The sequence below is a fragment of the Amycolatopsis speibonae genome (assembly GCF_042647925.1).
Taxonomy (GTDB): domain Bacteria; phylum Actinomycetota; class Actinomycetes; order Mycobacteriales; family Pseudonocardiaceae; genus Amycolatopsis; species Amycolatopsis speibonae.
Genome location: NZ_JBHRWK010000045.1, coordinates 1 through 42,580, shown reverse-complemented (window position 1 = coordinate 42,580; position 42,580 = coordinate 1). Strand labels below are relative to the sequence as shown.

Here is a 42,580-nt window from a genome sequence, read left to right as displayed (position 1 = left end):
CACCACCGATCGTCACAATCCGTGCCCGAAGCTGCCTGGAACCGCCTCCAGCGCCCCCGCTTACCTGCGAAAATGCTAAGTAAGTGGCATTGCCCTGGGACGGGTGGGGGGGTGGGGTACGCGCGGAGTGAAGGAAAAGTGCTGGTCAGGGGGTTGAGCGGCAGGCCTCCAGGCGGCGGGTGAGGAAGCGGCGTTGCGGGGCCGAGCACGGCAGCGCGAGCGCTCGCCGGTAGTGGCCCGCGGCGCGGGCGGGATCACCGGCCCGCAGCCAGAGCGCGCCGAGCGCGGCGGGCAGCAGGGTGTAGTCCGGCAGGTCGGCCTCGACGGCTTCGAGTTCGGCGATCCCCGCGGCGGCGCCGTCCACCATCGCGAGGGCGATCGCGCGATTCAGCCGCGCCACCGGTGACGGGCGCAGCGCCAGCAGGTCGTCGTACAGCCCGACGATCCGGTGCCAGTCCGGCGGCGGAGCCGTGCTGTGGCACAGCGCGATAGCCGCCTCGACGTGATACGCCGACATCTCCGGCCCCGCGCACGCCCGCTCGAACAGCCGCGTCCCCTCGGCGATCATCGCGTGGTCCCAGCGGCCGCGGTCCTGCTCGTCGAGCAGCAGCAGCTCACCGTCCCGGTCGACCCGCGCGGGCAGCCTGCTCGCCTGCAGCAGCATCAGCGCGACCAGCGCCCGCACCCTCGGCAGCTCCGTTTTCGGCTCGGCCAGCAGCAGCCGTCCCAGCCGGATCGCCTCGCCGCACAGTTCGCCGCGCACCGCGACCTCTCCGGTCGTCGCGTCGTAGCCCTCGTTGAACAGCAGATAGAGCACGGAAAGCACACTGTCCACTCTGGACTCAAGAGCGTCCGGCCCGGGAAGCGTGAGCGGTTTCCCGGACTCCCTCAACCATTTCTTCGCCCGCACGAGCCGCTGCGCCACCGTCGCCGGTTTCGTCAGCAAGGCCGCGGCGATCTCGTTCACCCCGAGCCCGCCGACGGTCTTCAGCGTCAACGCCACCTGCGAGACCGTCGGCAGCGCGGGATGACAGCACAGCAGCATCAGCACGAGTTCGTCGTCCGTGCGCCGGTCGACCTCGAAACCGTCGAGCTCCACGAGCCGCGGCAGCAGTGCGCGCAGGGTCCGTTCGCGCCGGACGACGTCCATCGCCCGGTTCCGCGCGGCCCGGAACAGCCAGCCCCGCGGATTGTCCGGCACCCCGGACTGTGGCCAGGTGCGCAAAGCCTGCTCCAGCGCGTCGGCGACGGCCTCTTCGGCCAGGTCCAGCCGTTCCGGGCCGAGCGCCCTGGCCAGCGTGGCGACGATCCGCCCGGCACTGTGCCGGAACAGGTGCTCCACCACGCCGGCCGGGCGGCTCACGACAGCCCGAAGCGGCTCAGGTGTTCCTCGCGCGGCGTGTCGAGATCGAGCACGATCTCGCTGACCACGAACATCCCGGCACCGTCCACCGCGATCGGATGCGTCTCGAACAGCTTCGCCGCTTCGTCGAGATCAGCGGCTTCGACCACGAGATACCCGGCGACGATCTCGCTGGCCTCGGTGAACGGGCCGTCGGTGATCGTCCCGGCACGCACCACCCGCGATTCCGAGTCCAGACCGGCGGCCGCGATCAGCTTGCCGGACGCCCGCAGTTCCTCCTGCCAGGCGAAATACCGCTCGATGCCGCTCTCGGCCGAACCTTCGGCCGGTTCGGCGTCCTGCGGGAAGGTCATCAGACCGACGAACTTCGGCATCGGTCAGTCCTCGCAGCCGCGTTCGCCGACCTTGCGTACCTCGATCGGCCCGAACTCCAGATGCGGATGCGTCGCGAAGATCTTTTCCGCCTGGTCGAGGTCCGCGGCCTCGATCACCTGATAACCGCCGACGACCTCGGTGGCTTCGGTGTGCGGCCCGTCGGTCGCGCCGACCTCGCCGCCGGAACCGCGCAGCACCCGGCCGCTCTTCGACAGCCCGCCGCCGCCGACGAAACGGCCTTCCTTCGTGCGCTCGTCCGCCCAAGCCAGGTAGTTCTCGAGCACGCGTTGTGCCTCGCCGGGGCCGAGGTGGTCGTGCGAGTCCGTCGTGGCGCGGATGAAACCGATGTAGTGGGGCATGTCGTCCTCCCTGGGGATTCGATGGTCCCTAGACGAACGAGCACTCCGCAAATCGACAGTCCCCGCGTCAGTGGCGAAAGAGCCGGTCATGCAGTTCACACTGCCGCGCGAACCAGGCACTCAGCCTGGTCCGGCGGCGGCGACGCTTCAGCACCTGCTGGACTTCGCGCACGCAGGGCGGGTTCTCGTGAGGCGCGAAGGACCTCCCGGTCAGGAGGACGGCGTAGTGGCCGTCCGGGCAGCGCCCGGAAACGGAGATCATGCCCGGCGTCAGGTTGTCCACGAAGTCGATCGAGCCGACTCCGACCACGGACCGCCGGTCGCAGGTGGGGCAGTAGACGACGAACATGTCACAGCTCCAGCCGCCAGGTCTGTCCTGTCAGCTCGTAACCGAAGCCCGGGATCGTCTCTTCGCTCACCAGCTGGAAGCCGGCCTTCTGGTAGACCGCCCTCGCCGCGTCCAGCAGTGAGACCGTCCAGAGTTCGATCGCCGCGTAGCCGGCCGCCCTCGCGAACTCGACGCATTCGGTGACCAGGCGTTTCCCGACCCCGTGCCCCCGGGCGGCCGGTTCGAGCAGCAGCATCCGCAGCTTCGCGGTGGTGCCGTCTTCGCCGGGCATGCAGAAGACGCTGCCGACGCGTTCCCCGTCGAGCTCGGCGATCCAGCCCGCTTGGCGGGGCTCGCCGCGCTTGTCGACGTAGTCCGCGACGACGCGGGCGACGAGGGCTTCGAAGCGTTCGTCCCAGCCGTACTCGCGGGAGTAGAGGGCGCCGTGGCGGTGGACCACCCAACCGAAGTCGCCCGGCCGGGGCGGGCGCAGGACCAGTGTGGGCGCCGGCGCGCGTTCGCCGACCAGCGAGGTGATCGTGCCCATCGCCCCGAGCAGTCGCTCCTGCTCGTCGTCGCCGAACCGGCCGAGCAGCGAGCCGATCCGGCCCACCGATCGTTCGTCGAGGTCGGCGAAGGCCTTCCGGCCGTTCTCGGTCAGCCTGACGACCTGACGGCGGGCGTCCTCGTCACTGCGTTCGCGCGTGAGGAGGCCGCGTTCTTCGAGCTTCGCGAGCAGCCTGCTCGCGTACCCGGCATCGAGATCCAGACGTTTGCGCAGGTCGGTGACCTGAGTCGGGTCCTGCTGCGCGATTTCGAAGAGGACCCTGGCCTCGCTCAGGGAGTACTCGGCGTCGGCTGGTCCTTCGTCGAGGACGCCGATCACGCCGGTGTACAGGCGGTTGAAGGCCCGGACAGTCGCCACCCGGTCCGCGGATCGATTCATTTGACCACCTCAACATATTCGTTGACAAAGTCAAGTATTACCCCGCGAAGCCGCGAAGGCAAGAAATCTTTCAGGGGGTGGACATATGGAAACCCCGTGATGCTGCCAGGTCGGGGGTCCGCCAGCATCACGGGGTCGTAGTGGGTATCGACGCCGCGTTCCGCGGCGTTACACCTCACGCACTATGTGTCGTAGGTCACTCGAATGGGCGACACCTACAACGGTTGTTGTCGGATCAGCGCATGTGCGTGTGGTGCGCCTGGGAGATAGCGATGAGCTCCTGACGAACGGTCGCGGTGGCCGCGGTGTCGATCGCCCGGTTCAGGGCCCGGCGAGTGCGAGCCTCGGCGCGACGGGCTCGGAGCTTGGCGGCGATGTTGTTCATCGGTTTAAGTCATCCCCTTGAGGGTCTTGTGTCTCGGTGGCTGTGCTTCTAGTATGCACTCTTTTTCACAAGGAAGCCAACGATTATCCGGTGACTTGGCACACCTGCCGATGAATCATCGGCAACTTGAGGTGAAATCCGAAGAGATTTGGTGTCGCCGGTCACTTCTTGATAACGCTGAGCGACTCTGGCGCCGTTCGGATACGGCCTCATGCGCCCGAATGGAGCAGCTCAGGGGTGTCTGTCGAAGGTGTGGAGCATCTTCGACTCGAGCGCCGAGGTTTCATCGGCACGCAGAAGGCCCGCCAAAGCGCCGATCTAGGCGTTTCGGAAGGTCGGATACCGCTGAGGTGTGAGGGCGGCCACGGCATCGACCGGTGTCGAACCAGTGTGGCCTGCGTAGCCCTCTATGCGGCTTTCTAGCTTTTCCCCTAGAAAAGGCCAGAGAGGCTTAGTCCCGGCCGAGCAGGTAGTGGCCGAAATGCGGGACGGTGAAGGCGATGTGCCCGCGCTCGGCGGAGTAGACCAGGCCCTTCTTCATCAGGCTGTCCCGCGCCGGCGACAGCGATGAAGGCTTCCGCCCCAGGTAGACGGCCACATCGGCGGTACCGGCGGGCTCGTCCCGGCCCTGTGTCAGCTCGGCCATCGCGAGCAGGTACTCACGTTCGGCGGGCGTCGCGCGCTCGTAGCGGGAGCCGAAGAAGCCGACGGCGAGTTCCGATTCGGCCTCCGGGGCGGCGACCTGGACGTCCTTCACGGTGATCGGGTCGGCGGGCGCGGCGTCCCAGGCGGCCTTGCCGTACGCCTGGATGAAATACGGGTAGCCGCCGGACGCGTCGAACAGGGCGTCCAGCGCCTCCGGTTCGATGCCCGCGTCTTCGCGTTCGATGGGCGCCATCACCGCGAGGTCGGCGTCTTCGCGTTCGAGCCTGTCGATGCGTGCGTAGCGGAAGAGGCGTTCCGAGTAGGACTTCGACGCCGAAAGGACGGCGGGCACGTGCGGCAGTCCCGCGCCGACCACGACCAGCGGCGCCCCGGACTGCGAGAGTTCGTGGCAGGCGGCGCAGAGCGCGGAGACGTCCTCGGGAAGCAGATCCTGGATCTCGTCGATCAGCAGCGCGACCCCGGTGCCGACGTCGGCCGCCAGCTCCGCGACCTCGGTGAACAGCTCGACCAGGTCGATCTCGATGTCGCCCGAATCGGCGCGGCCCTGCGCGGCGGGCACGTCGATGCCCGGCTGCCAGCGGTCACGGAGCTTCGCGTCCGGTTTGTTGGCACGCAGCGCGAACGCCTTGAGCACGCCGAGCACCTGCTCGACCCGGTCCGGCGCACGGTGGCGCACGGCGAGGTCGCGGATCGCGCGGTGCAACGCGGCCGAGAGCGGCCGCCTGAGTTCGGTGTCGGGGCGGGCTTCGATCTTGCCTGCGCCCCAGCCGTGCTTGATGGCCTTCGAACGCAGCTCGCCCAGCAGCACGGTCTTCCCCACGCCGCGCAGGCCGGTCAGCATCAGGCTGCGCTCGGGTCTCCCCCGCGCGACCCGTTCGAGGACGACCTCGAAGGCCTGGAGTTCGCGCACGCGGCCTGCCAGCTCGGGCGGCCGTTGACCGGCGCCCGGGGCGAAGGGGTTGCGGATGGGATCCACTCTCACACGCTATCGGCGTTTCTAGCGTGGACCCGATATTCCGCCATAGAGGGATAGGCGTGTCGCGGCGGGTTACTCCGAGTGGGCGGGTCTGCAGCCCCGTCCACTCGTTTTACTCACTCAGGTTGCGTTCCGCGTAGATCTTCATCGCGTCACGGATGTATTCCGCGGTGCCGGCGCCGTGCCGCTCGTCGTATTTCCCGTAGCGCGGGTCGTCGACGTACAGCTGCCCGAGGCCGATGAAGTAGCTCTTCGACACGGCCCGCACGGACGGCTGAAGCCACTCGTGCAGCCGTCGAACGTTCGCATGGGTGGCGTCGCTGTCCACGGGCACGCTTTCGGCGTGCAGGCGGCCGAAAACGGCCGAGATGTCGAGCTGCTCCTGGCGAACGGCCTTCTTCTGATCGTCGCTGAGCGACTTCCACCAGCGGTCACCCTGTTTGTAGGCATCGGCGCCCCAGCGTTCGGTGACCTCCTTCTCGTACTTCGTGTGGTCGAAGCCGTTGAACATTTCCTCTGCCATCAGTTCCTCTCCTCCTTCCGTCTTCCTCAAGGTCGTCTTGACCGACTCGATCTGCCGCCCGAGGCGCTCTCGCTCCTGCTCGAGCCAGTCCAGGTGCGCGTACAGGGCCGTGGCGGTGTCCTGCTCCCCTTCGAGCACTTCGCCGATCGCGGGCAGGCTCAGCCCGAGCTCGCGAAGCAGCAGGATCCGTTGCAGCCGCACCAGCGCGTCCTGGTCGTAGTAGCGGTATCCGTTGTTCCCCACCCGGCTCGGTTCGAGCAGCCCGACGTCGCCGTAGTGGCGCAGCGTGCGGCTCGTGGTCCCGGCCGAGCGGGCGAGGTCCTGGATCGACCACTCCTTCTCGTTCGGCATGTTCACGAAGGTAGAGGTTGACGTAGCGTCAAAGTCAATCGAAGTTCACCCGGCCGTGGCATGGTGCCCTGATGAAGACATTCGCGCTGGTCGTGGCCGCTGCGCTGACCCTGGGCACGGCCGGGGTCGCCGACGCGCATCCGCGTCGCGCCTTCGACATCCAGGCCCACCGCGGCGGGCTCGGCCTCACGGTGGAGAGCACGCTCGCGTCGTTCGGCAAGGCGATGGAGCTGGGGGTGACCACGCTCGAACTCGACCTCCAGATCACCAAGGACGGTCGCGAGGTGATCACCCACGACCGCAAGACGACAGCCGCGAAGTGCCGTGACACCGCGCCCGCGACGCCCGGAGACCCGGCGTACCCGTATGTCGGCAAGTACGTGAAGGACCTGACGTTCGCGCAGGTCCGGACGCTGGACTGTGGTTCGATCCGGCAGCCCGCCCACCCCGGCCAGACGCTCTCCCCCGGCGCCAAGATGCCGACGTTGGCCGAGTTGTTCCAGCTCGCGCGCGACCACCGTGCCTGGGGCGTCAAGTTCAACATCGAGACCAAGGTCGAGGCCGCCGCGCCGCAGGAGACCGCGCCGCGCGAGCAGTTCGTCCAGCGGGCGGTGCGCGAGATCCTGCGCGGCGGATTCGCGCACAACGTCACGGTCCAGAGCTTCGACTGGGGTGCGTTGATGCTGCTGCGGAAGGTCGCGCCGTGGATCCCGACGGTCGCGCTGACCCAGCCGGAGTTCCTCCAGGTCGGGCAGCCCGGCAAGTCGCCGTGGCTCGGCGGGCTCGACATCGACGACTTCGGCGGCAGCCCCGTCCGCGCGGTGAAGTCGTTCGGCGCGAGCGCGCTCTCGCCGGTGCACGGCAACCCGCAGGGCGGCAAGGTCGGCGACCCCGACTACCGGCCCTTCACGACGAAGGCGCTGGTCACCGAGGCGCATCGCGCCGGGATCAAGGTCGTGCCCTGGACGATCGACGACCCGGCCACCATGCACAAACTCATCGACGACGGTGTCGACGGCCTCATCACCGACTACCCGGACCGCCTGCGCGAGGTCGCGACCGACCGCGGCTTCAAGCTGCCGAGGGCGTATCCGGCCCGCTAGCGGAATCTAGCGCTGTCTAGTGCCAGAGAAATATTTCGGGATACTCCGTTAGCGCGGTTCGGCGGAGTGGCGGGCGGGAAGACTGGGGATAGGTTTGTTTCCCGGGTCCGGATCCAGAAAGGTTACGACCGTGATTCTCCGTCGCGTCGCACGTCCGCTCCTCGCCGCGATCTTCATTTCCGGCGGGATCGGCGCGCTGAAGGACACCCAGGGGCACGCTAAGGCCGCGGAGCCGTTCCTCACCGAGTCCTTCGACAAGCTGGAGGGCGTGGTGCCCGAGGCGGTGCCCCGCGATCCCGCCACCCTCGTCCGGATCGACGCCGCCGTGAAGGTCGGCGCCGGGCTCGCGCTCGCCGCGGGCAAGGCGCCGCGCCTGGCCTCGCTCCTGCTGCTCGGCAGCCTCGTGCCGACGACCCTGGCCGCGCACCGGTTCTGGGAGATCAAGGAACCGGCCGAGCGTCAGCAGCAGCAGATCCAGTTCATCAAGAACGCCGGCCTCGCCGGTGGCCTGCTGCTGGCCGCCGCCGACACCGCCGGCAAGCCTTCGCTCGGCTGGCGTGCCAAGCGGGCCGCTTCCAAGACGGAGAAGCGCGCCGAGAAGCTGGCGAAGAAGGCCGAGAAAGCCATCAGCAAGTAGCTCGGCTCAAGGCAATGTCATGAACGTCCCTTTCCTGACGAAAAACGTCAGGAAAGGGACGTTCATGACACTTGCGGGACCGCGGGCTCACTCGGTCAAGGCGGCGATGTCTTCCATCTCGACGACCGTGCGGACCTCGACCTCGATCTCGTCGAACAGCGCCGCGTAGGTCTCCGCGAAAGCCACGGCCTCCGCCAGGTCCTTCGCGTTGATCAGCGCGAACCCGCCGATGACCTCCTTGGTCTCGGTGAACGGGCCGTCGGTGGCGGTGATCTTGCCGCCCCGGACCTTGCGGACCTTCGCGCCCCGCTCCGACGGGTGCACGCCCTCCGCCGTGATGAGGATGCCCTTCTTGAACGAGTCCTCGACGAAGGCGCCCATCTGCTCGATGAACTCCTTGCTGGGGTTCCAGGCTTCCGGGGCGCTCTCGTCCAGCCGGTGCATCATCAGAAACCGCATCGTTGCTCCTCAGTGTCTTGGCGAGGCTGTTTCTACCTCGCCTTCACCGACGCGTCGAGCGGCTCGACGGCGCTTCGACATTTCTGCCGAAAAATTCTCAGCGGCTCGCGACCTTCTTGTACTGGGCCGTCGCGAGCGGCGCGAAGATCGCGATGATGGCGATGCAGCACAGGATCGCGTACAGCGAGGCGTGCTCGGCGGGCCAGCCCGTCGGGGCCACGCCGAAGCGGTTCCCGAACAGGTCACGGGCCGAGTTGATCACCGCGGTGAACGGGTTCCAGTCGGCGATCGCCTTCAGCACACCCGGCAGCTTGTCCGCCGGGACGAACGCCGTCGAGATGAAGCTCAGCGGGAACATCCACATCAGCCCGGCGCTCTGCGCGACCTCGACACTGCGCGCGACCAGCCCGATCCACGCGCCGACCCAGGACAGCGCCCACGCGAACATCAGCATCACCAGGTAGCCGAGCACCGCGTCGAGGAAGCTGCCGCGGATCCGCCAGCCGACGAGCAGCCCGCACAGCGACATGACGACCAGCGCGACCACGCTGATCACCAGATCCGACGTCGTCCGGCCGAAGATCACCGCGAGCCGGGAGATCGGCAGCGAACGAAACCTGTCGATGATGCCCTTCTGCAGGTCGTTCGCGAACCCGATCACGGTGAACGCCGAGTTGAACGCGACTGTCTGCGCGAAGATCCCGGCGATCAGGAACTCGCGGTACGCGAGCCCTCCCGCCTCCCCGCCGATCGCGTCGCCGAAGACGTACGCGAACAGCAGCACGAACATGATCGGCTGCAGCGTCGCCGCCATCAGCCAGTCCGGGTTGCGCTGGACGTTCTTCAGGTTCCGCCAGGTGATCACGCCACCGTCGGAAAAGGCCTTCGCGACCGCGCTCACTTCTTGTCCCCCTCGTCCGTGGCGTGCCCTGTCAGCGAAAGGAAGACGTCGTCGAGCGTCGGCCGGTGCAGCGCGACGTCCTGGACGGCGACACCCTGCGCGTCCAGCCGCCGCAGCGCCTCGATGAGTGCCTTCGGCCCGCCCTCGACCAGGACGTCGACCTTGCGGGTGTGTTCGTCGACCGACGGCGTCCCCGAGCCGACCTCGGCGAGCACCTGCGTGGTCGCCGCGAGGTCGTCGGCGGAGGCCACGACCAGCTCCAGCCGCTCGCCGCCGATCTCCTGTTTGAGCTCGTCGGCCGTGCCGCGCGCGATGACCTTCCCCTTGTCGATCACCACGATCGAGTCGGCGAGCTGATCGGCCTCCTCCAGGTACTGCGTGGTCAGCAGGACGGTGGTGCCGTCGGCGACGAGCTCCTTGATGACGTCCCACGTCTCGATCCGGCCGCGCGGGTCGAGCCCGGTGGTCGGTTCGTCGAGGATCACCACCGTCGGCTCGGCTACCAGCGCGCCCGCGAGGTCGAGCCGCCGCCGCATACCGCCGGAGTACGTCTTGGCGGGGCGGTCCGCCGCGTCCTCCAGCCGGAATCGCGAAAGCAGCTCGCGCGCCCTGGACTTCGCCGCGGCCTTCTTGCTCCCGTACAGCCTGCCGACCATGTACAGGTTCTCGAACCCGGTGAGGTTCTCGTCCACGGCGGCGTACTGGCCGGACAGCCCGATCGACCGCCGGACGGCGTCGGGCTGGGCCAGCACGTCATGCCCGGCCACCTCCGCTTCGCCCGAATCCGGGCGGAGCAGCGTGGTCAGGATGCGGACCGTCGTCGTCTTGCCGGCGCCGTTCGGCCCCAGCAGGCCCAGCACCTTGCCCGTCGGGATCGACAGATCGACCCCGTCGAGTGCCCGGGTGGAACCGTAGGTCTTGACCAGCGCTTTCGCCTGAACTGCGAACATGCGGACAAACTAGACCCCGGCACCGACAAAGGCACCGGGGTTTTTCCCGGATCTGCTCCAGGCGAACGGACTACTTTTCGAGGATCGCGGTGACGCCCTGGCCGCCCGCCGCGCAGATCGAGATGAGCCCGCGGCCGGATCCCTTCTCGCTCAACAGCTTCGCGAGGGTGGCGACGATACGGCCGCCGGTCGCGGCGAACGGGTGCCCGGCCGCCAGCGACGAACCGTTGACGTTCAGTTTCGCCCGATCGATGGAGCCGAGTGGTTCGTCGAGGCCCAGCTTCTCCTTGGCGAACGCCGGGTCCTCCCACGCCTTGAGGGTGGCGAGCACCTGCGAAGCGAAGGCCTCGTGGATCTCGTAGAAGTCGAAGTCCTGCAAGGTGAGCCCGGCGCGCGTGAGCATCTGCGGGACGGCGTACGCGGGGGCCATCAGCAAGCCCTCGTCGCCGTGGACGTAGTCGACGGCCGCGGTCTGCGAGAACGTCAGGTACGCCAGCACCGGCAGCTTCCGCGCCTTCGCCCACTGCTCGGTCGCGAGCAGGACCGTCGACGCGCCGTCGGACAGCGGCGTCGAGTTGCCCGCGGTCATCGTGCCCTCGGGGCCACCGAAGGCGGACTTCAGCTTCGCGAGCTTCTCGACACTGGACTCCGGGCGCAGGTTCTGGTCGCGGGCCAGCTTGAGGTACGGCGTCACCAGGTCATCGAAGAAGCCCTTGTCGTACGCGGCGCCGAGACGCTGGTGGCTGGTCGCGGCGAGTTCGTCCTGCGCCTCGCGCGTGATCTCCCAGACCTTCGCGGTCAGCGCGGCGTGCTCGCCCATGGACAGGCCGGTGCGCGGCTCGGAGTTGCGCGGGATCTCGGGAACGATGTGCCCGGGGCGCAGCTTCGCGGCGAGCTTCAGCCGTTCGGGGAGCGTCTTCGCGGCGTTGAGCTGGACGAGGATCTGACGCAGGTCGTCGTTGACGGCCAGCGGCGCGTCGGACGTGGTGTCGACGCCGCCCGCGATGGCCGAGTCGATCTGGCCGAGGGCGATCTTGTTGGCGACGTTGACGATCGCCTGCAGGCCGGTGCCGCAGGCCATCTGCACGTCCGACGCCGGAGTGGCGGGGTTCAGCCTGCTGCCGAGGACGCATTCGCGGGCGAGGTTGAAGTCGCGGGCGTGCTTGAGCACCGCGCCGGCGGCGACCTCGCCGATCACCTCGTCCTGCAGGGAGAAGCGGCTGACCAGGCCGTCGAGGGCGGCCGTGAACATGTCCTGGTTCGACGCCTTCGAGTACGGACCGTTCGAACGGGCGAAGGGGATCCGGTTGCCGCCGATGATCGCTACCTTGCGCACGGGTGCCGTCCTTTTCGTGGCCATTTTTTCCACTCCTCCGTAGGCTCTCTCACACTGTAACCTACTAGCGAGTAGGTTAGAATGCGACGTGATGCTCACTGCACGGGAGGCACGAGATGGCTGACAGGTACCAGCAGTTCACGAAATCCCCCGTGGGGAAATTCGTGGTGCCGAAGCTCGGCCTGCCGAACCCCGCGACGCTCCGCCGGTACAAGCCCGGCCAGCCCGCTCTCGAAGGTCCCGCACTTCTCGGCGCCGCGCCAGGTGGCCGCCTCGAAAAGGTGATCGAGGCTCAGCTGCACCGCGCGGGCATCGAGGTCATCTCGACGGCGGCCGACAAGCACGCCGCGCTCGTCTTCGACGCGACAGGTGTGAAGGACCCGAAGCAGCTTCGCGAGGTCTACGACTTCTTCCACCCGGTGATCCGGAGCGTCGGGCCGTCTGGCCGCGTCGTCATCCTCGGTACGCCGCCTGAGCTGACCGAAGGGCACGAGCGGATCGCCCAGCGCGCGCTCGAAGGCTTCGTCCGTTCCGTCGGTAAGGAACTGAAGCGCGGCGCGACCGCTCAGCTCGTTTACGTCGCCGAAGGAGCCGAAGAGGCTACTGAGTCCACGCTCCGCTTCCTGCTGTCGTCGAAGTCCGCCTTCGTCGACGCCCAGGTCATCCGCGTCGGCACCGAGGCCAAGACCGCCTCCGCCCCGGCGGACTGGGCGAAGCCGCTTGACGGCAAGGTCGCCCTGGTCACCGGCGCTTCCCGCGGTATCGGCGCCGCCATCGCCGAGGTGCTGGGCCGCGACGGCGCGCACGTCGTCGCGCTGGACATCCCCGCTCAGGGCGCGGATCTGTCGAAGGTGGCCAACAAGGTCGGCGGCTCGGCACTGCAGCTGGACATCACCGCCGCCGACGCGCCGGAGAAGCTCGCCGAGTACCTGACCACGCGTCACGGCGGCGTCGACATCGTCGTGCACAACGCGGGAATCACGCGGGACAAGACGCTGGGCAACATGACCGAAGGCGGCTGGGACTCGGTCATCGCGGTCAACCTCGCGTCGCAGCTCGCGGTCAACGAGAAGCTGCTGGCGGACAAGGTGCTGCACGAGAACGGCCGGATCATCGGCGTCTCGTCGATCGCGGGCATCGCGGGCAACGTCGGCCAGACCAACTACGCCACCAGCAAGGCGGGCGTCATCGGCATGGTGGACGTCGGCGCGCCGAAGCTCGCCAAGTACGAGGCACGCTCTCCCGCCGAGGGCTCGTCGACGCAGTACGGCGGCACGATCAACGCCGTCGCGCCCGGTTTCATCGAGACCAAGATGACGGCCGCGGTCCCGTTGTTCATCCGCGAGGGCGGGCGACGGTTGTCCAGCCTCGGCCAGGGCGGGCTCCCGGTCGACGTCGCCGAGACGATCGCCTGGTACGCGAACCCGGCCTCGGCCGCTGTCAACGGCAACGTGGTCCGCGTCTGCGGCCAGGCACTGCTGGGGGCATGAGGATGGCGGTCAAGGAACTCCACGAGTCGCCGAGCCTGTCTTCGCTGTACCCCAAGGCGTTGCTCGGCTCGCTGCGCAAGAGCGGCGGAAGCACGCTGCCGTCGACCGAGTTCGTCCGCGAGGGCGTCGTCGTCGACCCGGCGCACCTCGCCGCGTACAACCAGGTGTGCGGATTCCGGCTGGACGACGTGCTCCCGGCGACGTATCCGCACATCCTCGCGTTCGGCCTGCAGATGGCGCTGATGACCGAGGCCGACTTCCCGTTCCCGCTGCTGGGCATGGTGCACGTCGCCAACCGGATCACCCAGCACCGGCCGCTGCGGCTCGACGAGTCGTTCACCCTGCGGGTGCGCGCCGAGGATCTGCGCCCGCACGAAAAGGGCAAACAGTTCGACGTCGTCAGCGAGCTGCTCGTCAACGACAGCCCGGTGTGGACGGACGTCAGCACGTACCTGCGCCGCGGTGGCGGCACCGGCGAGAAGACCTCGCGCGGTCAGCTCTCGCAGCCGTCGCCCAAAGCGCTCTGGCGCGTGCCCGGCGACATCGGCCGCCGGTACGCCGAGGTCTCCGGCGACCGCAACCCGATCCACCTGCACCCGATCACCGCGAAGGCGTTCGGGTTCCCGGCCGCGATCGCGCACGGCATGTGGACGAAGGCGCACGCGCTCGCGGCGTTCGAAGGCAGGCTTCCGGAGGCCTTCGCCGTCGACGTCAAGTTCAAGCAGCCGGTCCTGCTGCCCGCCAAGGTGGCTTTCACCTCGTGGAGCGAAGGCGACGGCTGGGCGTTCGAGCTGTGGAACGCGCGCAAGCCGAAGCCGCATCTGGAGGGCTCAGTCGTCGCTCTCTGACGGCTTCCAGATCTCACCCTCGACGAGGTCGTTGAACCCGAGCCAGACCAGGTTCATCAGCCACGAGGCGAGCACGCCGTCGGAGACATCGGGGTGGTCGAGCGCCCAGTCGGCCAGCGACTCGGCCGCCCCGACCAGCGCGGCGGACAGTCCCGCGCCGGAGAACTCGGCCTGCTCGCCGAGGCCCTTGCGGGTGCCCGCGGAGACGACCAGCGCGGCGACCAGCTCGATCGCGCGGGTGCGCATGTCGGTGATCTCCGCGGCGAAGGCGCCGCCGACGGTCATGGCCTGGCGGTGCAGCACCGTCCAGGACTCGCGGTACTCGGCGACGAACCGGTAGAACGCGCGAAGCCCGTGCCAAAGCTGCATGTCGGGCGGCAGATCGGGTTTGATCCCGCCCTGCACCGCCTCCAGCAGACGGGTGGCTTCGCGGCGGATGCACGCGCCGAAGAGGTCTTCCTTGGAGCCGAGGTAGGTGTAGATCATCGGCTTGGACACGCCGGCGACCTCGGAGATCTCGTCCATCGACGCGGAGTGATAGCCGTAGCGCGAGAACACCGAGACCGCTGCGTCCAGGATCTGGCGTTCCCGCACCGCTCTCGGCAGCCTTTTGGCGCGTTCGGCGGGACGCGGTACTTCCTCGGACACTCAAGACCTCCCATTAGTCGCGTAAGACGCTACCGGGCCCCTTCGGGCAAAGGTGATTTCGGCACGCTTGCCCGCCTACCTACTGACGGGTAGCCTTACGCTGGGGTAGGCGAGGTGGAGGGAAAATGACCGAGATCGTGGGGCTGACCGGCCGCGCGCTGGTCGACGCGCTGGAACGGATCGAGCCGGATTCGGCCGAGGCGCACTCTCTCGACGTCAACGAGGTCGCGGGCGCCATCGACCCGAAGGAACTCGGCAAGGACGACGTCCGGCGGCTGCTGACCGCGCTGGGACGGCTCGCCCAGGACGCGCCGGCGTTCGACCTCCGCAAGGTCGACCCGGTCCGGTTCGCGAACCTCGTCGCGCGGGCTTCGCGCACACAGCTCGAGAGCGTCGTCGCCGAAAGGCCGCTTCGCGAGCGGGTCCTGCGCGAGATCTTCGACCGCATGGGCGCCCACATCCGGCAGGACCGGGCGAAGACACTGCACGCCGTCGTCCACTGGCGGCTTTCCGGCGGCACCGGCGACGGCGGGTACGACCGCTACGAGACGGTGATCTCGCACGGTGAGTGCACGGTCAGCCAGGACATGAAGGAGAAGCCGAGGGTGACGATCACGATCGCGCCCGTCGATTTCTTCCGGCTCATCACCCATCAGGCGACACCGGCTGTGCTATTCGTCACGGGAAAGATCAAAGTAAAAGGTGACCTGGCATTCGCGGCGGGCCTGATCGGTTTCTTCGACCTTCCGAGAACGCACGAGCCGTCCTGAACCCGGCCGAGCAGATACACTTCCGTGCCGTGCCCCGAAATTCTCCGAACCGGCGCTGGCGGGACAAGGTGCGCCTTTCCCGTCCCTTGCGGCTGCACAAGACACGCACCGCGGGCGAGCACGTCATCAACGCTTTCGCGGAGAAGCTCGAACTCGCCAAACTGAGCCCGGAGCAGTTCACGCAAGTGCTGGAAACCCTGCACATGCTGGGCGAAACCGGCGCGGGCATCGAGTTGAGCTCACTGGAGACCGAGGTGCTCGTCGACGTCGTGCAACGGGCGTCGCGGGAGCAACTCAAGGCGATCGCCGACCATCCGGAACTGCGCTCGGCGTTCCTCGACGAGATTTTCCGCAGAATGTCGGACCATTTCGTTCCCGAACGCGCGAGGCATGTCGACTTCGTCGTCGCTTGGCGTTTCACCGATGGTGACGGGGAAGACGGTTTCGATCGCTTTCAAACGGTCATCGAAGACGGCGTCTGCGTTTCGAGCACCGATCTCGCGCGCACTCCGGACACCACCATCACGCTGTCCGTCGACGACTTCATCCGGATGGCCACCGGCAACGCGGCGGTGGCGGCGATGTTCGTGACCGGCAAGGTGAAGGTGAAGGGCGAGTACGCGCCGGCCGTGCGGTTCAGCGGCTACTTCGACATCCCGAAGCCGAGCGGGGGCTAGCCACCTGGCTCGTCGAGCGTTCGCTGAGGTGTGCGGCGATAGCGGACATTCGGACTGCGGAACTTGCGTTCGGTCGCTTCGATCAACCCTTGCCGGAGCAGGGTGCTCAGCCATCGCGTGACCGTGCGGTCATGGAGCCCGGTGGCGGCGACCAGATCGGCGCGTGTCGATTCACCGTCCCCCAGCGCGGCAAGGATCTCTTCGCGGCGATCCGCACGATGCTTCACGGGGGCCGGGCTGCCGGACGAATGAGGGGCCGCGTCCTCGGCGAGGGTGTACTGCGCGTAGCGCCGACCGCCACCCGGGACCAACAGGCCCCTGGCCACAAGGTCGCCGAGTTCCTCGGTGGCCACTCGAGAGTCGAGGTCATTGGCGTTCCGGTATGCCTGATTGTTGAGCGTCTCCCCATGGAACAGCATGGCCAGGCCGTGGCATTGGCTGTCGCTGAGTCCGTGTTCGTTGAGTGAACCGATCCATCGGACCGCGTCGTTCCCCATCAACGTATGGTTCGGGAAGGTCGCGGTGAAAGTGGAGATATTGTCGGCGAACCGAGGCGGACTGAGCTTGGCGTCTCGCATCGCGGCCAGCATCGTCGGGATTCCGGAGCCGTGATTTTCGCAGATCGGCCGGTCCGATCCTGGGACGGGGGAATCTTCGAGGATCTTCAACAAGGTCGCGTTGCGGGCCGAAGAGGTGCCCTCGACGCCCAGGTTCTCCTCCCGGACCGATCCGAACAAGCCGCCCGCGTTGCGGATGACCAGACGGTCGGGGTACATCTCGACCTGCACCTGTGTTCCCAGTGAGGGGCCCGAGTAGTCGCGGTGCACGAGCGCGTTCACGACTGCTTCGCGCAAGGCTGCCTCGGGGTATTCGTAGGCCTCGGCACGGCCGGATCCGCGTACGGTGGACCGGCGCTTCATATTGCGACGAAGAGCCAAGAGCGCCTCGTCCACCATGATCGGAATAGGGCCCTCGGCCGCGACATTGTCGATGAACCGTGTCCCATTTCGTGGATCTGGTCCTGATTTCGTCGGATAGTGGACAAAGGTCAGCATGAGCTGAGGGAAGAACTCCTGGGGGTACTCTCCCAGCGCCAGTAATCCGGCCAGAGAGAGTTCATCGCCTATGAGTACCTTCGCCCGTCGGAGTGCGGCGGTGGCGTCCAAATCCGCGAACGCTCTGCCGCGATGACGGCGTAGCCTGCTCAGGAAGGTCTCGACGAGCTGGTTGTCGAGGTTCGCGATGGTCGTTCCGGAAACGGGTTGCTCGTCGTCCCGAGGTTGACCTCGGTTCGCCACCATCAGCTGTACTTCATATGGGCTCAGCTTGCGATCTCCGTCGGCGACCCTGACGAAACTTCCCTGCGTCATGCCGATGCCGCGGCTGAAGGAGGGCTTCGTGCTTTGTGGAAGTTCGGGGATCTCCGCGACCACCAGATCCGCGCCCTCGAAGCGGTGAGTCCCGATAAGCGGGCGTAGCGGTGGCTCCAAGTTCTCCGAGCACGTCGCGGCGAGATCGGCTTCCATCTTCGCGGGGTCGCGAACACCGGTTGCCTCGAACCCGTTGGCCTCGTCGAGGCCGAGGATCAGAACACCCCCGTTGGTGTTGGCGAACGCCGATACCGTTTCGCGGACGCTCTTCGGCAGCTTGGTCTCAGCTCGTTTGGCTTCGACGAAGGCATGGTCGCCGCCGAGGTCGCGCAGGTTGGCGATGATCTCGGCGAGTTCGTCATAGAGCATGTGGCCGTCCCAGCTTAGACACTAGCTTGGACACTAGCTTAGACACTAAGCCTTAGTGTCTAAGCTAGTGTCCAAGCTGGGCTCAGCCCTCGACGATGCGGCCCTCGATCACCGGCGGCTGCTTCTTGACGGCCTCGGCGGGCGGCGTGTCCATGACGACCTCGCTGTCCACCACCATCACCGGCCCGCGGGCGCTGTTGGCGAACTTGACCGCCCGGCGCTGCATCCGCTTCTGCCAGACCTTGCGCGCGACGCTGCGGGTCGGCGGCAGGATGAACAGCAGGCCGATGACGTCGCTCACGAAACCGGGCAGCAGGATCAGCAGGCCGCCGAGGCCGATCAGCATCCCGTCGGTGAGTTCCTTCTCCGCGTCGGCGGGGCGGCCGAGGCGCGCGGACTCGGCGAACGCACGGAAGGCGCGGCCGCCTTCGCGGCGCGCGAGCCAGGACCCGATGAACGCACCGGCGAAGAGCAGCGCGATCGTGCCGAGCACACCGATGGCCGAGCCCACCGCCCACACGGCGGCGATCTCGGCGACGACATAGAGCAGGAACGCGACAGCCATACTCCGACAACGTACGGCCTGCCCGTTTTGCTCCCGAACCCCCGATACGGTGACCTGGGTCAACCGAATCGGCGCAGGAACTCCTCCGCCTCGCCTGGCCTGGTCAGCACGATCCGCTGTGCGTGCGCCCCCTGCTCCGCGAGTCGCCGCACCGTCCGCTCCCGGTGGTGTTTCGGCCAGCGCCAGACGTAGAGGCCGAACTCCAGATCCAGTCTTTCGGGGCAGCCGGGCGCCTGCTTGTCCTGGCCGTATTCGCGCAGGGTGCGCACCAGCACCCGCCGGAGACAGACGCGGCGCGGGTAGTCGAGGAAGACGATCGTGTCCGCTCGCGGGAGCCGGAGATGCATCGACGACCCGTAGTTCCCGTCGATCACCCAGGAGTCGGACGCGACGATCTCCTGTTGCGCGGCGTGGAACTCGGCGTCCGGCGCCGGTGTCCACCCCGGCCGCCAGTAGAGGCGGTCGAGATGGGTGACCGGGAGGCCGAGCGCGGCGCCGAGCCGTCGCGAGAACGTCGACTTCCCGGCGCCGCTGCAGCCGACGACCATGACCCGCCGCATCGTCAGCCGACGGCTTCGTCGAGGTACGCCGCGGCCTGCAAGGTGAACAGGTCGGCGTAGCCCGCCTTCGCCGCCATCAGCTCGTCGTGCGTCCCGTACTCGGCGACCTTTCCGTGCTCCAGCAGTAGGATCCGCTCCGCCTGCCGGACGGTCGAGAAGCGATGCGAGATGTACAGCGTCGTGCGCCCTTCCGAAAGCTTCCGCAGGCGCGAGAAGAGGTCGTGTTCGGCCTGGGCGTCCAGCGCGGACGTCGGTTCGTCCAGGATCAGGATCGGCGCTTCCCGCAGGAACGCCCTCGCCAGCGCGATCTTCTGCCATTCGCCACCGGAAAGGCTGACGCCCTGGTCGAACCAGCGGCCGAGTGGGCTGTCGTACCCCGTCGGCAGGCGCTCGATCCGGTCGTCGGCACCGGCTCGTTTCGCCGAGGCTTCGATCCGTTCGCGGTCGACGAGGTGGGTCAGGTCGCCAAGGCCGATGTTCTCGGCCGCGGTGCCCTGATACGTCACGTAGTCCTGGAACATCGCGCTGATCCGCTTCCGCAGCTCCACCGGGTCGTACTCGCGGATGTCGACCTCGTCGAGCAGGATCCGCCCGCCCGTCGGGTCGTACAGCCGGCACAGCAGTTTGAACAGCGTCGACTTCCCGGCTCCGTTGCGGCCGACGACGGCGACCGTCTCACCGGGCCGGATCTCGAAGCTCACGCCGTCGAGAGCGGGTTCGGCCGCCCCGGGATAGGTGAAGGACACTTCTTCGAACTGGATGTGTCCCTCCACAGTGGACGGAAGGGGACGCGGCTTCGGCGGCGCGACGATCTCCGGTTCCGTGCCGAGGAAGTGGTAGAGCGTGTCGAGATAGAGATTGTTCTCGTACATCCCGGAAAACGCGGTGAACAGGCCTTGGACGGACGTCTGCACCGACGCCGCGGCGGCCGTGTACAGCGCGAGATCGCCGAGTGTGAGCCTGCCGCCGACGGCCTCCAGCGCGATGTACAGCGCGATCGCGGATCCGGCGGCGGTGCTCAGCAGGCCCCACGACGTCGAACTGATGCTGCGCTTGCGGGTGAGTGTCCGCTGGCGGTCGTAGAAGACCTGGCCGAGCCGCTGGAACCGGTCGACGAAGTACGGGCCGAGCCCGAAAAGCTTGGTCTCCTTGGCATAGGTGTCCGTGGTGACCAAAGAGGACAGATAGTCCATCCGCCGTTTCAGCGGTGACATCATCAACGTCAGCCAGAAGGCGCGGGCACCGTACTTCGACTGCGAGATGAACGCGGGGATCGGTGCCACGAGCGCGACGAGCGCGAGCAGCGGGCTGATCGAGACGAGCAGTGCGATCATGCTGCCGAAGGTGATCATCGTCCGGATCAGGCCCAGCGCCGAGTTCATCATCGACAGCGGCCGGGTCGGCGCCTCCTGTGCGGCCTGGCGCAGCATGTCGTAGGACGCGGAACCTTCGAAGTACGACAGATGCAGCTTGCTCGCGTGGTCCATCACCTGGTGGCGGATGGTCAGCGTCATCCGTTCCTGCAGCAGCGCCTGACCGTAGGTGGTCAGCGCCTGCGAGAGCGCGGTCAGCACGAGGACGCCGAACTGGAACAGCGCGACACCGACGATCGCGTTCTTGGTGCCGTGGCCCTGGATCGCGGCGACCACCGAGTCGATCAGCAGCTTCGCGACATACGCGGTCGCCGTGGGCAGCAGACCGGAAAGCAGGGTCACCGCGGTGATCGTGATGGTCAGGAACGGGCTCGCCTGCCAGGTCAGCTTCGCGACCTTGGGCAGCCCGCGGACCGTGCCCGCGATGTTGACCCACATGCGGCTGAGCCGGGACTTCAGGTCTTTCGGGAGGGCTTCGGGTTCGGGCTCCGGGATGTCGACCGGGCCGGTCAGCCCGCTGTCGGGCACCGTCGACGGCGGGCGTCGTCGTCTGCCGCCCCGTGCCAGCAGCATCTCGATGCCGCCACCGCCTCCTCCGGGCGGGCCGCCGATCACGCGGCCTCCACGGCGCCGTTGAGGAAGACGTCGACGAGTTCCATCGTGGTGGGTTCGTCGCCGTTCGCGTCGAACCGCATCCGGCCGCTGAACAGCAACGACAGGAAGAGCGCCGCCAGTTGCGCCGCCGGCAGCCGAAGCCGTTTCTGCTCCGGTTCGAACAGCTCGGCCATGGCGTCGCGCATCACGGTCATCGACTCCCGGCGCCGGTCCCTGCCGTCGCCGGGGTCGTGGCGGTGCTCGGGCCGCTTGCCGGAGCCGTGCATGACCGCCATCAGCGCGCCCATCCGCTGGAGATGGGCGCTGAGCGCGTCGGCCGCCTCGACGAGCCTGTCGTCGAGGGGTTGTTCGAGATCGATCACCGCGATGGCGTCGAGCACCTGGTCGGGCTTCAGCGCTTCGGCGAAGCAGGTGGCGAAGAGTTCGTCCTTGTCCTTGAAGACACGGAAGACCGTGCCTTCGCCGATCCCGGCGGCGCGGGCGATCTGGCTGGTGGTGACGCCGGCGCCGTGCTCCACCATCAGCGGTAGCACGGACTGGACGATCATCCTCCGTCGCTCTTCGGGGCTCATCCCCGGCGCTCTCCGCCGGGCGGTGGTGTCTGTCATGCGCTCCAGTGTGCGGAGTGAGCGCTCACTCCGTCAACTGATTAACGATCGCGGTCTCCTCGGGCGCATGGAGCTGACGGTCTTCGCGATCTCCATCCCCGGCGGCGAGAAGCTGCCGTGGCGGCGCCCGGTGTCGCGCGTAGTCGGCTGCCACCTGCCACCCAAAAGCGCTTGAGGGTCAGTCGTCCTCGACGGCGTGCAGGATCAGCTTGGTGAGATGCGGTCGCCAGGCATCGGGGATGAGGTCCGGCAGGGTCGCGCTGGACGCGATGTCGGCGGCGACGATGACCGGCTGGTTGGTCACGCCGGAGAACATGGCGCGATCACGTTGGTCGTCACTGGCCAAGACCTTGAGGGCTTCCTTGTGGAAGGACTCTCCATCCGTGTCGTCGGAGCGGCCCCTCAACTCCTCGCGGCTTGGGTTCATGAAGTCCATCTCGAGCACTCCAGACATTGAGCCACCCTTTCGCTCAGCCTAACTCATGTATCGCTTGACCACGGCATTCTGAAGGCGTTGATAGCACTTATGGAACATCACCCTTCGGCCGAACAGGTATACGGCCATGGCGGAGAGTGAGATCGTGCAAATCAGTACGCCGACTCGTGAAAAACTGTCGACGAGAAGCGCGGACCAGCCTGTGGTGGCGGCCTCCACCGCGCGGTTGATCATCGTGCTGACCAGCGTGTAGAAGGTCGAGAGGCCGACGAGCAGCAGGCCGACACGGTTCACCAGGGGAATCCGTGAGCGAATTTCTTGCTGGAAAGCCTTGGAAAACCAGATCGAGGCGAAACCGGGCAGCGCCACGAACAGAGCGGTGATGTTGGTTCCCGCGGTGGTGGTCATCACGAGCGCGTCCCAGGCGCTCCAGAACAACCAGAGGAAGGCCGCGGAGAAGAAGCAGAGCCACGTCGCGGCCGCCGTCGTGCCCGGCGGCCGTTCGCGGACGTAGGCGTACGCGTAGAGAAGGTGATCACTCGTCGCGGCTTCTCGAAGATTGCGGCCGTAGAGGTGCGCGATCGGTCCTCCGGCGTCCTTGTCGCCAAGCGTCTCCGCGTCGTTCTCGGCGCAGAACTTGTCGAGCGCCTTTTCTTGATCCTTCTGTGGTTTTCGAAGGGTGTTCTGAAGGACGAACCTCTGTTCTTCGAAATAGGTTCCGGTCGGCGACGGCATCGTGAAGTGGTAGCTGCGGCAAAAGCTGTGCATCGACAGCGGCACCCAGAACCTGAAGGGCTCCTGGCCGACCGCACGGCGAGCCCATTCAACCGAGCGTTGGAGGAGCCTGCGGCCGCGCAGCGGGCTTCCCTTCGATGGAGCCGGCGGGTACTCCGCGGCGAACCGGGTTCGGTAGGAGAGAGTCAGACGCGCGGTTTGCCCCGGATGTCTCGTCAGGTGGACCCACGACAGGTGACGGGTCGCGACATAGCGGCCGAGCACTTCGATCCGCTCCAGCGTTCCAGGGTGCAGAAGAAGACCTGATTTGCTGGCTTCCCGCAGCTTGCGGATGGACTTCCTGGCATTCTGCGATGCTTCGCGCTTGTTCGCCGTCGGCAACGACAGGTACTGACGTTTCGCGTGCTCGATACGGTTTCGCTCGTGGTCGTCAAGGCCGTTGGGGGCGATGTCGACGAGCGCCCAAAGGACTTTGAGGAGCCAGGTCGTCCGGTCTCCCCATTCCGTACGGCCGCAGACGTAGAGCTGTTCCCTTTTTTGATCTTCCACGGTGAAGTCCGTCATGAGTCTGCCGCGGCGCATGACGTGAATCGGCACGACCAGAACCGGATTGGCTTCGTTGAAAGCCTTGATGAAATCGGGATCGTCGACTTTCGGGTGACCCGGCAAGGCCTCGGCGAGCGTCGGCAGATGCCAATCCAGGATGAGCTTCCGCCTGCATTCCCCGTGATCGATTTCGACATGCTCGATAACGCGCGCGAACGGGCCCTCTTCGCCTTGGACCAGTCGAAGCGCCAGCGCGGTGGAGTATGCCTTGGCGATTTTCTCGATCAACGCGTCGTCGGTCATTTCGAGCCCTCCCCGGCCTGCGACTTCCCGCCTTCCTGAGGTGGGTGTCGAGGGCTCGGACGACTCTGTTACGCGACGTGATGACGCCGTTAACTCGGAGTTGTCAGAGAAAGTGCTACAGGGCCGAGCAGGCCGAAAATCGACAACGGGCCCGGGCCGAAAGGCCCATGCCCGCGTCAGACGCGGCGAAGGACGCTTTCCCCGAATCGCATGCGGGGAAAGCGTCCTTCGGCCGCTCTGGTCAGTAGGTGATCGCGACCGCGGGGTCGGCCAGCAAAGCGCCGACGTCGGCCAGGAACTCCGAACCCTGCTGCCCGTCGACCACGCGGTGGTCGAAGCTCAGCGAAAGCTGGAGAACCTTGCGCACCTTGATCTCGCCGTCGACGACCCACGGGGTGTCCTTGATCGCGCCGAGGCACAGGATCGCGGACTCGCCGGGGTTGATGATCGGCGTACCGGTGTCGACGCCGAAGACGCCGACGTTGGTGATGGTGATCGTGCCGCCGAGCATGGCAGCCGGGGTGGTCTTGCCCTGGCGGGCGACGTCGGTCAGCTCGGTGAGCGCGATCGCGAGTTCCTTGAGGGACATCGAATCCGCGTCACGGACCTTGGGCACGACGAGCCCGCGCGGGGTGGCCGCGGCGATCCCGAGGTGCACGTAGTCCTTGTAGACGATCTCCTGCGCGGCCTCGTCCCACACCGCGTTGACGTCCGGAGTGCGCTTGGCCGCCAGGCAGACGGCCTTCGCCGCGAAGGTCAGCGGGGTGACCTTGACCCCGGCGAACTCGCGCGACTTCTTCAGCTTCTCCCGGAATTCCATCATCGGCGTGACGTCGATGGTGAGGAACTCCGTGACATGCGGGGCGGTGTAGGCGCTCTGCACCATCGCCGCGGCGGTGGCCTTGCGGACGCCCTTGACCGGCACCCGGCGTTCCCGCGTCGCGGGGTCGTAACCACTGTCCACAACGGACTGAACAGTGGTGGGTGCGGTGGAACCGTTGGCGGCGGCATGGACGTCGTCACGGGTGATGACGCCGCCGTCGGCGGTTCCGGTGAGGGCGTGCAGATCGACGCCGAGGTCCTTGGCGAGCTTCCGCACCGGCGGCTTCGCCAGCGGCACGTACCCGCCCTTCGGCTTCGAAGGCGCGACAGGTGGCACAGGCGCAACCGGGGCGACAGGAGCAGGCGCGGGAGCCACGGCCACCGGAGCAGGAGCGACGGCCACGGGAGCACCCGCGCCCTTCCGCGCCCGGCGCTGCGTGACGACGGCCTTGGAGCCGTAGCCGACCAGCGGCTTCATCTCCTCTTCGGCCGGCTCCTCCGCCGCCGGAGCGGCGGCGGGAGCGGGTGCCGGGGCCGCCTTGCCGCCCGGGTCGACGTCGATGGTGAGGATCGGCGCGCCGACCTCCACCGTCTGACCCGGTTCGACGAGCAGCTCGGTGACCACGCCCGCCCACGGGATGGGCAGTTCGACGGCGGCCTTCGCGGTCTCGACCTCGACCACGATCTGGTTCACCGTCACGGTGTCACCCGGCTTGACCTGCCAGGCGATGATGTCGGCCTCGGTCAGCCCTTCCGCCGTGTCGGCGAGGGGAAAGTGTTTGTACTCGGGCATTTCAGGAACTTCCCCCTTACCAGGCGAGTGATCGGTCGACGGTGTGCAGTACCCGGTCCAGGTCGGGGAGGTAGTGCTCCTCGAGCTTGGCAGGCGGGTACGGCGTGTCGAATCCGGTCACCCGCAGCACGGGGGCTTCCAGCGAGTAGAAGCATTCCTGCTGCACGCGCGCGGCGATCTCCGAGGTCAGCGAAGACTCCGACGGCGCCTCGCTCAGCGCGATGAGCCGCCCGGTCTTGCGCACCGACTCGAACACCGGCTCCAGGTCGAGCGGGGACAGCGTCCGCAGGTCGATGACCTCCAGTGACTTGCCCTCGTCCTCGGCGGCGGTCGCCGCGTCGAGCGCGACCTTCACCGACGGGCCGTACGCGACGACGGTGGCCGTCGTGCCTTCGCGGACGACGCGGGACTTGAACAGCTGGTCCGGCGTGCCGTCGATGTCGATCTCGGCCTTCATCGCGCCCGAGTGGTACAGCTTCTTCGGCTCGAAGAACAGGATCGGGTCGTCGGATTTGATCGCCTGCTGGATGCCCCAATAGGCGTCGACGGCGTTCGAGACCGATACGACCTTGAGGCCGGGGATGTGCGCGAACAGCGATTCCGGCGACTCCGAGTGGTGCTCGACAGCGCCGATGCCGCCGCCGAACGGCACCCGGATCACGATGGGCATCTTGATCTTGCCCTGCGTCCGGTAGTGCAGCTTCGCGACCTGGCTGGAGATCTGGTCGAAGCCCGGGAAGATGAAGCCTTCGAACTGGATCTCGCACACCGGGCGGAATCCGCGGACGGCCAGGCCGACCGCGGTGCCGATAATGCCCGATTCGGCCAGCGGCGTGTCCAGGACGCGCTGCTCGCCGAAGTCCTTCTGCAGGCCGTCGGTGATGCGGAAGACGCCGCCGAGCTTGCCGACGTCCTCACCCATGATCAGGACCTTCGGGTCCTCTTCCATGGCGCGCCGGAGGCCGAGGTTGATCGCCTTGCCGATGGTGAGTTTCTGGAGGTCGGCCATTTCAGTGTTCACCCGCCCCGACGAAACCGTCCATGTAGGACAGGAACTCTTCCCGCTGCGCGTCCAGCAGCGGCGTGGACTCCGCGTAGACGTTGGAGAAGATTCGCTCCGGCGGCGGCTCTGGCATGTTGAAGCAGTACTCGCGCAGCTCGGCCGCGAAGGCGTCCGAATCGGCCTGCACCTGGTCGAAGAACGCCTGGTCGGCGCCGCCACCGCGGGCGAGGTACGCCCGGACGCGCTCGATCGGGTCCTTCAGCTTCCACTCCTCCAGCTCGTCGGAGAGCCGGTAGCGGGTGGGGTCGTCGGTGGTGGTGTGCGCGTCCATCCGGTAGGTGAACGCCTCGAGCAGCACCGGGCCGTTGCCGTGACGGCATTCCTCGAGCGCCCAGCGGGAGACCGCGAGGCAGGCGAGGACGTCGTTGCCGTCCACGCGGATGCCGGGGAAGCCGTAGCCGCGAGCGCGCTGGTACAGCGGCAGGCGCGACTGGCGTTCGGTGGGTTCCGAGATCGCCCACTGGTTGTTCTGGCAGAAGAACACGAGCGGCGCGTCGTAGACGGCGGCCCAGACGAAGCCTTCGTGCACGTCGCCCTGCGAAGTCGCTCCGTCACCGAAGTAACAGATGGTCGCTTCGCTGTCGTCGTCGCCGACCTTGCCTTCGAACTTCTGGCCCATCGCGTAACCGGCGGCGTTGAGCACCTGGTTGCCGATCACGATGGTGTAGGGGTGGAAGCCGTGGGCCTTGTAGTCCCAGCCACCGTGGTCGGTGCAGCGGAAGATGCCGAGCACCTCTTTGAGGTCGACCCCGCGGGCGTACGCGACACCGTGCTCGCGGTAGCTGGGGAACGCCATGTCCCCCTTCCGCAGCGCGCGGCCGGAGCCGATCTGCGCGGCCTCCTGCCCGAGCAGCGGGACCCAGATGCCGAGCTGGCCCTGGCGCTGCATCGCGTTGGCCTCGCGGTCCGCACGGCGGACCAGGACCATGTCGCGGTACAGGCCCTTGAGGGCCTCGGCGTCGATGTCGTCGACATAGCGGTCGAACTGCGGCGAGGAGACCCGTTCGCCTTCGGGGGTGAGCAGCTGAGTCAGCTCAGCGCCACCTTCACTCGTTGCTCGCAAACCGGCGATCACCTGTTCAGGGGAAGGTTGCGCCGCTACGGCGGCGGGACCATCTCCAGGTTCCGGGTGCGTCCAGTGTTCGGACGGCATGCGCTGCTCTCCTTGATGTCGGCGCCTCTGGCGGCCACTTGTGGCGGCCACAGTGACTGCGCCGGCGGGGACCAGCGCGTCGGATCTGAAGCGCTGGGTCACCATCGGCGTTGACGGTTCGTGCGCACATCCTGGCATGCCGGACGTCGTTTTGGTCAGTGGCGGATGCTGATTTGTTGCTGAGAAAGGGTGTCTGATCAGGGAAAATGCTAGGACGCCCGAGTGTGGGGCCGCCGAAAGTAGGGGATTCACTCGCGTGCCGACCAGCGGACCCCGACCCCGGACGGGTGCCGTGGCCTGCTTGATCGATGACGATCCGTGCCCGCCGTTGTGACCCATCACACGTACCCGCGCCCGTGGCAGGATGGCGGACGTGGAGCAGAAATCCGTACGCGAAACCGTGGTTTCCAACTGGACGAACGACGTCCTTCCGAGCCTGTCCGGCCTGGTGGCGATCCCCGCCTTGTCGCCGGCGTTCGACGCCGAGTGGGCGAAGAGCGGTCATCTCGCCGCCGCCGTCGAGCACGTCCGGTCCTGGATCGCCGCCCGGGAGATCCCCGGCGCGACGCTCGAGGTCGTGGAGCTCGAAGGCCGCAGCCCGCTGCTGGTCGTCGACATCCCGGCGACGTCCGAAGCGGCCGAAAAGGGCACCGTGCTGATGTACGGGCACCTCGACAAGCAGCCCCCGGTCGGTGGCTGGTCCGAGGGGCTCGACCCGTGGACGCCGGTGATCCGCGACGGGCGGCTGTACGGCCGCGGCGCGGTCGACGACGGCTACTCGGGCTACGCGGCGACGACGGCGATCGAGGCCGTGCGCGCCGCCGGAGGCGAGCACTCCCGCGCGGTCGTGCTGCTGGAGACCGGTGAGGAGTCCGGCAGCCCGGACCTTCCCGCGTACGTCGAGCACCTGAAGGAGAAGCTCGGCGCGGTCTCGCTGGTCGTCTGCCTCGACGCCGGCGGCACCGACTACAAGCGCCTGTGGCTGACCACCAGCCTGCGCGGCATGCTGCACGTCAACGTCACCGTGAAGGTGCTCGAATCCGCGCAGCACTCCGGCATGGCCAGCGGCATCGTGGCGAGTTCGTTCCGCGTCCTGCGCGCGCTGATCGACCGGATCGAGAACGTCGAGACCGGCGAGATCAAGCTCGCCGAACTGAGCGTCGACATCCCGGAGAACCGCGTCGACGAGGCCCGCGGCGTCGTCGAGATCGCGCCCGGCGCGGCGAAGACGATGTTCCCGGTGGTCGGCAGGCCGGTGTCCGACGACGACCTCGAACTGCTGCTCAACAACTCGTGGCGGCCCACGCTTTCGGTGATCGGCGCGGAGGGCTTCCCGCTCCCGGCCGACGCGGGCAACGTGCTGCGCGACAGCACCACGCTCACCTTGAGCTTCCGCCTCCCGCCGACCGCGAACGCGCAGGCCGCGATGGAGGCGGTCCGCCGCGTGCTCACCACCGACGTGCCTTACGACGCTTCGGTCGAGCTCGGCGGGTTCCAGGCGGAGAACGGCTGGAACGCGCCGGACACCGCGCCGTGGCTCGACAAGGTCCTGCACCACGTGAGCGGCGAGGTCTTCGGCGAGCCGCACAAGAGCTTCGGCATGGGCGGGTCGATCCCGTTCATGGGGCTGCTCGGCGAGAAGTACCCGGAGGCGCAGTTCGTGGTCACCGGCGCCTGCGGGCCGGACTCGAACATCCACGTGCCGGACGAGTGGCTGAACATCGAGTTCGTGCAGCTGGTCACCGAAGCGGTCGCGCACATCCTGGACGCGCACGCCCGCAGCTGACGACCGGACCGACCGCGTTTCGTCCTCTGGATGCGGTACTTGCGTGTGCAAGGACCGCATCCAGATGACGAATTGCGCGGGGGTTACTCACGCGAACTTGTTCAACGCGGCCGTCAGCTCCGTCAGCTGCGGAGTGAAGCGCTGGTACGAGAACGGCGTCTCGTTGTTCCACGGGATCAGCTTCCCGGCCTTCACCGCGGGCAGCTGGGCCCAGGTCGGCACGCCGCCGAGCCCGTCCGGGCCGAGCGAGAGCGAACCGCCGCGGTTGTCGTACATGATCACGTCGGCCGGGTACTTGCCGATGTTCTCCCAGCTGATCTGCTGGTAGTAGCCGCCCTGGCTCTCGTCCGGCGCCTCCGGCTCGACGAAGTCCAGGCCCTTGCTCTGGTAGTGCTTCGAGGTCGCGAACTTCGGCGCGTTCGAGACGTAGACGGCGTCCTTCTGCGCGGAAACCAGCAGGATCTTCAGCCCGGCCGCCTTCTTGGCCGCTTCGCCGAGCGCGGCGTCGGCCTTCTCGTACTCGTCCTTCGCGGCCTTGATCGCCGGGGTCTCGGTGTCGGCGCCGAGCGCCTTCGCGAGCGAGATGAACTTCGCGATCCCTTCGGGCATCGAGATGTCCTGCAGCCGGACCCCGACGCTCGGCGCGGCCTTGTCGATCTTCTCCGTCTGCGTGTCCGGGACGTACCACATCTGTTCCTTGAGGTACATCACGCTGATCAGCAGCTGCGGATCGAGCGAGACGAACTTGTCGAAGTTGAACTCGTTCCACACGTTCCCGAGCGAGGTCACCGTGTTCAGGTCGACGCCGCCCGCCTGCGGGTCCGGTTTGCCGTCGGCGAACTTCGACGGGCCGAAGATCCCGACCGACTTCACGCCGAGGTCCCACAGCGCCGCCGCCGCGGCCACCTGCGCGACGATCCGGGTGGGCCGCTCGCCTTCGAGTTTCCGGCCGCGGTCGTCGGTGAAGGACCAGGTCGCGCCCGCTCCCTGCGTGGGCGCTTCGTCCTGATAGCCGCAGGCGGTCAGGAGGCCGGTGGCGCCGAGCGCCGCGGTGCCGGCGAGGAAGCCGCGTCGGGAGAGGTGCATCGAGATCTTCTTTCGCCATACGACCAGGGTTCGTCGTTAGGCTAGCCTTCGCTTACTGTGAGGGCCATGGTCCAAGTCACGGAGCGCGTCAGATCACCCAGGACCAGCGTCTCCGTGCGAACGCTGGTCCTGGTGGGGTCGCTGGTCGCGCTCGTCGCGGTCGTCCTGCTTTCGATCGGCTTCGGGTCGAACCGGCTTTCCCTCGGCGAAGTCCTGCACGCCCTCTTCGCTTACGACGGCAGCTACAACGATGTCGTCGTCCGCGACGATCGCCTGCCCCGCACGGTGCTCGGCGTCCTGGTCGGGATGGCGCTGGGGCTGGCGGGCGCGCTGATGCAGGCGATCACGCGCAACCCGGTCGCGGAACCCGGTCTGCTCGGCATCAACCACGGCGCCGCCGTCGCGATCGTGCTCGGCTCCGCGGTGTTCTCGGTGACTTCGCCCGGCGAGTACGTCTGGTTCGCCTTCGCCGGAGCGCTCGTGGGAACCGCGCTGGTCTCGGTGATCGGCGGGACGCGGGGCGCCTCGAGCCCGCTGCGGCTGGTGCTGGCGGGTGTCGCGATCCAGGCGGTGTTCGTCGGGATCAACCAGGGCATGCAGATGATCAACACGCACAACCTGCAGGCCATGCGGTTCTGGCTGGTCGGCTCGCTGGTCAACCGGAACCTCGACCAGCTGTCCGTGCTGCTGCCGTTCTTCGTCGCGGGGGTGGTGATCGCGGTCGTGCTGGCCCGCGCGCTGAACGCGCTGGCGCTGGGCGAGGACACGGCCCGCGGCCTCGGCGCGAATCCGGCGCTCGTCCGCGTCGCCGGGATGGTCGCGGTCGGGCTGCTGTCGGCGGCGGCGACCGCGGCCTGCGGGCCGATCGCCTTCGTCGGCCTGATGATCCCGCACGTCGTCCGGTCGCTGATCGGCCAGGACGAGCGCTGGGTGATGCTGCTTTCGGCCCTGCTCGGACCGGTCCTGCTGCTCGGCTGCGACGTCCTCGGCCGCCTGCTCGGCTCGCCGGGCGAGATCCAGGTCGGCGTGATGACCGACGTCGTCGGCGGGATCGCGTTCGTGATCGTGGCCCGCCGCCTGAAGGCGGTGCGCCGATGACCGCGTTCGTCCGCCGCGAGTCCGGTTTGGACCGGCGATCCACGATCGTCGTCGCCGCGCTGGCCTTGGTGACGCTGGCCCTCGTCGTGCTTTCGGTCGGCACGGGCGACTACGAGATGAGCCCCGGCGAAGTGCTCGCGACGCTGGCCGGCTCGGGGACGAAGGCGCAGTACCTGGTCGTCATGGGGCGACTGCCGCGGGTGCTGGTCGCGATCCTCGTCGGCGCCGCGCTGGCGTTGGCGGGCACGATCTTCCAGACGATCACCCGGAATCCGCTCGGCAGCCCGGACATCATCGGGTTCACCACCGGTTCGGCGACCGGCGGCATCGTGACCCTCCTGTTCTTCGGCGCCGGACCCGGCGTCGTCTCGCTCGGGGCGCTGGTGGGCGGACTGCTGACCGCGCTGCTCGTGATGGCGCTGTGCGCGCCGCACGGTCTGCTGAGCTCGCGGTTGGTGCTGCTCGGGATCGCGGTCAGCGCGGTGCTGGCCGGCGTGAACTCGTACCTGCTGGTGAAGGCGAACCTCGAAGCCGCCGCGCAGGCTGTCGGCTGGCTCGTCGGTGACCTCTCCGGCCGCGACTGGACCTACTTCGTGCCGCCGGCGATCGCGATGGCGGTGTTCGCGCCGATCGTGTTCGCGAACGGCCGCGCGCTGCGCATGCTGGAGATGGGCGACGACACCGCGACCGGGATCGGCGTCGACGTCCCCCGCGTCCGGCTGACCCTGGTGCTGGTCGCCGTCGCGCTGGTCGCCGCCGCCACCGCGGCGACCGGGCCGCTCCCGTTCATCGCCCTCGCAGCACCCCAGCTGGCGCGCAGGATGACGCGCCTGCCGGGGCCCAACCTGATGGCGTCGGCCTTCGTCGGGGCGACTTTGGTCGTCGCGGCCGACTACCTTGGCCAGCGCCTGCTGGCGTCTTCGCTGCTTCCTGCGGGCGTCGTCGCGGCGGCCCTCGGTGGCGTCTACCTGCTCTGGCTGTTGCTGCGGCGCAGGGCTTGACGGGTCACGTCAGCCGGGTCAGCTGCACCGAGACGTCCAAAGTGGACTGACCGCCACCGGTGAAGATGCCCTTGAGCGGCGGCACGTCGGCGTAGTCGCGGCCGTAGGCGACCCAGACGTGCCGCGTCCCGACCGGGATCGCGTTCGTCGGGTCGTAGGCCCACCAGCCGCCGGTCCAGACGTCGACCCAGGCGTGGCTCTCGCCTTCGACCGTCTCGCCGAGCTTCGCCTCCGGTTTCGTGTGCAGGTACCCGGAGACGTACCGCGCCGGGACGCCGATCGCGCGAAGCATCACCAGCGTCACATGCGCGAAGTCCTGGCAAACCCCTTCGCGCGCACGCCAGGCGTCGGTCGCCGTGCTGTGCACGCCGGTCGTCCCCGGCTGGTACTTCAGCTGGTTGTTGACCCATTCGCAGACCGCGAGCACGGCCTCCGCCGGGTCGAGCCCCTTCCGCAGTTCGCGCGCGACTTTCGTCAGCTCGGGATCGCGCGGCGTGTACTGCGTCGGCGTCAGGTATTCGGTGCGGTGGTCGACCACGGTGTCGCCGCGCAGGTCCTTCCACGACGCCGAACGGATCGGCTCGCCTTCGTCGGCGGTCTCGACCACCGACGTCGCGAGCACGGTGAACTCGGTGTGCGGCGCGTGAAGGTCGAACGAGGTCACGACGGTGCCCCAGTAATCCGTGTACCGGTACGCACGGGTCGCCGGGGTCGTCTCGACGCGGTTCACGACGGTGGTCTGCCGCCGATCGGACCGCGGTGTCAGCCGAGCCTCGTTGTACGACTGCGTGGCCGGCGTCGCGTACCGGTATCCGGTCCGGTGAGCCACCCGAAGCTGCCAGGTCACAGCGAAACCTCCGCACCGCTCCAGGCCACCCACGGCGACGAATGGAAGTACTGCACCGATACCGCGTCGCCGATGTCCTTGATCGACGTCTGCAGGGCGACGAGCCGTTTCGGCAGGTCCTCCAGCAGATCCGACTGCCGCAGGAACTCCAGCTCACTGCGGGCGCGGCCGAGCTGCCGCAGCGCCTCGGACTTCTCGTTGGCCCGGGAATTGACGCCGGGATCCAGCCGCTCCAGGCACTCCTCGGCCTGGCGCAGCGCGTGGAACACCGAGCGAGGGAACAGCGTGTCCCGCATCAGGAACTGAACGACCCGGGCGGCGTCAAGCGCGCCGCGATAGGTCCGCAGGTAGGTGTCCTGCGCGCCCGCCGAGCGGAGCACGGTGATCCAGCCGGGCGAGGACGCGCTGTCCTGGACCCGCGAAAGCAGCAGCCGCACCACCATGTCCGCGCGTTCGACCGAGCGGCCGAGCACCATGAACAGCCAGCCGTCGTCGCGGCTCATCGTCGAATCGGCGAGCCCGGCGAACATCGCCGCGCGCTCCTCGACGAAGGAAAGGAAGGCGTGCGGCCCGGCACGGCGCGCGTACCGCTGCCTGTCCGGGACCGCGTTCCACGTCGCGTTCAGGCATTCCCACAGCTCGGTCGAGACGACCTCGCGGGCACCGCGGGTGTTCTCGCGGGCGGAGTTGATCGAACCGACGATCGACGCCGGATTGTCCTTGGCGTAGGCGACCAGCTCGGTCAGCTTCCACACGTCGAGCGAGTCCATGCCCTCCGGCGAGATGCCGAGGACGGCGAGCAGCTGGCGGCTCGCGTGGTCCGGGTCGACGCTCGCGTCTTCGAGCAGCTGGTGCACGGAGACGTTGAGGATCCTGGAGGTGTCGTCGGCGCGCTCGACGTACCGGCCGATCCAGTACAGCGATTCCGCGTTACGGGCTAGCACGGTGACCTCCTACGGCCCGAAGCACTCTTTACCGCTGAGGGCCCATCCTGCTGAGCCTGTTGCTGCTGCTGTTGCTGGGTGGTGGTCAGCTCGGGGCCCTGTTCGGCGATCAGGCCGTCCACATGGGACAGTGCGCCGAGCGCGGGCCGCTCCAGCTCCCGTTCCGCCGTGGAGGATCGCGGTGCCAGCACCCAGGTGTCCTTCGAACCGCCGCCCTGCGACGAGTTGACCACCAGACTGCCTTCCGGGAGCGCGACCCTGGTCAGCCCGCCCGGCAGGACGAAGATCTCCTTGCCGTCGTTGACCGCGAACGGCCGGAGGTCGACGTGCCGGGGCGCCAGCCGTTCATCCACTTTGGACGGAACGGTGGACAGCTGGACCACGGGCTGGGCGATCCAGCCGCGTTTGTGCGCCCGGACCTTCCGTTTCAGCGCGGCCAGCTCGGCAGGCGTCGCCTCGGGCCCGAACACGATGCCGTACCCGCCGGAGCCTTCGACGGGTTTGACCACCAGCTCTTCCATATGCTGCATGACGTGGTCGAACTCGTCCGGCAGCCAGCACCGGAAGGTGTCCACGTTGGGCAGCAGCGGCTTCTCGTTGAGGTAGTACTTCACCATCTCGGGCACGTAGGTGTAGACGAGCTTGTCGTCGCCGACGCCGTTGCCGACGGCGTTCGCGATCACCACGTTGCCCGCGCGGGCCGCGTTGAGGATCCCGGCGACACCGAGCACGGAATCCGGCCGGTAGTGCACCGGGTCGAGGAACTCGTCGTCGATCCGCCGGTAGATGACGTCGACCGGGCGTTCGCCCTCGGTGGTGCGCAGGTAGACGACGTTGTCCCGGCAGAACATGTCGCGGCCCTCGACCAGCTCGACCCCCATCAGCCGGGCCAGCAGCGAATGCTCGAAGTACGCGGAGTTGTGCACGCCGGGCGTGAGCACGACGACCATCGGGTCGGCGACGTTCGCCGCGGCCGCGGCCCGCAGCGCGCGCAGCAGATGCGAGGCGTAGTCACCGACCGGGCGGACCCGGTGCTGGGCGAACAGGTCCGGGAACACGCGCGCCATCGTGCGGCGGTTCTCCATCACGTACGACACACCCGAGGGGTTGCGGAGGTTGTCCTCCAGCACCCGGAACGTGCCCTCCTCGTCGCGCACCAAGTCCACACCGGACACGTGGATGCGGACGCCGTTGGGCGGGTTGATCCCGAACGCCTCGCGCTGGAAATGCTCGCACGAGGTGATCAGCCGTCGCGGAAGAACACCTTCGCGCAGGATCTGCCGATCGCCGTAGATGTCGGCGAGAAACGCTTCGAGCGCGCGGACCCGTTGCGCCACACCGCGTTCGAGTTTGCTCCATTCGGTGGAAGTGATCACCCTCGGCACGAGGTCGAGCGGGAACGGGCGTTCCTGGCCGGACAGGGAGAAGGTGATGCCCTGATCCACCATCGCCCGGTCGATCGCCGCCGATCGGGACGAAAGGTCCGTCGAGGTCAGCGCGGAGATCGACTCGTACAGCGCCCGGTACGGCTGGCGGACCGTGCCATCGGCGTTGAACATCTCGTCGTACGCGCCCGCGTGCGGCCTGGACGGCGAAAGATAGCCGTCGAACTGCGCTCCAGGTTTCGACGCCCGCCTCGCCGAAGTGGTGGCACGAGGGCGGCGGCCGGCCGGGGGAAGGCGCGGCGCCGAGTTGTTGTTCATGGTCGCCATACTCGCTCACCCTGCCATGTCGACGCGATACTTCATGTAATGCCCGTGACGGCCGAAACGGCGCTGTAACGTCGTAGTGCTGTGCTTGCCGCCGGATGAGTGGCAATATGCGTGCTCTCGACACATGGGAACTACAAGGAGTGACGACGTGGCCCGATTCAAAGCGCTCGCCCTGATCCCGGCGCTCGCCCTAGCCGCGGGCGCGCTGTCCGCGTGCGGTGAGGAAGGCGGAACCGCGGCCGGCGGCGTCCAGCTCGTCGCTTCCGGCAAGGTGACCACCTGCACCCACCTGCCCTACCAGCCGTTCCAGGTCAAGCAGGGCGACAAGATCGTCGGCTTCGACGTCGACCTGGTCGACCTGGTCGGCAAGAAGCTGGGTGTCGAGCAGAGCATCGTCGACATCGCCTTCGAGAACATCGAGTCCGGCGAGGCGATGAACAGCGGCCAGTGTGACCTCGCCGCCGCGGGCATGACGATCACCGACAAGCGCAAGGCGAAGTTCGACTTCTCCGACCCGTACTTCGAGGCGACCCAGGCGCTGCTGGTCAAGACCGGTTCGCCGATCAAGGACCTGAGCAACGTCGCGGGCAAGAAGATCGGTGTCCAGTCGGCCACCACCGGTGCCGACTACGCCAAGGAGAAGGCGACCGGCGCGGAGATCGTCACCTTCGACGACCTCGCGCTGCTGGAGCAGGCCGTCAAGAACGGCACTGTCGACGCGGGCGTCAACGACAACGGCGTGCTCTACGACTTCGCGAAGACGAACACGGACACGACGGTCGTCACCGAATTCAAGACCAACGAGTTCTACGGAATCGGTGTGAAGAAGGGCAGCACCGCGCTGCTCGGCCAGATCAACGAGGTGCTCAAGGCGTCCGTGGCGGACGGTTCCTACGCGCAGATCTACCAGAAGTGGTTCGGCAAGGCGCCGGCCTGGCAGCCTGGTAGCCCGACCGCCGGTTGATAATCCGTCCCCTGTGGCCGGTGCCCAGTGCACCGGCCACAGGTTTGTCGCCACCTGTTTGAGGAGAGAAATGGCTTTGAGCCGCCGCCAGCGACGTTCGGCGTTCCGAACCGGGCAATACGTCCTGCTGCTGGTGATCGTGATCGTGCTCGCGCTGCTGGCCGACTGGAGCAAGATCGGCAAGGCGTTCTTCGATCTCGACGTCGCCGCCAAGCAGTTCCCGGACGTGATCACGGTCGCGCTGAAGAACACCGTCATCTTCACCGCGCTGGGCTTCGCGCTCGGCCTGGGGCTGGGCCTTCTGCTCGCCCTGATGAGACTTTCCTCGGTCGGCCCGTACCGCTGGTTCGCGCGCGGGTACATCGAGTTCTTTCGCGGCCTGCCCGCGCTGCTGATCTTCCTCGCCGTCGGCATCGGCGTGCCCACGGCGTTCAACACCCAGCTGCCGCGCAACGTCGCGATCATGCTGGCGCTGGGCATCGTGTCCTCGGCCTACATGGCGGAGACCATCCGCGCCGGTATCCAGGCGGTGCCGCGCGGACAGGTCGAGGCCGCGCGTTCTCTCGGCATGTCGCCCGCCCGCACGATGATCACCGTCGTGATCCCGCAGGCGTTCCGGATCATCCTGCCGCCGCTGGCCAACGAATTGATCATGCTGACGAAGGACTCTTCGCTGGCGTTCCTGCTCGGCACCACGCCGGCGCAGCAGGAACTGGCGCAGTTCAGCCGTCAGGCGCTGCTGGAGGCCAAGGGCCTGACGCCGATCGTCGTCGCCGGTCTCTGTTATCTGGTCATCACCATCCCGTTGTCGATCCTGCAGCAGCGGCTAGAGAAGAAATACGGGGCCGGAGTGCCCGGCGGAGGAACGGTATGAGCACCCAGACGATCGTCGAGGTTTCGGGACTCCACAAGGCGTTCGGCGAACTCGAAGTGCTCAAGGGCATCGACCTGCGAGTCGAACGCGGTCAGGTCGTCTGCATCATCGGGCCGTCGGGCTCGGGCAAGTCGACGTTGTTGCGCTGTGTCAACCTCCTCGAGGAACCGCAGCAGGGCAAGATCGTGGTCAACGGCAGCGAGATCACCGACCCGGACGTCGACATCGACGGCGCCCGCACGAAGATCGGCATGGTCTTCCAGTCGTTCAACCTCTTCTCGCACCTGAGCGTGCTCGAAAACCTCACCGTCGCGCAGCGCAAGGTTCTCAAACGCGGCAAGGACGAGGCGGAGCGCATCGCGCGGGACAACCTCGTGAAGGTCGGACTGGCGGAGAAGGAATCTTCGCTGCCGACACAGTTGTCCGGTGGACAGCAGCAGCGCGTCGCGATCGCCAGGGCGCTTTCGATGGACCCCGACGTCATGCTGTTCGACGAACCGACGTCGGCGTTGGACCCCGAACTGGTCGGTGACGTCCTCGCGGTCATGCGGCAGCTCGCGCAGGAAGGCATGACGATGCTCGTCGTCACGCACGAGATGCAGTTCGCCCGTGAAGTGGCCGACATCGTGCTGTTCATGGACGGCGGCGTCGTCGTCGAACAGGGCGCGCCGGACCAGGTCATCGGTGACCCGCAAGAGGAACGCACCAAGACGTTCCTTTCGCGGGTCCTCAACCCGAACCACCAGGACTAGCGTCCCCGGAGCTGCTCCTGGAGCTGGACCACCTTGGCGGCGATTTCGTGCGGCCCGGCGCCCATGAGGCTCACCCAGCCCTTGGCGTCCGGGCCGAACACGACGCGGCCCTGCTCGGTGTCCATCCAGCCGGGTGGCTTCTCGACGCGTTTCCGGTTGCCGCCACCGTCACGGATGGCGACGTACAGACGTCCGAAGAAGGTGTGCGGCGACCGGATCCACTGGAGGAGCTTCTTGGCGTCGCGGATGCTCGGGCTGGCGCCGGTCAGCAATTCGCCCTTCATGAGGACGTGCAGATCGGCTTCCGAGCAGTTCAAGGACGGTGTGCGCGCGGCGGGGGCCTCGGGGAGCAGGCCGGTGAAATCCTGCGGGAGCGTGTCCGGCCGGGTCGGCGTCAGGTAGACGACCTTGTCGACCAGGACGACAGTGAGCGCTTCGCGGCCACTGCCCGCGGCGCGAACGGTCCGTTCGCGCCCCTCGGACTTCACCCACGAGTAGTACTCGACCGTCGGCCGCTGCAGGAAACGCAGCGTGTCAAGGAATTCGTCCTCGATCCGGCCACGTCTGAGCAGTCCCTGTCTGTCCAATTCGGACTGTGCGGTGGCGGCCAGCTCGCGGCGTTCCTCGGGCAGGTACCACTGCGCGCCGCGGACGAGCGTCGGGTGGATGTCGCCGAGATTGTGTTGGTCCAGCAAGGTTTCGTACGTCTGGAGCGTCAGCTCGACGGGCTTCTGGAGCACGGTTATGCGCCGATCACCGGCGGAACCGGCTTGTCACCGTCGTAGCCGCCGAAGATGGAGTCGCCGTCCTCTTCCTGCAGCGTGATCTTGCGCTGGTGCTCCTCGTCCTCGCCACCCTTGCCGCCCTTACCGGCGCCCATACCGCCGCCACCCATACCCGGCGAACCGGGCCGTCCCGCCGCCGCGCCTCCGGCCGGTGTCCCGCCAGGTCCGCGCATCGCGCCCTCACCGGGCATTCCGGCCCCGACGCCACGACCGGGTCCCATGCTGCCGGGTCCGCCCGTCGATCCACCCGGCCCGAACCCGCCACCGGGCCCGAAGCCGCCGCTGAACCCACCCGAGCCCGGGCCGAATCCGCCGCCACCGCCACCGCCACCGGGGCCACCCCCGGGTCCGCCGCTGCCGGGCCCGAAGGTGCCAGGACGGAACTCACCCGGCCGCATCGCGGGCGGGGTTTTCACCGAAGACAGATCGGTCCCGTCGTTCGGCCGCCTGCCCGGCTGCGGAGGCTGAGGCATCCTCGGCGGCTGCGGAATCTGCGGCGGCCTCGGCGCCTGATACCCCTCGGCCCCCGGAGGCGGACTGTACGAACTGGGCCCGCCGGTGTACCCACCACCGGGTCCGCCATGCCGCCCACCGGTCTCGCCATGCCCGCCACTGAACCCGCTGACCTTGGTCTGACCGGGGTCGACCGGATCCGGCGTGATCGGCCCTGCCGAGACGTTCGGGTCGTGCGCGGCCGGGTAAACCGGCGCGAGCGACTGCTGCCGCGGCTGGGTGCTCTGGTAGTACGGCTCGTAGATTTCGACGTTGTGCTTGGTGTCCGCGTCGAACTTCGCGGCCGCGATCTCGTCGTCACTCGCACCGATGGACAGGATGTCCTCGGGCCCGCTGTCCCCGGCGCGCTCCTTCTCCACCGGGCGGACGTTGCCGCGGGTGTAGTGGAAGGAGCCGTTCTGGTCGTACATCGACTGACGGGCGCGGTCCATGTTCTCGCCCGCGACCTTGGAGGTCGCTATGAGCGGGGCGAGACCTGCTGCTCCGCTGTCGGCGGCTTTGCCCTTCCAGAAGGAACTCAGCGCCGTCTGGCTGGACTCCATCGCCTTGCTCATTTCCTCATGGATCACCATGAGGTGGTGGGATGCCACCTGAGCCGCGTCGAGTCGCGTGGTCGTTTTGGGGTTGGCATTGAGCTTGGTGAAGATCTCCCAGCCGCTGTAGGTCATTGGGCCGCCTTCAAGTGTTGAATCGCGAATTCGGCGATCTTCACGTTGAGCCCGCAGGGATCGTTGTAAGCGGGATTGTTTTCGAAGAGTTTCGTGACCAGGGTGTACATCATGTTGTCGCGAACCCCGACCGCGAGATTGCAGTTCCCGGCGCCTTCGCCACCGTTCGCGAACACAACGGCCGGGTAACCCCCGATGTCCGGCAGTGGCTTGAAAGTGGTTACTCCGCTGCCTTGCTTGTTGAGGGCGTAGAGATGGCTCAAGCCATCCGGTTGGCTCACGTTCAGGCCGCCGCTGACCGAGCCTGCCAGGTCATTGAAGATCCAGGCGCAGCCGCGGCCGCCTGCGATGTCCTCGGCCTCCGTACGCTTCAATTTGCCGGCGACGCCTTCAATCTCCGCGTTGGTGGCGGCGCTACAGGGATCGGAGGCGAACTTGGCGGTATCCAAGGGGGTCGCGACCTTGGGTGCGCCGGCCCTCGGCAGTTCTGTCGCGTTCGGCGACGACGGTGCGGGCGTGGGTGTTCCCCCGTTTTCGGTGCCGCAGCCAGCTAGCATTGCTGCCGTGGCGATGACCGTTGCGACGAGACGGAAGCGCATTCAGAGGGCCTTTCCCACGGTGCGGAGGGCGTCGATTGCTGTTTGATCTTGTTGTTCGTAGGCCTTTTTGATGTCCCTCAAGGTAGCCACGTATGCCCTCGTGTAGTTCGCGGCCCCGTCGAGAAAGTTCTGATATGCCTCGCCTGACTTGTTGGCGGTGGCCACGTAGCCATCACTCGCGATCTCGTCGCCCATGGCATCGATGCCGGTCAGATGACTGGCTTCCGTGAGCGCCCGCCGGAAGTGGTTCTCAAGGCTGTCCTCAAGGGACTTGATCACCTTGTCCATGGCTTCGGGGTCGAACTCCCAGCCGCCGTTCGCCGACGCCGACGCGAAGTCGGCCTGCGCCTGCCCTTTGCCCAGTTCGGTGTAGTTCGGCGGTGGGCCCGGCGGTGGCGGCGCGGCGGTGGCGCCCTGGATCAGCCCGGCCCCCTGCGGCGGTGCCTGCGGCGGCGTCGTGTTGAGCTGGTTGTAGACCCCCTGAGGGCCGCTTCCCGGTCGTGTCATGTCGTGCCTCCCCGCACGGGCCGCGAAGGGGCGCGACCTACCCGTAGTTCACCTCTGACTCCAACCGGTGACGATAGCAGCAGGTAGATCGCTGATCAGCTGTTCTGCGAAAGATCACCATCGAAAGGTGGGACGATCAGCGTGCTCTGGCCTGAAAGAGGGCATTTGTCCAGTCAGGACATCTGTCCTGGGCTCGCTGCCACTGTAAACGAGGCGTTCTGGTCGTACATCGGCTGGCGGGCGCGGCTCATGTTGTCGCCTGCGATCTTGGAGGTCGTGATGAGCGGGTCAATGCGCTGCCTTGAGCTGCTGAATTGCGAGCGTACCGAGTTTGGTGGCCATTCCGCACGGGTCGGATCTGTTCGGGTTGCCGGTCCCAGGAGTCGCGACGATCGTGTACATGAGGTCGTTGCGGACCCCGACAGCGAGGTTGCAGACATAGCCACGTTCCCCGCCGTTCGCGAAGACCACCGAGGGATAGCCGTCGATCGCCTCCGACGGTTTGAATGTCGTGAGGCCGCTGCCCTGCGCGTTCAATGCGTACAGATGACTGAGGCCATCACGCTCTCCGGTGTTCATTCCTGCGCTGATCGTGCCCAGCCCGTCGGCGAACACCCAGGTGAAGACCTTGCCGGATGACAGGTCATCCACCCGGGATCGGCCCACGGTGCCGCCACCGAAGGTTTGGATCTGATCACTTTTCACAACGCCGCAGGGATCGGCTTCGGCAGCAGCGGTGTCCAGAGGATTGTCGATGTTCGGCGCACCGGCACGCGGTAGCGAAGTCGACTGCTCGACAGAGGACGAAGGGGCCGGTGTCGTCGAGTTGCCTTTGTCGGAATCGTCGCATGCGCTGACAAGTAATGCAGCTGTCGCCAAAACTGAAAGAGCCGAACGTGATCCCATTCAACCTGCCTTTCCAGGGTTGCGAAGGGCGTCTAGTACGGCAGCAGCAGTGTGTGATGTGGCGGCGTGTCGTGGGTATGAGGACGGCCACCGCGTGATCGACTTCAAGGTGTGTTGGATCTCGAAGAGGACGCGG

At 67.4% G+C, this 42,580-nt stretch carries 44 protein-coding genes; 12 read left to right on the top strand and 32 right to left on the bottom strand.

Annotated elements, in window-relative coordinates; all coding sequences use genetic code 11:
• Positions 1–145 precede the first annotated feature (145 nt).
• From ACFOSH_RS27520 to ACFOSH_RS27485, 8 genes are all read right to left on the bottom strand, one after another.
• Complete coding sequence (locus ACFOSH_RS27520; RefSeq protein WP_378241960.1) at positions 146–1,363, bottom strand: RNA polymerase sigma factor; 1,218 nt, start codon at positions 1,361–1,363, stop codon at positions 146–148.
• Entirely contained in the window at positions 1,360–1,737 is a 378-nt protein-coding gene (locus ACFOSH_RS27515; protein WP_378241959.1) for a YciI family protein, read from the bottom strand. The genes ACFOSH_RS27520 and ACFOSH_RS27515 overlap by 4 nt, the downstream gene beginning before the upstream one ends.
• A 3-nt stretch (positions 1,738–1,740) precedes the next feature.
• Complete coding sequence (locus ACFOSH_RS27510; protein WP_378241958.1) at positions 1,741–2,097, bottom strand: YciI family protein; 357 nt, start codon at positions 2,095–2,097, stop codon at positions 1,741–1,743.
• Positions 2,098–2,164: 67 nt separating this feature from the next.
• On the bottom strand, positions 2,165–2,446 hold the full coding sequence (locus ACFOSH_RS27505) for a hypothetical protein (protein WP_378241957.1): 282 nt from the start codon (positions 2,444–2,446) through the stop codon (positions 2,165–2,167).
• Position 2,447: 1 nt separating this feature from the next.
• Entirely contained in the window at positions 2,448–3,371 is a 924-nt protein-coding gene (locus tag ACFOSH_RS27500) for a bifunctional helix-turn-helix transcriptional regulator/GNAT family N-acetyltransferase (RefSeq protein WP_378241956.1), read from the bottom strand.
• A gap of 235 nt (positions 3,372–3,606) precedes the next feature.
• Positions 3,607–3,756: a hypothetical protein gene (locus ACFOSH_RS27495; protein WP_005155873.1), complete on the bottom strand. Its 150-nt coding sequence runs from the start codon at positions 3,754–3,756 to the stop codon at positions 3,607–3,609.
• A 451-nt stretch (positions 3,757–4,207) separates the two neighbouring features.
• A complete protein-coding gene (locus ACFOSH_RS27490; protein ID WP_378241955.1) occupies positions 4,208–5,398 on the bottom strand; it encodes an AAA family ATPase in 1,191 nt (396 codons plus the stop codon).
• A gap of 112 nt (positions 5,399–5,510) precedes the next feature.
• Entirely contained in the window at positions 5,511–6,272 is a 762-nt protein-coding gene (locus ACFOSH_RS27485; RefSeq protein ID WP_378241954.1) for a MerR family transcriptional regulator, read from the bottom strand.
• 71 nt (positions 6,273–6,343) lie between these two features.
• Here ACFOSH_RS27485 and ACFOSH_RS27480 point away from each other — a divergent pair, with 71 nt between their 5' ends.
• Both ACFOSH_RS27480 and ACFOSH_RS27475 read left to right on the top strand, forming a co-directional pair.
• The gene (locus tag ACFOSH_RS27480) at positions 6,344–7,375 is read left to right on the top strand and encodes a glycerophosphodiester phosphodiesterase family protein (protein WP_378241953.1); all 1,032 of its coding nucleotides are present in this window, start codon (positions 6,344–6,346) and stop codon (positions 7,373–7,375) included.
• Between the two features lie 130 nt (positions 7,376–7,505).
• Entirely contained in the window at positions 7,506–8,012 is a 507-nt protein-coding gene (locus ACFOSH_RS27475; RefSeq protein WP_378241952.1) for a DoxX family membrane protein, read from the top strand.
• An 87-nt stretch (positions 8,013–8,099) separates the two neighbouring features.
• Here ACFOSH_RS27475 and ACFOSH_RS27470 read toward each other — a convergent pair whose 3' ends face one another.
• The 4 genes from ACFOSH_RS27470 to ACFOSH_RS27455 form a co-directional block, all read right to left on the bottom strand.
• Positions 8,100–8,471: a YciI family protein gene (locus ACFOSH_RS27470; RefSeq protein ID WP_378241951.1), complete on the bottom strand. Its 372-nt coding sequence runs from the start codon at positions 8,469–8,471 to the stop codon at positions 8,100–8,102.
• Positions 8,472–8,568: 97 nt separating this feature from the next.
• Complete coding sequence (locus ACFOSH_RS27465; RefSeq protein WP_093935018.1) at positions 8,569–9,372, bottom strand: ABC transporter permease; 804 nt, start codon at positions 9,370–9,372, stop codon at positions 8,569–8,571.
• Positions 9,369–10,322: an ATP-binding cassette domain-containing protein gene (locus ACFOSH_RS27460; protein WP_378241950.1), complete on the bottom strand. Its 954-nt coding sequence runs from the start codon at positions 10,320–10,322 to the stop codon at positions 9,369–9,371. Before ACFOSH_RS27460 ends, ACFOSH_RS27465 begins: the two co-directional genes overlap by 4 nt.
• A gap of 70 nt (positions 10,323–10,392) precedes the next feature.
• A complete protein-coding gene (locus tag ACFOSH_RS27455; protein ID WP_378241949.1) occupies positions 10,393–11,682 on the bottom strand; it encodes an acetyl-CoA C-acetyltransferase in 1,290 nt (429 codons plus the stop codon).
• 92 nt (positions 11,683–11,774) lie between these two features.
• On the opposite strand from ACFOSH_RS27455, the gene ACFOSH_RS27450 reads away from it, so the two are divergent.
• Both ACFOSH_RS27450 and ACFOSH_RS27445 read left to right on the top strand, forming a co-directional pair.
• Positions 11,775–13,148 carry a 3-oxoacyl-ACP reductase gene (locus ACFOSH_RS27450; RefSeq protein ID WP_378241948.1) on the top strand — a complete coding sequence of 458 codons (1,374 nt, stop codon included), beginning with the start codon at positions 11,775–11,777 and terminating at the stop codon, positions 13,146–13,148.
• Positions 13,149–13,150: 2 nt separating this feature from the next.
• A complete protein-coding gene (locus ACFOSH_RS27445; protein WP_378241964.1) occupies positions 13,151–13,996 on the top strand; it encodes a MaoC family dehydratase in 846 nt (281 codons plus the stop codon).
• On the opposite strand, the gene ACFOSH_RS27440 is transcribed toward ACFOSH_RS27445, so the two are convergent.
• Positions 13,979–14,644, bottom strand: coding sequence for a TetR/AcrR family transcriptional regulator (locus tag ACFOSH_RS27440; RefSeq protein WP_378241947.1), 666 nt, complete (start codon positions 14,642–14,644; stop codon positions 13,979–13,981). The genes ACFOSH_RS27445 and ACFOSH_RS27440 overlap by 18 nt on opposite strands.
• A 125-nt stretch (positions 14,645–14,769) precedes the next feature.
• Here ACFOSH_RS27440 and ACFOSH_RS27435 point away from each other — a divergent pair, with 125 nt between their 5' ends.
• Positions 14,770–15,414: an SCP2 sterol-binding domain-containing protein gene (locus tag ACFOSH_RS27435; protein WP_378241946.1), complete on the top strand. Its 645-nt coding sequence runs from the start codon at positions 14,770–14,772 to the stop codon at positions 15,412–15,414.
• Positions 15,415–15,500: 86 nt separating this feature from the next.
• Positions 15,501–16,091, top strand: coding sequence for an SCP2 sterol-binding domain-containing protein (locus ACFOSH_RS27430; RefSeq protein ID WP_378241963.1), 591 nt, complete (start codon positions 15,501–15,503; stop codon positions 16,089–16,091).
• On the opposite strand, the gene ACFOSH_RS27425 is transcribed toward ACFOSH_RS27430, so the two are convergent.
• The 10 genes from ACFOSH_RS27425 to pdhA all read right to left on the bottom strand — a co-directional run bounded on the left by ACFOSH_RS27425 (position 16,088) and on the right by pdhA (position 27,402).
• Positions 16,088–17,830 carry an ATP-binding protein gene (locus ACFOSH_RS27425; protein ID WP_378241945.1) on the bottom strand — a complete coding sequence of 581 codons (1,743 nt, stop codon included), beginning with the start codon at positions 17,828–17,830 and terminating at the stop codon, positions 16,088–16,090. The two genes, ACFOSH_RS27430 and ACFOSH_RS27425, sit on opposite strands and share 4 nt — an antisense overlap.
• A gap of 82 nt (positions 17,831–17,912) precedes the next feature.
• Positions 17,913–18,395 (bottom strand): FxsA family protein, encoded by a 483-nt coding sequence (locus ACFOSH_RS27420; protein ID WP_378241944.1) that lies wholly within the window; start codon positions 18,393–18,395, stop codon positions 17,913–17,915.
• Positions 18,396–18,454: 59 nt separating this feature from the next.
• Positions 18,455–18,955, bottom strand: a complete 501-nt coding sequence (locus ACFOSH_RS27415; RefSeq protein ID WP_378241943.1) for a DNA topology modulation protein FlaR — start codon at positions 18,953–18,955, stop codon at positions 18,455–18,457.
• Positions 18,956–18,957: 2 nt separating this feature from the next.
• Positions 18,958–20,907: an ABC transporter ATP-binding protein gene (locus tag ACFOSH_RS27410; protein ID WP_378241962.1), complete on the bottom strand. Its 1,950-nt coding sequence runs from the start codon at positions 20,905–20,907 to the stop codon at positions 18,958–18,960.
• 32 nt (positions 20,908–20,939) lie between these two features.
• Positions 20,940–21,515 carry a TetR/AcrR family transcriptional regulator gene (locus ACFOSH_RS27405; protein WP_378241961.1) on the bottom strand — a complete coding sequence of 192 codons (576 nt, stop codon included), beginning with the start codon at positions 21,513–21,515 and terminating at the stop codon, positions 20,940–20,942.
• A 214-nt stretch (positions 21,516–21,729) separates the two neighbouring features.
• Positions 21,730–22,005 (bottom strand): hypothetical protein, encoded by a 276-nt coding sequence (locus ACFOSH_RS27400; RefSeq protein WP_378241942.1) that lies wholly within the window; start codon positions 22,003–22,005, stop codon positions 21,730–21,732.
• 21 nt (positions 22,006–22,026) lie between these two features.
• Positions 22,027–23,571 (bottom strand): hypothetical protein, encoded by a 1,545-nt coding sequence (locus ACFOSH_RS27395; protein WP_378241941.1) that lies wholly within the window; start codon positions 23,569–23,571, stop codon positions 22,027–22,029.
• A gap of 241 nt (positions 23,572–23,812) precedes the next feature.
• Positions 23,813–25,186 carry a dihydrolipoamide acetyltransferase family protein gene (locus ACFOSH_RS27390; RefSeq protein ID WP_378241940.1) on the bottom strand — a complete coding sequence of 458 codons (1,374 nt, stop codon included), beginning with the start codon at positions 25,184–25,186 and terminating at the stop codon, positions 23,813–23,815.
• A 16-nt stretch (positions 25,187–25,202) separates the two neighbouring features.
• Positions 25,203–26,195 carry an alpha-ketoacid dehydrogenase subunit beta gene (locus ACFOSH_RS27385; protein WP_378241939.1) on the bottom strand — a complete coding sequence of 331 codons (993 nt, stop codon included), beginning with the start codon at positions 26,193–26,195 and terminating at the stop codon, positions 25,203–25,205.
• Position 26,196: 1 nt separating this feature from the next.
• A complete protein-coding gene (gene pdhA / locus ACFOSH_RS27380) occupies positions 26,197–27,402 on the bottom strand; it encodes a pyruvate dehydrogenase (acetyl-transferring) E1 component subunit alpha (protein WP_378241938.1) in 1,206 nt (401 codons plus the stop codon).
• Between the two features lie 373 nt (positions 27,403–27,775).
• Here pdhA and ACFOSH_RS27375 point away from each other — a divergent pair, with 373 nt between their 5' ends.
• The gene (locus ACFOSH_RS27375) at positions 27,776–29,188 is read left to right on the top strand and encodes a M20/M25/M40 family metallo-hydrolase (protein ID WP_378241937.1); all 1,413 of its coding nucleotides are present in this window, start codon (positions 27,776–27,778) and stop codon (positions 29,186–29,188) included.
• Between the two features lie 87 nt (positions 29,189–29,275).
• On the opposite strand, the gene ACFOSH_RS27370 is transcribed toward ACFOSH_RS27375, so the two are convergent.
• A complete protein-coding gene (locus tag ACFOSH_RS27370; RefSeq protein WP_378241936.1) occupies positions 29,276–30,274 on the bottom strand; it encodes an ABC transporter substrate-binding protein in 999 nt (332 codons plus the stop codon).
• A gap of 114 nt (positions 30,275–30,388) precedes the next feature.
• Between ACFOSH_RS27370 and ACFOSH_RS27365 the strand changes: the two genes are divergently transcribed.
• Positions 30,389–31,372 (top strand): FecCD family ABC transporter permease, encoded by a 984-nt coding sequence (locus ACFOSH_RS27365; protein WP_378241935.1) that lies wholly within the window; start codon positions 30,389–30,391, stop codon positions 31,370–31,372.
• Complete coding sequence (locus ACFOSH_RS27360) at positions 31,369–32,373, top strand: FecCD family ABC transporter permease (protein ID WP_378241934.1); 1,005 nt, start codon at positions 31,369–31,371, stop codon at positions 32,371–32,373. Before ACFOSH_RS27365 ends, ACFOSH_RS27360 begins: the two co-directional genes overlap by 4 nt.
• 4 nt (positions 32,374–32,377) lie before the next feature.
• On the opposite strand, the gene ACFOSH_RS27355 is transcribed toward ACFOSH_RS27360, so the two are convergent.
• Genes ACFOSH_RS27355 through ACFOSH_RS27345 form a run of 3 tightly spaced genes read right to left on the bottom strand, consistent with a single transcriptional unit; the run spans position 32,378 to position 35,876 of the window.
• Entirely contained in the window at positions 32,378–33,220 is an 843-nt protein-coding gene (locus ACFOSH_RS27355) for a transglutaminase family protein (RefSeq protein ID WP_378241933.1), read from the bottom strand.
• Entirely contained in the window at positions 33,217–34,164 is a 948-nt protein-coding gene (locus ACFOSH_RS27350; RefSeq protein ID WP_378241932.1) for an alpha-E domain-containing protein, read from the bottom strand. The genes ACFOSH_RS27355 and ACFOSH_RS27350 overlap by 4 nt, the downstream gene beginning before the upstream one ends.
• Positions 34,158–35,876, bottom strand: coding sequence for a circularly permuted type 2 ATP-grasp protein (locus ACFOSH_RS27345; RefSeq protein ID WP_378241931.1), 1,719 nt, complete (start codon positions 35,874–35,876; stop codon positions 34,158–34,160). The genes ACFOSH_RS27350 and ACFOSH_RS27345 overlap by 7 nt, the downstream gene beginning before the upstream one ends.
• Positions 35,877–36,024: 148 nt before the next feature.
• Here ACFOSH_RS27345 and ACFOSH_RS27340 point away from each other — a divergent pair, with 148 nt between their 5' ends.
• From ACFOSH_RS27340 to ACFOSH_RS27330, 3 genes are all read left to right on the top strand, one after another.
• Complete coding sequence (locus ACFOSH_RS27340) at positions 36,025–36,840, top strand: transporter substrate-binding domain-containing protein (RefSeq protein ID WP_378241930.1); 816 nt, start codon at positions 36,025–36,027, stop codon at positions 36,838–36,840.
• Between the two features lie 70 nt (positions 36,841–36,910).
• A complete protein-coding gene (locus ACFOSH_RS27335) occupies positions 36,911–37,714 on the top strand; it encodes an amino acid ABC transporter permease (protein WP_020632475.1) in 804 nt (267 codons plus the stop codon).
• Positions 37,711–38,466, top strand: coding sequence for an amino acid ABC transporter ATP-binding protein (locus ACFOSH_RS27330; protein ID WP_378241929.1), 756 nt, complete (start codon positions 37,711–37,713; stop codon positions 38,464–38,466). Before ACFOSH_RS27335 ends, ACFOSH_RS27330 begins: the two co-directional genes overlap by 4 nt.
• Here ACFOSH_RS27330 and ACFOSH_RS27325 read toward each other — a convergent pair.
• The 5 genes from ACFOSH_RS27325 to ACFOSH_RS27305 form a co-directional block, all read right to left on the bottom strand.
• The gene (locus ACFOSH_RS27325) at positions 38,463–39,206 is read right to left on the bottom strand and encodes an ESX secretion-associated protein EspG (RefSeq protein WP_378241928.1); all 744 of its coding nucleotides are present in this window, start codon (positions 39,204–39,206) and stop codon (positions 38,463–38,465) included. The two genes, ACFOSH_RS27330 and ACFOSH_RS27325, sit on opposite strands and share 4 nt — an antisense overlap.
• A 2-nt stretch (positions 39,207–39,208) precedes the next feature.
• Positions 39,209–40,432 carry a hypothetical protein gene (locus ACFOSH_RS27320; RefSeq protein ID WP_378241927.1) on the bottom strand — a complete coding sequence of 408 codons (1,224 nt, stop codon included), beginning with the start codon at positions 40,430–40,432 and terminating at the stop codon, positions 39,209–39,211.
• Positions 40,429–41,031 (bottom strand): DUF3558 domain-containing protein, encoded by a 603-nt coding sequence (locus ACFOSH_RS27315; RefSeq protein WP_378241926.1) that lies wholly within the window; start codon positions 41,029–41,031, stop codon positions 40,429–40,431. The genes ACFOSH_RS27320 and ACFOSH_RS27315 overlap by 4 nt, the downstream gene beginning before the upstream one ends.
• Positions 41,032–41,538, bottom strand: a complete 507-nt coding sequence (locus tag ACFOSH_RS27310; RefSeq protein ID WP_378241925.1) for a hypothetical protein — start codon at positions 41,536–41,538, stop codon at positions 41,032–41,034.
• A gap of 288 nt (positions 41,539–41,826) precedes the next feature.
• Complete coding sequence (locus ACFOSH_RS27305; protein WP_378241924.1) at positions 41,827–42,444, bottom strand: DUF3558 domain-containing protein; 618 nt, start codon at positions 42,442–42,444, stop codon at positions 41,827–41,829.
• Between the last annotated feature and the right edge of the window lie 136 nt (positions 42,445–42,580).

Bases quoted from the DNA above. Each gene is read 5' to 3' on its own strand.
- ACFOSH_RS27435 (WP_378241946.1), top strand. From the start codon at position 14,770: ATGACCGAGATCGTGGGGCTGACCGGCCGCGCGCTGGTCGACGCGCTG.
- ACFOSH_RS27460 (WP_378241950.1), bottom strand. From the start codon at position 10,322: ATGTTCGCAGTTCAGGCGAAAGCGCTGGTCAAGACCTACGGTTCCACC.
- ACFOSH_RS27505 (WP_378241957.1), bottom strand. From the start codon at position 2,446: ATGTTCGTCGTCTACTGCCCCACCTGCGACCGGCGGTCCGTGGTCGGA.
- ACFOSH_RS27415 (WP_378241943.1), bottom strand. From the start codon at position 18,955: ATGCGGCGGGTCATGGTCGTCGGCTGCAGCGGCGCCGGGAAGTCGACG.
- ACFOSH_RS27425 (WP_378241945.1), bottom strand. From the start codon at position 17,830: ATGCTCTATGACGAACTCGCCGAGATCATCGCCAACCTGCGCGACCTC.
- ACFOSH_RS27315 (WP_378241926.1), bottom strand. From the start codon at position 41,031: ATGCGCTTCCGTCTCGTCGCAACGGTCATCGCCACGGCAGCAATGCTA.
- ACFOSH_RS27495 (WP_005155873.1), bottom strand. From the start codon at position 3,756: ATGAACAACATCGCCGCCAAGCTCCGAGCCCGTCGCGCCGAGGCTCGC.
- ACFOSH_RS27335 (WP_020632475.1), top strand. From the start codon at position 36,911: ATGGCTTTGAGCCGCCGCCAGCGACGTTCGGCGTTCCGAACCGGGCAA.
- ACFOSH_RS27485 (WP_378241954.1), bottom strand. From the start codon at position 6,272: ATGCCGAACGAGAAGGAGTGGTCGATCCAGGACCTCGCCCGCTCGGCC.
- ACFOSH_RS27455 (WP_378241949.1), bottom strand. From the start codon at position 11,682: ATGGCCACGAAAAGGACGGCACCCGTGCGCAAGGTAGCGATCATCGGC.
- ACFOSH_RS27320 (WP_378241927.1), bottom strand. From the start codon at position 40,432: ATGACCTACAGCGGCTGGGAGATCTTCACCAAGCTCAATGCCAACCCC.
- ACFOSH_RS27390 (WP_378241940.1), bottom strand. From the start codon at position 25,186: ATGCCCGAGTACAAACACTTTCCCCTCGCCGACACGGCGGAAGGGCTG.
- ACFOSH_RS27345 (WP_378241931.1), bottom strand. From the start codon at position 35,876: ATGGCGACCATGAACAACAACTCGGCGCCGCGCCTTCCCCCGGCCGGC.
- ACFOSH_RS27360 (WP_378241934.1), top strand. From the start codon at position 31,369: ATGACCGCGTTCGTCCGCCGCGAGTCCGGTTTGGACCGGCGATCCACG.
- ACFOSH_RS27405 (WP_378241961.1), bottom strand. From the start codon at position 21,515: ATGAGCCCCGAAGAGCGACGGAGGATGATCGTCCAGTCCGTGCTACCG.
- ACFOSH_RS27310 (WP_378241925.1), bottom strand. From the start codon at position 41,538: ATGACACGACCGGGAAGCGGCCCTCAGGGGGTCTACAACCAGCTCAAC.
- ACFOSH_RS27330 (WP_378241929.1), top strand. From the start codon at position 37,711: ATGAGCACCCAGACGATCGTCGAGGTTTCGGGACTCCACAAGGCGTTC.
- ACFOSH_RS27400 (WP_378241942.1), bottom strand. From the start codon at position 22,005: ATGTCTGGAGTGCTCGAGATGGACTTCATGAACCCAAGCCGCGAGGAG.
- ACFOSH_RS27500 (WP_378241956.1), bottom strand. From the start codon at position 3,371: ATGAATCGATCCGCGGACCGGGTGGCGACTGTCCGGGCCTTCAACCGC.
- pdhA (WP_378241938.1), bottom strand. From the start codon at position 27,402: ATGCCGTCCGAACACTGGACGCACCCGGAACCTGGAGATGGTCCCGCC.
- ACFOSH_RS27420 (WP_378241944.1), bottom strand. From the start codon at position 18,395: ATGGCTGTCGCGTTCCTGCTCTATGTCGTCGCCGAGATCGCCGCCGTG.
- ACFOSH_RS27480 (WP_378241953.1), top strand. From the start codon at position 6,344: ATGAAGACATTCGCGCTGGTCGTGGCCGCTGCGCTGACCCTGGGCACG.
- ACFOSH_RS27395 (WP_378241941.1), bottom strand. From the start codon at position 23,571: ATGACCGACGACGCGTTGATCGAGAAAATCGCCAAGGCATACTCCACC.
- ACFOSH_RS27305 (WP_378241924.1), bottom strand. From the start codon at position 42,444: ATGGGATCACGTTCGGCTCTTTCAGTTTTGGCGACAGCTGCATTACTT.
- ACFOSH_RS27515 (WP_378241959.1), bottom strand. From the start codon at position 1,737: ATGCCGAAGTTCGTCGGTCTGATGACCTTCCCGCAGGACGCCGAACCG.
- ACFOSH_RS27450 (WP_378241948.1), top strand. From the start codon at position 11,775: ATGGCTGACAGGTACCAGCAGTTCACGAAATCCCCCGTGGGGAAATTC.
- ACFOSH_RS27510 (WP_378241958.1), bottom strand. From the start codon at position 2,097: ATGCCCCACTACATCGGTTTCATCCGCGCCACGACGGACTCGCACGAC.
- ACFOSH_RS27470 (WP_378241951.1), bottom strand. From the start codon at position 8,471: ATGCGGTTTCTGATGATGCACCGGCTGGACGAGAGCGCCCCGGAAGCC.
- ACFOSH_RS27370 (WP_378241936.1), bottom strand. From the start codon at position 30,274: ATGCACCTCTCCCGACGCGGCTTCCTCGCCGGCACCGCGGCGCTCGGC.
- ACFOSH_RS27385 (WP_378241939.1), bottom strand. From the start codon at position 26,195: ATGGCCGACCTCCAGAAACTCACCATCGGCAAGGCGATCAACCTCGGC.
- ACFOSH_RS27445 (WP_378241964.1), top strand. From the start codon at position 13,151: ATGGCGGTCAAGGAACTCCACGAGTCGCCGAGCCTGTCTTCGCTGTAC.